The 57,083-nt window shown below is 72.8% G+C and carries 44 protein-coding genes and 1 pseudogene (1 of these 45 only partly in view); 24 read left to right on the forward strand and 21 right to left on the reverse strand.

Features of this window, described 5'->3' with window-relative positions; all coding sequences use genetic code 11:
- From ACT2CW_RS36010 to ACT2CW_RS36020, 3 genes and pseudogenes are all read left to right on the forward strand, one after another.
- Positions 1–949 carry the final stretch of a DEAD/DEAH box helicase gene (locus ACT2CW_RS36010; RefSeq protein ID WP_445519582.1) on the forward strand. Its footprint begins 2,024 nt before the window's first position, so 949 of the gene's 2,973 nt are visible here — the last part of the coding sequence; its start codon lies beyond the left edge, outside the window; it ends in the stop codon at positions 947–949.
- Positions 946–2,223, forward strand: a complete 1,278-nt coding sequence (locus tag ACT2CW_RS36015) for an SWIM zinc finger family protein (protein WP_445519583.1) — start codon at positions 946–948, stop codon at positions 2,221–2,223. Before ACT2CW_RS36010 ends, ACT2CW_RS36015 begins: the two co-directional genes overlap by 4 nt.
- Before the next feature lie 319 nt (positions 2,224–2,542).
- Positions 2,543–3,553 (forward strand): annotated as a pseudogene (locus ACT2CW_RS36020) (pectinesterase family protein); the annotation flags it as partial.
- A 130-nt stretch (positions 3,554–3,683) separates the two neighbouring features.
- Here ACT2CW_RS36020 and xylA read toward each other — a convergent pair.
- Entirely contained in the window at positions 3,684–4,856 is a 1,173-nt protein-coding gene (gene xylA / locus ACT2CW_RS36025; RefSeq protein ID WP_445519584.1) for a xylose isomerase, read from the reverse strand.
- Between the two features lie 118 nt (positions 4,857–4,974).
- Here xylA and xylB point away from each other — a divergent pair, with 118 nt between their 5' ends.
- Together xylB and ACT2CW_RS36035 are read left to right on the forward strand one after the other, a co-directional pair.
- On the forward strand, positions 4,975–6,432 hold the full coding sequence (gene xylB / locus ACT2CW_RS36030; RefSeq protein ID WP_445519585.1) for a xylulokinase: 1,458 nt from the start codon (positions 4,975–4,977) through the stop codon (positions 6,430–6,432).
- An 87-nt stretch (positions 6,433–6,519) separates the two neighbouring features.
- A complete protein-coding gene (locus ACT2CW_RS36035) occupies positions 6,520–7,818 on the forward strand; it encodes an ROK family protein (protein ID WP_164426755.1) in 1,299 nt (432 codons plus the stop codon).
- On the opposite strand, the gene ACT2CW_RS36040 is transcribed toward ACT2CW_RS36035, so the two are convergent.
- Positions 7,799–8,287, reverse strand: coding sequence for a GNAT family N-acetyltransferase (locus ACT2CW_RS36040; RefSeq protein ID WP_166483256.1), 489 nt, complete (start codon positions 8,285–8,287; stop codon positions 7,799–7,801). The genes ACT2CW_RS36035 and ACT2CW_RS36040 overlap by 20 nt on opposite strands.
- Before the next feature lie 462 nt (positions 8,288–8,749).
- Here ACT2CW_RS36040 and ACT2CW_RS36045 point away from each other — a divergent pair, with 462 nt between their 5' ends.
- Both ACT2CW_RS36045 and dxs read left to right on the forward strand, forming a co-directional pair.
- On the forward strand, positions 8,750–9,559 hold the full coding sequence (locus ACT2CW_RS36045; protein WP_233362220.1) for an inositol monophosphatase family protein: 810 nt from the start codon (positions 8,750–8,752) through the stop codon (positions 9,557–9,559).
- A 32-nt stretch (positions 9,560–9,591) separates the two neighbouring features.
- Entirely contained in the window at positions 9,592–11,541 is a 1,950-nt protein-coding gene (gene dxs / locus ACT2CW_RS36050; RefSeq protein WP_445519586.1) for a 1-deoxy-D-xylulose-5-phosphate synthase, read from the forward strand.
- 355 nt (positions 11,542–11,896) lie between these two features.
- On the opposite strand, the gene ACT2CW_RS36055 is transcribed toward dxs, so the two are convergent.
- Complete coding sequence (locus ACT2CW_RS36055) at positions 11,897–12,814, reverse strand: phosphatidylinositol-specific phospholipase C/glycerophosphodiester phosphodiesterase family protein (protein ID WP_164426748.1); 918 nt, start codon at positions 12,812–12,814, stop codon at positions 11,897–11,899.
- A 392-nt stretch (positions 12,815–13,206) separates the two neighbouring features.
- Between ACT2CW_RS36055 and ACT2CW_RS36060 the strand changes: the two genes are divergently transcribed.
- Positions 13,207–14,619: a family 2B encapsulin nanocompartment shell protein gene (locus ACT2CW_RS36060; protein WP_445519587.1), complete on the forward strand. Its 1,413-nt coding sequence runs from the start codon at positions 13,207–13,209 to the stop codon at positions 14,617–14,619.
- A gap of 91 nt (positions 14,620–14,710) precedes the next feature.
- The gene (locus ACT2CW_RS36065; protein WP_445519588.1) at positions 14,711–16,099 is read left to right on the forward strand and encodes a family 2B encapsulin nanocompartment shell protein; all 1,389 of its coding nucleotides are present in this window, start codon (positions 14,711–14,713) and stop codon (positions 16,097–16,099) included.
- 36 nt (positions 16,100–16,135) lie between these two features.
- Here ACT2CW_RS36065 and ACT2CW_RS36070 read toward each other — a convergent pair whose 3' ends face one another.
- The 5 genes from ACT2CW_RS36070 to ACT2CW_RS36090 all read right to left on the reverse strand — a co-directional run bounded on the left by ACT2CW_RS36070 (position 16,136) and on the right by ACT2CW_RS36090 (position 21,517).
- Positions 16,136–16,330, reverse strand: a complete 195-nt coding sequence (locus tag ACT2CW_RS36070) for a hypothetical protein (protein ID WP_020866016.1) — start codon at positions 16,328–16,330, stop codon at positions 16,136–16,138.
- A 164-nt stretch (positions 16,331–16,494) separates the two neighbouring features.
- Positions 16,495–18,033, reverse strand: coding sequence for a GMC family oxidoreductase (locus ACT2CW_RS36075; protein WP_445519589.1), 1,539 nt, complete (start codon positions 18,031–18,033; stop codon positions 16,495–16,497).
- Positions 18,034–18,165: 132 nt separating this feature from the next.
- Positions 18,166–19,317, reverse strand: a complete 1,152-nt coding sequence (locus tag ACT2CW_RS36080) for an acyl-CoA dehydrogenase family protein (RefSeq protein WP_445519590.1) — start codon at positions 19,315–19,317, stop codon at positions 18,166–18,168.
- Positions 19,314–20,519: an acyl-CoA dehydrogenase family protein gene (locus ACT2CW_RS36085; RefSeq protein WP_164426738.1), complete on the reverse strand. Its 1,206-nt coding sequence runs from the start codon at positions 20,517–20,519 to the stop codon at positions 19,314–19,316. The genes ACT2CW_RS36080 and ACT2CW_RS36085 overlap by 4 nt, the downstream gene beginning before the upstream one ends.
- Complete coding sequence (locus ACT2CW_RS36090; RefSeq protein ID WP_037957186.1) at positions 20,516–21,517, reverse strand: NADPH:quinone oxidoreductase family protein; 1,002 nt, start codon at positions 21,515–21,517, stop codon at positions 20,516–20,518. The genes ACT2CW_RS36085 and ACT2CW_RS36090 overlap by 4 nt, the downstream gene beginning before the upstream one ends.
- Before the next feature lie 247 nt (positions 21,518–21,764).
- Here ACT2CW_RS36090 and egtA point away from each other — a divergent pair, with 247 nt between their 5' ends.
- The 5 genes from egtA (at position 21,765) to ACT2CW_RS36115 (ending at position 27,549) form a co-directional block, all read left to right on the forward strand.
- Positions 21,765–23,021, forward strand: coding sequence for an ergothioneine biosynthesis glutamate--cysteine ligase EgtA (gene egtA / locus ACT2CW_RS36095; protein WP_445519591.1), 1,257 nt, complete (start codon positions 21,765–21,767; stop codon positions 23,019–23,021).
- Positions 23,018–24,346: an ergothioneine biosynthesis protein EgtB gene (egtB, locus tag ACT2CW_RS36100; RefSeq protein WP_445519592.1), complete on the forward strand. Its 1,329-nt coding sequence runs from the start codon at positions 23,018–23,020 to the stop codon at positions 24,344–24,346. The genes egtA and egtB overlap by 4 nt, the downstream gene beginning before the upstream one ends.
- Complete coding sequence (egtC, locus tag ACT2CW_RS36105) at positions 24,346–25,101, forward strand: ergothioneine biosynthesis protein EgtC (protein ID WP_182473514.1); 756 nt, start codon at positions 24,346–24,348, stop codon at positions 25,099–25,101. The genes egtB and egtC overlap by 1 nt, the downstream gene beginning before the upstream one ends.
- A complete protein-coding gene (gene egtD, locus ACT2CW_RS36110) occupies positions 25,098–26,063 on the forward strand; it encodes an L-histidine N(alpha)-methyltransferase (RefSeq protein WP_432047346.1) in 966 nt (321 codons plus the stop codon). The genes egtC and egtD overlap by 4 nt, the downstream gene beginning before the upstream one ends.
- Before the next feature lie 268 nt (positions 26,064–26,331).
- Entirely contained in the window at positions 26,332–27,549 is a 1,218-nt protein-coding gene (locus ACT2CW_RS36115) for a transglycosylase family protein (RefSeq protein ID WP_445519593.1), read from the forward strand.
- Here the strand turns inward: ACT2CW_RS36115 and ACT2CW_RS36120 are convergent.
- The 4 genes from ACT2CW_RS36120 to ACT2CW_RS36135 all read right to left on the reverse strand — a co-directional run bounded on the left by ACT2CW_RS36120 (position 27,539) and on the right by ACT2CW_RS36135 (position 32,374).
- A complete protein-coding gene (locus ACT2CW_RS36120) occupies positions 27,539–29,161 on the reverse strand; it encodes a phytoene desaturase family protein (RefSeq protein ID WP_445519594.1) in 1,623 nt (540 codons plus the stop codon). The two genes, ACT2CW_RS36115 and ACT2CW_RS36120, sit on opposite strands and share 11 nt — an antisense overlap.
- 171 nt (positions 29,162–29,332) lie before the next feature.
- Positions 29,333–30,511, reverse strand: a complete 1,179-nt coding sequence (locus ACT2CW_RS36125; RefSeq protein ID WP_445519595.1) for a serine hydrolase domain-containing protein — start codon at positions 30,509–30,511, stop codon at positions 29,333–29,335.
- A gap of 131 nt (positions 30,512–30,642) precedes the next feature.
- The gene (locus tag ACT2CW_RS36130; RefSeq protein ID WP_164426728.1) at positions 30,643–31,557 is read right to left on the reverse strand and encodes an SDR family oxidoreductase; all 915 of its coding nucleotides are present in this window, start codon (positions 31,555–31,557) and stop codon (positions 30,643–30,645) included.
- Position 31,558: 1 nt separating this feature from the next.
- Positions 31,559–32,374, reverse strand: coding sequence for an SDR family oxidoreductase (locus ACT2CW_RS36135; protein WP_445519596.1), 816 nt, complete (start codon positions 32,372–32,374; stop codon positions 31,559–31,561).
- Positions 32,375–32,453: 79 nt separating this feature from the next.
- Here ACT2CW_RS36135 and ACT2CW_RS36140 point away from each other — a divergent pair, with 79 nt between their 5' ends.
- From ACT2CW_RS36140 to ACT2CW_RS36165, 6 genes are all read left to right on the forward strand, one after another.
- Positions 32,454–33,209, forward strand: a complete 756-nt coding sequence (locus ACT2CW_RS36140) for an enoyl-CoA hydratase family protein (RefSeq protein WP_445519597.1) — start codon at positions 32,454–32,456, stop codon at positions 33,207–33,209.
- 21 nt (positions 33,210–33,230) lie between these two features.
- Entirely contained in the window at positions 33,231–34,079 is an 849-nt protein-coding gene (locus ACT2CW_RS36145) for a CoA transferase subunit A (protein ID WP_445519695.1), read from the forward strand.
- Positions 34,076–34,831: a CoA-transferase subunit beta gene (locus ACT2CW_RS36150; protein ID WP_432047341.1), complete on the forward strand. Its 756-nt coding sequence runs from the start codon at positions 34,076–34,078 to the stop codon at positions 34,829–34,831. Before ACT2CW_RS36145 ends, ACT2CW_RS36150 begins: the two co-directional genes overlap by 4 nt.
- On the forward strand, positions 34,831–35,889 hold the full coding sequence (locus tag ACT2CW_RS36155) for an NAD(P)H-dependent flavin oxidoreductase (RefSeq protein WP_445519598.1): 1,059 nt from the start codon (positions 34,831–34,833) through the stop codon (positions 35,887–35,889). The genes ACT2CW_RS36150 and ACT2CW_RS36155 overlap by 1 nt, the downstream gene beginning before the upstream one ends.
- A gap of 38 nt (positions 35,890–35,927) precedes the next feature.
- On the forward strand, positions 35,928–37,430 hold the full coding sequence (locus ACT2CW_RS36160) for a glutamate synthase subunit beta (protein WP_445519599.1): 1,503 nt from the start codon (positions 35,928–35,930) through the stop codon (positions 37,428–37,430).
- A 95-nt stretch (positions 37,431–37,525) separates the two neighbouring features.
- Positions 37,526–38,524 carry an MBL fold metallo-hydrolase gene (locus tag ACT2CW_RS36165; RefSeq protein WP_445519600.1) on the forward strand — a complete coding sequence of 333 codons (999 nt, stop codon included), beginning with the start codon at positions 37,526–37,528 and terminating at the stop codon, positions 38,522–38,524.
- Positions 38,525–38,532: 8 nt separating this feature from the next.
- On the opposite strand, the gene ACT2CW_RS36170 is transcribed toward ACT2CW_RS36165, so the two are convergent.
- Both ACT2CW_RS36170 and lpdA read right to left on the reverse strand, forming a co-directional pair.
- Positions 38,533–41,184 carry a SpoIIE family protein phosphatase gene (locus ACT2CW_RS36170; protein WP_445519696.1) on the reverse strand — a complete coding sequence of 884 codons (2,652 nt, stop codon included), beginning with the start codon at positions 41,182–41,184 and terminating at the stop codon, positions 38,533–38,535.
- 73 nt (positions 41,185–41,257) lie between these two features.
- Positions 41,258–42,658, reverse strand: coding sequence for a dihydrolipoyl dehydrogenase (gene lpdA, locus ACT2CW_RS36175; protein ID WP_445519601.1), 1,401 nt, complete (start codon positions 42,656–42,658; stop codon positions 41,258–41,260).
- A 30-nt stretch (positions 42,659–42,688) separates the two neighbouring features.
- Between lpdA and ACT2CW_RS36180 the strand changes: the two genes are divergently transcribed.
- On the forward strand, positions 42,689–43,078 hold the full coding sequence (locus tag ACT2CW_RS36180) for an RNA-binding S4 domain-containing protein (protein WP_414084530.1): 390 nt from the start codon (positions 42,689–42,691) through the stop codon (positions 43,076–43,078).
- 69 nt (positions 43,079–43,147) lie between these two features.
- Here ACT2CW_RS36180 and ACT2CW_RS36185 read toward each other — a convergent pair whose 3' ends face one another.
- The 3 genes from ACT2CW_RS36185 to ACT2CW_RS36195 form a co-directional block, all read right to left on the reverse strand.
- Positions 43,148–44,401 carry an NAD(P)/FAD-dependent oxidoreductase gene (locus ACT2CW_RS36185; protein ID WP_445519602.1) on the reverse strand — a complete coding sequence of 418 codons (1,254 nt, stop codon included), beginning with the start codon at positions 44,399–44,401 and terminating at the stop codon, positions 43,148–43,150.
- Positions 44,398–45,825 carry an NAD(P)/FAD-dependent oxidoreductase gene (locus ACT2CW_RS36190; RefSeq protein ID WP_445519603.1) on the reverse strand — a complete coding sequence of 476 codons (1,428 nt, stop codon included), beginning with the start codon at positions 45,823–45,825 and terminating at the stop codon, positions 44,398–44,400. Before ACT2CW_RS36190 ends, ACT2CW_RS36185 begins: the two co-directional genes overlap by 4 nt.
- A gap of 64 nt (positions 45,826–45,889) precedes the next feature.
- The gene (locus ACT2CW_RS36195; RefSeq protein ID WP_445519604.1) at positions 45,890–47,386 is read right to left on the reverse strand and encodes an FGGY family carbohydrate kinase; all 1,497 of its coding nucleotides are present in this window, start codon (positions 47,384–47,386) and stop codon (positions 45,890–45,892) included.
- Between the two features lie 206 nt (positions 47,387–47,592).
- Here ACT2CW_RS36195 and ACT2CW_RS36200 point away from each other — a divergent pair, with 206 nt between their 5' ends.
- Both ACT2CW_RS36200 and ACT2CW_RS36205 read left to right on the forward strand, forming a co-directional pair.
- Positions 47,593–48,600 carry a hypothetical protein gene (locus ACT2CW_RS36200; protein WP_445519605.1) on the forward strand — a complete coding sequence of 336 codons (1,008 nt, stop codon included), beginning with the start codon at positions 47,593–47,595 and terminating at the stop codon, positions 48,598–48,600.
- A 59-nt stretch (positions 48,601–48,659) separates the two neighbouring features.
- A complete protein-coding gene (locus ACT2CW_RS36205; RefSeq protein ID WP_164426701.1) occupies positions 48,660–50,180 on the forward strand; it encodes an amino acid permease in 1,521 nt (506 codons plus the stop codon).
- Positions 50,181–50,239: 59 nt separating this feature from the next.
- Here ACT2CW_RS36205 and ACT2CW_RS36210 read toward each other — a convergent pair whose 3' ends face one another.
- On the reverse strand, positions 50,240–51,493 hold the full coding sequence (locus ACT2CW_RS36210) for an FAD-dependent oxidoreductase (RefSeq protein WP_445519606.1): 1,254 nt from the start codon (positions 51,491–51,493) through the stop codon (positions 50,240–50,242).
- A gap of 182 nt (positions 51,494–51,675) precedes the next feature.
- On the opposite strand from ACT2CW_RS36210, the gene ACT2CW_RS36215 reads away from it, so the two are divergent.
- The gene (locus ACT2CW_RS36215; RefSeq protein WP_445519607.1) at positions 51,676–52,401 is read left to right on the forward strand and encodes a peptidoglycan-binding domain-containing protein; all 726 of its coding nucleotides are present in this window, start codon (positions 51,676–51,678) and stop codon (positions 52,399–52,401) included.
- 35 nt (positions 52,402–52,436) lie between these two features.
- On the opposite strand, the gene ACT2CW_RS36220 is transcribed toward ACT2CW_RS36215, so the two are convergent.
- The 3 genes from ACT2CW_RS36220 to ACT2CW_RS36230 all read right to left on the reverse strand — a co-directional run bounded on the left by ACT2CW_RS36220 (position 52,437) and on the right by ACT2CW_RS36230 (position 56,910).
- Positions 52,437–53,924 carry a CAP domain-containing protein gene (locus tag ACT2CW_RS36220; protein WP_445519608.1) on the reverse strand — a complete coding sequence of 496 codons (1,488 nt, stop codon included), beginning with the start codon at positions 53,922–53,924 and terminating at the stop codon, positions 52,437–52,439.
- 165 nt (positions 53,925–54,089) lie between these two features.
- Positions 54,090–55,562, reverse strand: coding sequence for an NAD-dependent succinate-semialdehyde dehydrogenase (locus ACT2CW_RS36225; protein ID WP_445519609.1), 1,473 nt, complete (start codon positions 55,560–55,562; stop codon positions 54,090–54,092).
- A gap of 88 nt (positions 55,563–55,650) precedes the next feature.
- Complete coding sequence (locus ACT2CW_RS36230) at positions 55,651–56,910, reverse strand: aspartate aminotransferase family protein (RefSeq protein WP_445519610.1); 1,260 nt, start codon at positions 56,908–56,910, stop codon at positions 55,651–55,653.
- Between the last annotated feature and the right edge of the window lie 173 nt (positions 56,911–57,083).

Below are 57,083 nucleotides of genomic sequence, written 5' to 3' on the forward strand. Positions count from 1 at the left end.
ACCCATCGAGAACAACCTCTCCGAGCTGTGGGCGATCCTCGACTGGACGACGCCGGGCGTGCTGGGCACCCATGGCGCGTTCCGCAGGCGCTACGCCCAGGCCGTGGAGAGCGGAAGCGACCCCGAGGCCGCCGCGCGGCTGGCGAAACTGGTCCGCCCCTTCCTGCTCAGGCGCCGCAAGTCCGACCCCGGTATCGCCCCCGAGCTGCCGCCCAAGACCGAGACGGACCGGGCCGTCGCGCTCACCAAGGAGCAGGCCGGGCTCTACGAGGCGGTGGTGCGCGAGATCCTCGCCGAGATCTCCGGCACCGGCGGCCTCGTCCGGCGCGGGCTCATCGTCAAGCTCCTCACCGGTCTGAAGCAGATCTGCAATCACCCCGCGCAGTATCTGAAGGAGGACCGGCCGGTGGTCCCCGGGCGCTCCGGCAAGCTGGAGCTGCTCGACGAGCTGCTGGACACCATCCTGGCCGAGGGCGCGAGCGTCCTGGTCTTCACCCAGTACGTCCAGATGGCGCGCATCCTCGAGGGCCACCTGGCCGCGCGCGGGGTGCCAACCCAGTTGCTGCACGGCGGTACGCCGGTGGCGCGGCGCGAGGAGATGGTGCGGCGCTTCCAGGACGGCGAGGTCCCGGTGTTCCTGCTGTCGCTGAAGGCGGCGGGCACGGGGCTCAACCTCACCCGGGCCGGGCATGTCGTGCACTACGACCGCTGGTGGAACCCGGCCGTCGAGGCGCAGGCCACCGACCGCGCGTACCGCATCGGCCAGACCCAGCCGGTGCAGGTCCACCGCATCATCGCGGAGGGGACCGTGGAGGACCGCATCGCCGCGATGCTGACGCGCAAGCGGGAGCTGGCGGACGCCGTGCTCGGCTCCGGCGAGGGCGCGCTGACCGAACTGACCGACTCCGAGCTGGCGGAGCTCGTGGAGCTGAGGGGGACCGAACGATGAGCGGTACCGAGTCCGAGCGCACCTTCGCCGCACTGCCGCCCGCCCGTGGCCGCGGCTTCGCCCGCACCTGGTGGGGGCAGGCGTGGCTGAAGGCCCTGGAGGACACGGCGCTGGACGGCGAGCAGCTGAAGCGCGGCCGGAAGCAGGCGCGCGAGGGAGCGGTCGGCGCGGTCTGCGTACGCCCCGGCCGGGTCACCGCCGTGGTGCGGGACCGCGACCGCACCCCTTACCGGTCCGATGTACTGCTGCGGGAGTTCACCGGCGCGGAGTGGGACCGGCTGCTGGAGGTGGTCGCGGACCGCTCCGGCCATATCGCCGCCCTGCTGGACCGCGACATGCCTCCGCAGCTGGCCGAGGACGCGGCGGCCGTGGGCGTCGAACTGCTGCCGGGGATAGGCGATCTGGAGCCGGAGTGCGGCTGCGAGGCGTGGGACCACTGCCCGCACACCGCGGCGCTGTGCTACCAGCTCGCCCGGCTGCTGGACGAGGATCCGTATGTGCTGCTCCTGATGCGCGGGCGCGGGGAGCGGGAGCTGCTGGACGAGCTCCAGGTGCGCAGCGCGGCGCGGGCCGCCCGGCACCTTCCACGGGCGGCGGAGGACGCCGCTCCGCCGGCTCCGGAGGGCGTACCGGCCCGGGAGGCGTTCGCCGCCCCCGGTCCGCCCCCGCTGCCCGCGCCCCCGCCCGCGGTCGCCGTGCCCGGCCGTCCTCCGGCGCTGGCGGGCGGCACGGACCCGGCCGAGGGGCTGGACGTGGCCGCGCTGGAGTTCCTGGCGGCGGACGCCGCCGTACGCGCCCAGCGGCTGCTGGCCGAGACGCTCGCACCCGGCCACGCCACCGCCCCGGTCCCGGCCGCGCTGACGGTGTGGGAGGACACGGTGCGGCTGACCGCCGCCGGTCCCCCGGCCCCGATCGCCGCCCGGCTCGCGGCGGGCTGCGGGCGCGACCGCGCCGATCTGGCGCGGGCCGTCCGCGCCTGGGAGCACGGCGGGGCCGCCGCGCTCACCGTGCTGGAGGAGGAGTGGACGCCGGACGCGGAGGCCCTCGCTCGGGCCCGCGCCCAGCTCGCGACCGCCTGGGAGGGGGACGAGCGGGCGCCCCGGCTGCGCGCCGTGGCGAACCGCTGGACGGTGGTGGGCGCCGAACTCCAGGTGCGCTACGGACACGACGGCCGCTGGTGGCCGTACCGCAAGGAGCGCGGCCGCTGGTGGCCCGCGGGCCCGGCCGGACACGACCCGGCGGCGGCGCTGGCCATGCCCGGCTCCGACGGCTGACGCGGCGGCGCACGGCCGGTGGCGGCGTCCCCTCCGCCATCGGCCTCGGGTCAGGGCCAGGAGGATCGCCCCATCCCGAGGGCGCGGCGGTGTCCGCGGACGAGACGACGGGAAGGTTCAGTCGGCCCGAAGAGACCCACGCGGGCCGAAGGACCGGCCAGGCCGACGGCGGCGGGGCGGCAACCTTTGGGTGGGCCGTGGAGACCGTAAGGCGTCAACCCCCTCGGCACGCCTCCACGGGACGGAGTCACCGACCATGACCCTCAGTCCACGGCGCCCCCGGCGGCGCCGCCCCGCTCCGCTCATCGGGTCCCTGGCCCTGGCCACCGGCGTCGGGCTCGCAGTCGCCCCGGCCCACGCCGGCACGCCCACGGCCGCGGCGGCCACCCTCGTGGTGGCCAAGGACGGCAGCGGCGCCTACACCACCGTTCAGGCGGCCGTCGACGCGGTGCCGGCGAACAACCCGTCCGCCGTCACCATCTCCGTCAAGCCCGGTACGTACCGCGAGACGGTGAAGGTGCCCGCCAACAAGCCGCATATCAGGCTGGTGGGGACCACGAGCAGCAAGAACGACGTGACGATCGTCTACAACAACGCCTCCGGCACCCCCAAGCCCGGCGGAGGCACCTACGGCACCAGCGGCAGCGCGACCGTGGCCGTCGAGGCCGACGACTTCCAGGCCCGCAACCTCCAGTTCGTCAACGACTTCAACGAGGGCAACACCAGCATCACCGACAAGCAGGCGGTCGCGCTGCGCACCGCCGGCGACCGGATCGTCCTGGACAACATCGGCGCGCTCGGGGACCAGGACACCCTGCTGCTGGACTCGGCGGGCAAGGACAAGGTCGGCCGGGTGTACGTCAACAACGCCTGGATCCAGGGGAATGTCGACTTCGTCTTCGGCCGGGCCTCCGCCGTGATCAACAAGTCGGCGATCCGGCTCGTCAAGCGCTACGACGGCAGCTCCGGCGGCTATGTCGCGGCGCCCTCGACGGCGGCCGGGAGGAAGGGCTTCCTGTTCGTCAACAGCAACATCACCGGGGATGTCAGCTCTCGGTCGTTCTATCTCGGCCGTCCCTGGCACGCGGGTGGCGACGCCAGCCTCGATCCGCAGGCGATCGTTCGCAATACGGATCTGTCAGCGGGGATCAAGACCACACCGTGGACGGACATGAGCGGCTTCTCCTGGAAGGACGACCGTTTCTCGGAGTACAAGAACACCGGCGCCGGTTCCGGTGCGGCGAGCACGGACCGTCCGCAGCTGACCGACGCCCAGGCCGCGGACTACGAGATCGCCGACTGGCTCGGCGGCTGGCAGCCGTCGTCCTGAGCCTGAGCGGTCGGCTGCCGGAGTCCTGAGCCGGTGAGAGCCCCGACCGCCGGTCCCGTCGGGGGGCGGGACCGGCGGCCGGACACGCCCGGCCGGACGCCGTCAGCCGGACGTGGTCAGCCGGGCCCGGTCAGCCGCGCGCCGCCAGCAGATGGTCCATGGCCAGCTGGTCGAGGCGCTCGAAGGCCATACCGCGCTCGGCGGCCGCCTCGACGTCGAAGTCCTCGAAGGCGGTGCGGTCCGCCAGCAGCGCCGCCGGGGTCTCGCCCTCGTCGAGGGTCGGCAGGCCCAGCTGGTCCAGGCGCGAGGCGCGCAGCGCCTCCTGGACCTCGGGGTCGGCGCGGAAGGCGGCCGCGCGCTCCTTGAGGATGAGGTAGTTGCGCATGCAGCCCGCCGCCGAGGCCCAGACGCCCGAGATGTCCTCGGTGCGCGGGGGCTTGAAGTCGAAGTGGCGCGGCCCCTCGTAGCCACCGGTCTCCAGCAGGTCCACGAGCCAGAAGGCGGCCCGCAGATCGCCCGCGCCGAACCGCAGATCCTGGTCGTACTTGATGCCGTTCTGGCCGTTGAGGTCGATGTGGAAGAGCTTGCCCGCCCACAGCGCCTGCGCGATGCCGTGCGGGAAGTTCAGCCCGGCCATCTGCTCGTGGCCGACCTCCGGGTTGACCCCGTACAGCTCGGGCCGCTCCAGCCGCTCGATGAAGGCCAGGGCGTGGCCGACGGTGGGCAGCAGGATGTCGCCGCGCGGCTCGTTGGGCTTGGGCTCGATGGCGAAGCGCAGATCGTAGCCCTGCTCGGTGACATACGCGCCGAGCAGGTCGAACGCCTCCTTCATCCGGTCGAGCGCGGCGCGCACGTCCTTGGCGCCGCCGGACTCGGCGCCCTCGCGGCCGCCCCAGGCCACATAGGTCTTCGCGCCCAGCTCGGCGGCGAGGTCGATGTTGCGCATGGTCTTGCGCAGCGCGTAGCGGCGCACATCGCGGTCGTTGGCGGTGAAGGCGCCGTCCTTGAAGACCGGATGGGTGAAGAGGTTGGTGGTCGCCATGGGCACCGTCATCCCGGTGGCGTCCAGGGCCTGCCGGAAGCGCTTGACATGCGATTCGCGCTCGGTCTCCGAGGCCCCGAAGGGGATGAGGTCGTCGTCGTGGAAGGTGACGCCGTACGCGCCGAGTTCGGCGAGCCGGGTCACGGACTCCACGGGGTCGAGCGCCGGGCGGGTGGCGTCCCCGAACGGGTCCCGGCCCTGCCAGCCGACCGTCCACAGTCCGAAGGTGAACCTGTCCTCGGGGGTGGGGTTGTAGCTCATCACGGCTCCCTCGCCTATTTCGTCATGGCGCTTTACAAATTAGTATGCGCGAGCATTCCGGGGAAGCCCCGTACAGTCCGCACACCGCACGACCCATGAACGCAAGGGAGAGCGCGAGATGGCAGCAGCAGCCGTGCCCGTGCCGCAAGGACCGCTCGTCGTCGGCGTGGACAGCTCCACGCAGTCGACCAAGGCGCTCGTCGTCGACTCCGCGACCGGTGCGGTCGTCGCCAGAGGGCAGGCCCCGCACACCGTCGGCGGCGGCAGCGACGGCACCGGTAAGGAGTCCGTCCCCGAGCAGTGGTGGGAGGCGCTCACCGAGGCGCTGCGCCAGTGCGGGACCCCGGCCCGGGAGGCGGCCGCGGTCTCCGTGGGCGGCCAGCAGCACGGCCTGGTCACGCTGGACGCCTCGGGCCGCTCGGTACGGCCCGCCCTGCTGTGGAACGATGTGCGCTCCGCGCCGCAGCGCGACCGGCTCATCGAGGAGCTGGGCGGCCCCAAGACCTGGGCGGAGCGGATCGGCAGCGTGCCCCCGACGTCGTTCACCGTCACCAAGTGGGCCTGGCTCATGGAGAACGAGCCGGAGGCGGCCCGCGCCACCGCCGCCGTCCGGCTCCCCCACGACTACCTCACCGAGCGGCTCACCGGCTACGGCACCACCGACCGGGGCGACGCCTCGGGCACCGGCTGGTGGGCCTCGGGCACCGATTCCTACGACGAGGAGATCCTGGACCTGGTCGGGCTCTCCCCCGAACTGCTGCCGCGCGTGCTGCGCCACGGCGAGGCCGCCGGGACCGTGCGGGAGCTGCCCGATCTCCCGCTGCCCACCGGCGCCCTGGTGGCCACCGGCACGGGCGACAACATGGCGGCCGCCCTGGGGCTCGGCCTGCGCCCGGGACAGCCGGTGCTGAGCCTGGGCACCTCCGGCACCGTCTACGCGGTCTCGGTGCACCGGCCCGCCGACCCCACCGGGGTGGTCGCCGGCTTCGCCGACACGCGTGACGCGTGGCTGCCGCTGGCGTGCACGCTCAACTGCACGCTCGCGGTCGACCGGATCGCGGCGCTGCTGGGCCGCGACCGGGAGGCGGTGGAGCCGGGCGGCTCGGCCGTGCTGCTGCCGTTCCTCGACGGTGAGCGCACCCCCAACCTGCCGCACGCCTCCGGGCTGCTGCACGGTCTGCACCACGACACCACACCGGGCCAGGTGCTCCAGGCCGCCTACGACGGCGCCGTCTTCGCCCTGCTCACCGCGCTGGACCAGGTGCTGGACGAGGACGCGTCGCCCGACGCCCCGCTGCTGCTCATCGGCGGCGGCGCCAAGGGCACGGCGTGGCGGGAGACGGTCCGGCGGCTGAGCGGACGCCCGGTCCAGGTGCCCCGGGCCGAGGAGCTGGTCGCCCTCGGGGCCGCCGCCCAGGCCGCGGGGTTGGTGCTGGGCGAGGACCCGGCGGCGGTGGCCCGGCGCTGGTCGACCGCCGAGGGGCCGTCCTACGATCCGGTGCCCCGCGACGAGGCGGCGCTGGAGCGGCTCTCCCGGGTGCTGGCGGACGCGGACGGGCTGCTGCGCCACGCGTGAGCGCCGCCCAACGCGTGAGCGCCGCCCCACGCGTGAACGCCGCACGGCGGCGGCCGGTCGGGCCCGGTGTCGTACCGGCCCGGCACAATGAGCGGATCGGCCGAGAGGAGACGGATTCAGGTGGCAGCGCCACTGCCCAACACCCAGCAGGCGATGCGCCGGCGCAATCTCTCCCTCGTGCTGCACGCCGTGGCCGCCCACGGCCCGCTGTCCCGTGCCGCGGTGGCGGCGCGGGTGGGGCTCACCCGGGCCGCCGTCTCCACGCTCGTCGACGAGCTGATCCGGGACGGGCTGCTGGTCGAGCTGGGCCCCTCCCGGCCCGGCACGGTCGGCCGCCCCGGCAGCGCCCTCCAGCTCAACGAGCGCGGTCCGGCCGGGCTGGGCGCGGAGATCGGGGTGGACCATCTCGCGGTGTGCGCGGTGGACCTCGCCGGGCGGATACGGGCCCGTACCGAGCTCGCGTCGGCGAACCGCGACCGCTCACCGGCCCCGGTGCTCACCCAGCTCGCCGGCCTGGTCCGGCAGGTCGCGGCGGAGGCGGAGCTGGGCGGGCTGCGGCCGGTGGGGCTCGCGGTGGCGGTGCCCGGCCTGGTGGCGCGGGACTCGTCGCTGGTCGTCCGCGCCCCCAACCTGGGCTGGGAGGGGGTGGACATCGGTCCCGAGCTGCGCGCGGCGCTGCCCGGTCTGCCGGTGACCGTGGACAACGAGGCGAATCTGGGCGCGCTCGCCGAGCTGTGGCGGGGCGGTCACGACCCGGCGCCCCGGGACTTCGTCCATGTCTCGGCCGAGATCGGCATCGGCGCCGCGGTCGTGCTCGACGGGCAGTTGCTGCGCGGCACCCACGGCTTCGCGGGCGAGCTGGGCCATGTGCCGGTGCGTCCCGAGGGGCCCGAGTGCGTCTGCGGCGGGCGCGGCTGTCTGGAGCAGTACGCGGGCGAGGAGGCGGTATTGCGGGCGAGCGGCCTGTCCCCGGAGGAGGCCGCGGCCCGGCATCCGGGCCCCGGTGGCCGTGTCGCCGTGCTGGCGGTGCGGGCGGCGAGCGGGGACCAGCGGGCGCGGCGGGCGCTGCGCGGCGCGGGCGCGGCGCTCGGAATCGCCCTCGCGGGCGCGGTGAACCTCTTGGACCCGGAGAAGGTGGTGCTCGGCGGCGCGCTGACGCCGCTGGCGCCCTGGCTGCTGCCCGCCCTGGAGCGGGAGTTGGGCCGACGGCTCACCGACCCGGCCCGTCCGGGCAGCGGGGCGGTGACCGTCTCCCGGCTCGGCCCGGACGGTCCGTTGCTGGGCGCGGCCAGCTCGGTGGTGCAGGCGGTCCTCGACGATCCGGCGGGGTTCCGGGACCCCGCCGGGGCCGATGAGCCGGCCGGGATCAGAGGAAGCGATGCATGATGTGCAGCCCCACATAGCCGTTCGTGGGGTGGGCGAACGCCTTGGGCACGGTGCCGATGACCTCGAAGCCGAGTGAGCGCCACAGCGCCACCGCCCGGGTGTTGCTCTCCACCACGGCGTTGAACTGCATCGCCTTGTAGCCCTCGGCGCGCGCCCAGTCCAGGACATGCTCGCCCAGGGCGCGACCCACACCGCGTCCGCCGTGCTCGGGGGACACCATGAAACTGGCCCCCGCGATATGCGCGCCGGGCCCCATGTGGTTGGGGTTCATCTTGGCCGAACCGAGGACCGTGCCGTCGGGGTCGGTGGCGACGACGGTACGGCTCGGGGGCTCCAGCATCCAGATCTCGCGGGCCCGGTCCTCGTCCAGGTCACGAGGGTAGGTGTAGGTCTCCCCCGCGGCGACGATGCGGCGCAGGAAGGCCCAGATGGCGGGCCAGTCCTCGGCGGTGGCGGTCCTGATGAGCATGCGGCCCATGATGGCGGCGGGCCCGGCGGACCCGCGAACGGTTTTTCACGGCCGCGCCTGCTCCGGGCGCGGCTGCCGCCTCGACCCGCGCGGAGCCCCCGGCCGGGCGACAGCACCGCCTGCCATGGCGAGAAGCAAAAGGCGTGCAACCCCATCGGCATCCGGACGTGAAATCACCGCAGTGACGCCAGAAAACTCGATGGCCGATCGGCACCAGAACATATGAGGCAAAATTCCATGCATCGGGCGTGAACCCGTCGGCGCGCGACCCGAGGCAACGTCCACCATCCCCTGGCAAGCTCAATCGTCACGCCGGGAGTGCTCGCGAGCCGGGAAAACAGATCGAGACAATCACGGCAGTTTACAGTGACGTAACCCGGAGTAGCCGTGCGCGATCATTCCGCGAGCAAGGATGACCGCTGAAAGGAATCATTCGGTCACACGCCGATTCCGGGGGTATTGATGCGAGAAAACAAAACTCTGGTCACTTCTGCGCGGGGGAGCGTGGACTTACCGTATGCGGCCCTGGCACTGGAGGCGGCCGAGGAAGGCGCCAAGGCCATTGATGAGCACGCGGCGGAATTCCTCCAGTCGGTTACCAGCAAGGGAGCCCGCTACGACCTCGTGACACGCGCCGACAAGGAAGCGGAGCGCGCGATCATCAGCCACCTCTCGAACCGAAGCCCGAGCGACGGAATCCTCGCCGAGGAGACCGGATCGCGGGAGGGGACCTCTGGGTTGCGGTGGGTGATCGACCCGATCGACGGGACCACGAACTTCGTGCACGGGCGACGCGACTTCGCCGTCTCGGTCGGGCTCGAGTCACGCGACGGGATCTTCGCGGGTGCCGTGGTCCGGCCTGCTCACGGCGACTGGGCCGCGGCGGAAGGAGACCGGGTCTTCTCCAGCGCCGGACACCAGATGTCGGTCTCCTCGGTCGGGGTAAACGAGGCCCTGGTCGCGGTCGGCCTCTGCCACGACGCCACCGCACGGGCGTTCACCCTGCGGCAGATCGTGCCGGCCCTGGTCGCCCAGGTCCAGGACTGGCGCTGGGTGGGGTCCGCCGCCTGCGACCTCTTCTCGGTGGCCGACGGCTCGCTCGACGGCTACGTCGGCATCAATCTCAGTATCTGGGATATCGCAGCCGGTATCGCTCTGGTGAAGGCCGCCGGGGGCCAGTGCGAAACCGTTCGGGCCGGGCAGATCGACGCCTTCCTCGCGGGATCTCCCGAAGTCGTCACGGGGCTGAAGCACGCCCTTATCAACCTGTGAACTCCCGGGAAACGGTGCAGAAAGGGAATCCCATGGTGCAACTGCTCAACGAGATCAGCTCCCCGGAAGACCTGCACAACCTGTCCGAAGGGGAGTTGGAACGCCTTGCCTCGGAAATACGCACCTTTCTCATCGAGCAGGTCTCACAGACCGGTGGTCACCTGGGCCCCAATCTCGGCGTAGTAGAACTGACACTGGCACTGCACCGGGTCTTCGATTCTCCCAAGGATTCCATCGTCTGGGACACCGGGCACCAGTCCTATGTCCACAAGATCGTCACGGGGCGCCGGGACATGTTCGCCACGCTCCGCACGAAGGGCGGCCTCTCGGGCTATCCGTCACGAGCGGAGTCCGCACACGACCTGGTCGAGAACTCTCATGCCTCCACGGCGCTCGCCTACGCCGACGGGTTGTCCAAGGCGTACGCGCTGCGCGGCGAGGTCGATCGGTGCACGGCGGCAGTCATCGGTGACGGTGCCCTGACAGGCGGCATGGCGTGGGAGGCTCTGAACAACATCGCGTCGGCGGGCAACTCCAGGCCCCTGGTGATCGTCGTCAACGACAACGGCCGTTCCTACTCGCCCACGGTCGGAGGGCTTGCGCGGCACCTCTCGGCGCTGCGGACCCTGCCGGCGTACGAGAGGTTCCTGGCAGCCGGCAAGGAGATCCTCGACCGCACGCCCATCGTCGGCAATCCGGTCTACGGGACCCTGCACGGCGTCAAGCAGGGGCTCAAGGACATCGTGACACCGCAGGCGCTCTTCGAAGACCTGGGTATCAAGTACGTCGGGCCGGTGGACGGACACGACGTCACCGAGTTGGAGAACTCCCTGCGCCTCGCCAAAGGGTTCGGAAGTCCTGTCATCGTGCACTGCATCACGGAGAAGGGACGCGGATACAGCCCCGCCGAGCGGGACGAAGCCGAACGGTTCCACGCCGTGGGGAAGATCGACTCCCGCACCGGCGAAGCGTCGTCGGACGGTTCCCAGAGCTGGACGTCCGTCTTCTCCGCGGAAATCGCCGAGATCGGTGCGGAGAACCCGAGCGTCACCGCCATCACGGCGGCCATGCAAGGACCGGTCGGACTGGGTGAGTTCGGCAAACGCCACCCGGACCGGTTCTTCGACGTCGGCATCGCGGAACAGCACGCGGTCACCTCGGCGGCCGGCATGGCGATGGCCGGTCTGCATCCCGTCGTCGCCGTGTACTCCACCTTTCTGAACCGGGCCTTCGACCAGCTCCTCATGGACGTCGCCCTGCACCGGTGCGGCGTGACGTTCGTACTGGACCGCGCCGGCATCACGGGCAGTGATGGTGCCAGCCACAACGGCATGTGGGACCTGTCCCTCCTCAACATGGTTCCCCACCTGCGCGTGGCCGTCCCCCGGGACGCCGACACCCTTCGTGAGGAACTCCGCGAGGCCGTCGACGTCACGGACGCGCCGACCGCCCTGCGCTTCCCCAAAGGCGCGGTCGAGCCCGCCGTGCCCGCCCTCGAACGCAGGTACGGCGTCGACGTGCTGTACGAATCCGAGCAGCGCGCCGTACTGATCGTCGGTGTGGGCGCCATGGCAGGCCCGTGCGTACGCGTAGCGCACCGGCTCGCCGACGACGGTGTCGGCGCCACGGTCATCGACCCGCGGTGGGTCAAGCCGGTTCCCGAGGGACTCATCCGGCTGGCCCGTGGATATCGTCATGTCGTCACCGTGGAGGACAGTGGACGCATGGGGGGTGTGGGGACAGCCGTGACGCAGGCACTGCGCGATGCCCGCGTCTCCGTTCCGGTCGACGTCATCGGGATTCCCCAGCGGTTCCTCGACCACGGGTCGCGCGGTGAACTCCTCGCGGAGCTGGGACTCGCCGAGGATGCCCTGCACAAGGCCGTCTACGGCGCGGTGGACCTCGGCCCGGGCAAGAACGGGGGCTTTCGCCGGGGTGGGAGGACCCCGAGCAACCTCGTGCCGATCGCCGACAACGCCTGAGGATGCGGCCACCGGGCCTCGTACGCCACCGCGGCGGAGCGGAGTCCTCGTCCCGGACCACGTCAGATGCGACACCCGCGCGTTCCCACGTCGGGTCGGTCGCGACCTGGGCCACGCGCGCCGTTCAACGAGGTGACACAGCCTGCTCACGATGAGACAGGTTTTCCTGCGGAAGGGGTGCTCCTCGATCAGGGGCACCCCTTTTCACCAGCCAGGTTGGTGACATGCGCGGAAGTCGGGAGCTGAACGTGCGGTGACATCGCCGCCACGGCATCTTCCGCGGATCCGCCGGTCCGCCCGGGAACCCGTCGCGACCGCGTGTTCCGCCGGTGGCCGCCGGGAGCCGTATGGCGCGTCAGTGGGCGCCGCGCAGGAACGCCTCCAGGCCCGCCAGGTCATCGGTGTTGAGGTAGTCCACGTCGGCGGCCAGGAGCTCACGCCACAGGGCGTCGCGCTCCGGTCCCGCGACGTCCGGGGTGGCCCAGAAGCGCACGGTCTGCCGGGCGTCGTGCGCGGAGGCGACGAGACGGCGCAGCGTCTCGCGCTCCGCCGCCGGTATCGGACCGGCTCCCGTCCAGGTGAAGGTCTTGGTCCAGTCGGCGCTGATCAGCGGGATGAAGGAGGCGGGCACGCCCGAGCCGAGGTCCTCCAGCCGTCCGTCGTAGAACGCGTGGCGCACCTTCTCGGCCTCCATGGGGGCGCGTGCGCCGCGGTCGCCGGAGATGACGGCGGTCACCGCGCCGCGGCGCACCCGGCCGCCGACCCCGCCGTAGGCGGCGCTGAACAGGTGGCCGTAGCGGCGCAGCCGCTTGGCCAGCTCCAGGTAGGTCGGCTCCCCGGCGGTCTTGAGGTCGATCAGCAGCTGGAGCGACAGGTCGTAACCGCCGTAGACCCGGCCGCCGTTGGCCTTCACCCGCCGGGCCAGCGGGTCGAGGTAGAGCGACTCCAGGGTGCGGGTGGGGTCGAGGTCCGTGGCGTCGTGCGCGACCAGCAATTGGCCGTCGACCAGCCAGATGTCGGCCTCCACGCTGCCGAAGCCGTGGGAGAGCGCGTCGAGGAGCGGACGCGGATGCTCGTAGTCGTTGTGGGCGTGGGCTCTGGCCAGCGGCCGCTCGCCCTTGGCGCGGTCTCCCGAGCCCTCCTTCGAGTTGTCCGTCGCGACGGCGGTGCCGCCGGACGAGGTGGACGTGCCCGCGAACGCGGGCGCGGCCGCGCCGCCCGCCAGAGCGGCTCCGAGGGTGACGACAAAGGCACGGCGTGTACGGCGGTCCATGGGGCCTCCCGGCTCTCGTCCCGGCGGGGTGCCGGATACGCAGGATCGACGCCAGTGAGTATCGGGCGGCCGTATGGCCAAAGGGCAGTACTGAGCGAAGAGTTCCACGGGTGGTCTCCGGCCATTTCCTCGCCGTTCCCGAGGTGCCGGGGCGGTTGCGGCGGTGCCCGTGGGGGGCGCGGGGCGGATGCGCGCGCGGTGTGAACGGGCGGGGGCGCGGGGGCGCGGCCCACGACGCGTTCGGAATGTTTACCCGTCGGCGACGGCCACCATAACCCTCACCCGGGCACTCTTTTGAGTGAATGCAAAAGCCCAAAGTCCGCTGATAACTTGGCAGTTGCTCGAGCGGAATTTTTCTTCAAGGTCCGTACAGGGATGGGTGAGCATTCACGATGACGACGTCCGTTGAACCGGGTTCCGGTACCGACATTTCGCAGCCACAGTTGAGCCTCGGCACGGCGGCCGCGCGGAATCTGGCGACGACGACCAAATCCGTTCCGCAAATGCAGGGGCTCACCTCGCGGTGGCTGCTGCGCATGCTGCCGTGGGTGCAGGTTCCGGGTGGTTCCTACCGGGTGAACCGCCGGGCGTCCCATACGCTCGGCGACGGCCGGGTGGAGTTCACCACCACCGGATCACAGGTGCGGGTCATCCCGGTCGAGCTGCGCGAGCTGCCGCTGCTGCGCCGGTTCGAGGACACCGCGGTGCTCGAGGCCCTGGCGGACCGCTTCGCCCAGCGGGAGTTCGCGCCCGGCGATGTGCTGGTGGAGGCCGGGCGCCCGGCCGATGAGCTCCTCCTCATCGCCCACGGCAAGGTCGACAAATTGACCGAGGGCGCGTTCGACGAGCCCTCGGTGATCGGCTCGGCCGCCGGTGGCGACCACATCGGGGAGCCTGAGCTGACCGCCGCAGAGGCGGGCACCTGGGGCATCACCGTGAAGGCCGTGACGTCCTGCACGGTGCTGGCCCTGCCCCGGCAGGAGTTCGAGGAGCAGCTGGACCGCTCACCGGAGCTGCGCGCGCATGTGGAGGCGGTGCGCTCGGCGCCGGAGACCGAGCGGAACGAGCACGGGGAGGCGGCCATCGCGCTGGCCTCGGGACACTCGGGCGAGCCGGTCCTGCCGGGCACCTTCGCGGAGTACGAGCTGACGCCCCGGGAGTACGAGCTGAGCGTGGCCCAGACCGTGCTGCGCGTCCACACCCGCGTCGCCGACCTCTACAACGAACCCATGAACCAGGTCGAGCAGCAGCTCCGCCTCACCATCGAGGCCCTGCGCGAACGCCAGGAGCACGAGCTCATCAACAACCCCGAGATTGGCCTGCTGCACAACGCCGACCTCTCCCAGCGCATCCACACCCGCAGCGGACCGCCCACCCCCGACGACCTCGACGCGCTGCTGGCCACGGTCTGGAAGGACCCGGGGCTGATCCTGGCGCATCCGCGCGCCATCGCGGCGATCGGCCGGCAGTTCAACAGCCGTGGCATCTCCCCGCAGCCCACGGAGGTGAACGGGCACGCGCTGCCCGCCTGGCGAGGGGTGCCGATCCTGCCGTGCAACAAGATTCCGGTCTCCGGGAGCGGGGTGAGCTCGATTCTCGTTCTGCGCACCGGGGAGGAGAACCAGGGGGTCATCGGACTGCACCGCACCGGAATTCCCGACGAATACCAGCCGAGCCTCTCGGTGCGCTTCATGGGAATCAGCGAGCAGGCCATCATCTCGTATCTCGTCAGCGCCTACTATTCCGCGGCCGTGCTCGTCCCGGACGCGCTCGGAATTCTGGAGAACGTGGAAGTCGGGCTCTGAATCCGCCCGGCGGACTCTGATGTCCACCCGACCGGGCCTGTGGCCTTCGCATACCTTCCCGAAGATCTACCGAAATGGGTGATGAGCACTTATGACCACCTCCGTGGAGTCCGGTGAGCAGCCGCTGAGTCTGGGCACGGCCGCCGCACGGAATCTGGCGACCACCACCAAGTCCGTTCCGCAGATGCAGGCCATCTCCTCCCGGTGGCTGCTGCGCGTCCTCCCCTGGGTCCAGGTGTCGGCCGGTACGTACCGGGTGAACCGCCGGCTGACCTACACGGTCGGGGACGGGCGGGTGGAGTTCATCACCACCGGATCACAGGTGCGGGTCATCCCGCCGGAGTTGGGCGAGCTGCCGACGCTGCGCGGCTTCGGGGTCACCTCCGTGCTGGAGTCGCTTGCCGACGGCTGTGTCCAGCGCGAGTACGCGCCGGGGGATGTGCTGGTGGAGGCGGGCCGCCCGGCCGACCAGGTGTTCCTGATCGCCCATGGCAAGGTCCGTCAGATCGCCCCCGGCGCGTATGACGAGGGCAGCACGCTGGCGGTGCTGGCCGACGGGGAGTACTTCGGCGACGCGGTCCTGACCGGTCCGGAGCGCACCTGGGAGTTCACCGCCCGGGCCATCACCCGGACCACGGTGCTCACCCTCCCCCGCCGTGTGGTCCAGGAGGCCGCCGACCGCTCCGCGGCGCTGCGCGACCACCTCCAGGGGCTCGCCGAACGGACCGCGCCCGCTCAGAACCGGCGCGGTGAGGCCGATATCGCCATCGCGTCCGGCCACTCGGGCGAGCCGACGCTGCCGGGCACGTTCGTGGACTACGAACTGGAGCCTCGGGAGTACGAGCTGAGCGTGGCCCAGACCGTGCTGCGCGTCCACACCCGCGTCGCCGATCTCTACAACGAACCCATGAACCAGGTCGAGCAGCAGCTCCGCCTCACCATCGAGGCCCTGCGCGAACGCCAGGAGCACGAGCTGGTCAACAACCGGGAGTTCGGTCTGCTGCACAACGCCGACCTGTCCCAGCGCATTCACACCCGCAGCGGTCCGCCCACCCCCGACGACCTCGACGAGCTGCTGGCCCGGCGCCGCAAGACCCAGTATCTGCTGGCGCATCCGCGCACCATCGCCGCCTTCGGGCGGGAGTGCAGCAGCCGTGGTCTGTATCCACAGGGCGTCGAGGTGGCCGGGATCGCGGTGCGGGCGTGGCGCGGGGTTCCGCTGCTGCCCTGCAACAAGATCCCGATCAGCGAGTCCGGCACCAGCTCGATCCTGGCGATGCGCACCGGGGAGGAGAGCCAGGGGGTCATCGGTCTGCATCAGACCGGTATCCCGGACGAGTACGAGCCCAGTCTGAACGTCCGGTTCATGGGCATCAGCGAGCAGGCCGTGACGTCCTATCTGGTCTCCGCCTACTACTCGGCGGCGATTCTGGTGCCCGATGCCGTCGGTGTGCTGGAGGACGTCGAGATCGGCCGCTGAGCCCGGCCGTCGGAGACCGGTCGCCGCGGGCGTGGATCAGGGACGGACGCTGCTGACTACGTCCGCGGTGGCCGCCAGCCCCTCGGAGATGGTGGGCGCCACACTGCTGCTCGCCAGGTAGAAGCCGAGCGTCACACAGACCAGCGCATGCGAGATGCGCAGTCCGCCGCTGCGGAGAAACACCACTGTGAGGATCAGAAGCAGCAGGACCACGGAGATGGAAATGGCCATGGGGAGCCTCCTCGGCCACTACGGAGCATCGGAATCCGGCCGTCAGTGTGGCCCAGAATCGCCCTTGGACCGCCGTCACCTGGTGCTCCATACGGGTGCCGATCTGCTGTTCTGTTACCTCCAGACGATTGCCGCCGCGCGGTGAGCGGGCGCGGCAAGCCCCATCAGGCGTCGGCGCGGATCAGTTCGGCGGCCATCTCGCCGATCATGACGCAGGCGGCGTTGGTGTTGGCCGAGACGATCGACGGCATGATCGATCCATCGGCGACCCGCAGCCCGTCGACGCCGCGGACGCGCAGCCGGGGGTCCACCACCGATTGCTCGTCCCCGCCCATCCGGCAGGTGCCGACGTGGTGGAAGTAGGTGCCGGTGTTCTCGCGGACGAAGTCGGCCAGGCCATCCCGGTCGGTCACCCCGGGGCCGGGCAGCAGTTCGCGCGGCTGCCATGCCTCGAACGCGTCGGTGGCCGCCAGCGACCGGGCCAGTTCGACCCCCTGGACCAGCGTGGCGAGGTCCCTTCCGTCGCCGAGATAGCCGGGGTCGATCAGCGGCCGGTCCTCGGGGTCCGCGCCGGAGAGCCGGACCGTGCCCCGGCTGTGGGGCTGCATCGCGGCGACGGTCAGGGTGAAGCTGTTCGGCGGGAACGGCAGCAGCCTGGGGTGGAACGGGATGTGAAAGAGGAACACCTCGAGGTCGGGGCGGGGCACCCCGGGGGCGGTCCGGGTGAACAGGGCCGCCTCGGCGGTGGTCAGCGGGGGCGGCGGCAGCGGGGTGCCCGCCTCATGGACCAGCCCGACCAGGGGGTGGTCCTGGAGATTGGCCCCCACCTCGGGGGCGTCGACCAGCACCGGGACGCCCACCTCGCGCAGATGACCGGCCGGGCCGATTCCGGAGAGCATCAGCAGCTTGGGCGAGTCCACCGAGCCCGCGCACAAGATGACCTCACGCGCCGCGCGCACCCGCCGTGCCACACCGCCGGAGCCCGCATGACCGCCGGAGCCCGCGTATTCGACGCCGACACAGCGGGTGCCCTCGAAGAGCAGCCGCCGTGCGTGGGCCTCGGTGCGCACGGTGAGGTTGGGGCGGTCCATCGCCGGATCGAGATAGGCGACCGCCGTGCTCTGGCGGCGCCCCTCGTGGATGGTCCACTCATGGCGTCCGGCGCCGTCGCTCTCCGCGCCGTTGAAGTCGTCGTTGTAGGCGTAGCCGAGTTCCTTGGCGGCGTCGAGGAAGGCGGTGCTCAGCGGGTTGGGCGTCACGGCCCGGCTGAGCCGCAGCGGACCGCCGGTGCCGCGGAAGCGCGGATCGCGGCCCTCGGCGTGCTCCAGGGCGCGGAAGGTCTCCAGCACCGAGGCGGCGTCCCAGCCGGCGCAGCCGTCGGCGGCCCAGGCGTCGAAGGTGCCGAGGTGGCCCCGGACGTAGGTCATCACATTGATGCTGCTGGAGCCGCCGAGCACCTTGCCGCGCACGGCGGCCTGCGGATGCCCGGCCAGCCCCGGCTGCGGGACGGTGGTGTAGCCCCAGTCGTGCTCACCCCCGATGAGGCTGAACCACGCGGTGGGGTCGTGGATCTGCGCGGCCGCGTCGTCCTTCCCGGCCTCCAGCAGCAGCACCCGTACGTCCGGGGCTTCGGTCAGCCGGGCCGCCACCACGGCGCCCGCCGAGCCCGCCCCCACCACGATGTAGTCGAAGTCGCTCACCATGTGCCCCCGTTCCGGACCCACCCGACGTGCCGCACAGCTGTTCGGCACTCTAGTGGCGTGATCGCGGAGCGGGGGCGGGTTCGCCGGATCCGGCGGGTCGGCCGGTGGGTTGGCCGATGGGTCACCGGCCGGTCAGCCGGTGGGGGCCGGCAGATCCACCAGCCCGGCAAGCGCCTGCCGGTGGCGGCCGGGGGTGCCCAGCGCGATCTGGTCGCTCTTGGCCCGCTTGAGATACAGATGCGCCGGGTGCTCCCAGGTCATGCCGATGCCGCCGTGCAGCTGGACGCACTCCTCGGCCGCGTGCACCGCCACCTCGGCGCAGTGCGCCTGGGCCACGGCCACCGCGACCGCCGCGTCCGGGCTGTCCGTGGCCAGCGCGTCGGCGGCGTACCGGGCGGTGGCGCGCGCCGAGACCAGCTCCAGCCACAGCGCGGCCATGCGGTGCTTGAGCGCCTGGAACGAGCCGATGGGGCGCCCGAACTGATGGCGCTCCTTGGTGTGGCGGACGGTCTCGGTCAGACACCATTCGGCCACGCCCAGCTGCTCGGAGGCGAGCAGCCCGGCCCCGGTCAGCAGCGCCCGCCCGATGGCCCCCTCGGCCCGGCCGGGCCCGGCCAGCCGGCGGGCCGGGGCGCCGGTGAGGGTCACCGCGGCGAGCGGGCGGGTGAGGTCGAGCGAGGTGAGGGGTTCGACGGTGACGCTGGTCTCGGCGGTCTCCACGGCGTAAAGACCATAGCCGTCCGCGCCGGTGGCGGGGACGAGCAGCAGATCGGCGCCCGCCGCGCCCGCGACACCGGAGACCTGGCCGCTGAGCGTGGAGTCGCCATCGGCCCGTACGGTCGCGGCGGGCGCGCCGGACCCGCCGCCGGGCACCACTGCCACGGTGGACAGCGGCACCGCGAGGGCGCCGACCGTACGGCCCTCGGCGACCGCGCCGAGCAGCCGGGCCACGGCCTCCTGGTCGGTGTCGCAGCCGAGCAGGGCGGCGGCGGCGAGGACGGCGCTGGTGAGGTACGGCACGGGGGCGACGGCGCGGCCGAGCTCCTCCATCACCACCGCCGCCTCCCGCGCGGTGGCGCCCTGGCCTCCGAGCTTGTCCGGCACCAGCAGCCCCGCGGTGCCCATCTCGGCGCCCAGCGCGCGCCACAGCGCCACGTCGTACGCCCGGCCGCTCTCGGCCTCGGAGATCACCGCGGCGGGCGGGCAGCGGTCGGTGAGCAGCGACCGTACGGCCGCGCGCAGATCGTCCTCCGCCTCGGAGTAGAGCAGGTCGGCGGTGCTCATCGGGGCAGGTCCTTCCACGGGACGTCCTTGTCGGTCCGCGGCTCGGGCGGCAGGCCCAGGACGCGTTCGGCGATGATGTTGAGCAGCACCTCCGAGGTGCCGCCCTCGATGGAGTTGCCCTTGGCGCGCAGATAGCGGTAGCCGGCCTCGCGGCCGGTGAAGTCCACCAGTTCGGGGCGGCGCAGCGTCCAGTCGTCGTAGAGCAGCCCCTCCTCCCCCAGCAGCTCGACCTCCAGCGCGCTGATCCGCTGGTTGAGGCGGGCGAAGGCGAGTTTCATGGCCGAGCCCTCGGGGCCGGGCTGGCCGACCGCGAGCTGCTGGCGCAGCCGCTCGCCCGCGAGCCGGGCCGCCTCGGACTCCACCCACAGCCGCAACAGCCGCTGGTGGAGGTCGTGGGTGCGCAGTTCGGGCCGCTCGCGCCAGGTGTCGGCGACGAGGCCGATCATGCCGCCCTCGCGGGGGACGCGGCCGCCGCCGATGGCGACCCGCTCGTTCATCAGGGTGGTCTGGGCGACCCGCCAGCCCTCGCCGATCTCGCCGAGCCGCCGGCTGTCGGGGATGCGCACACCGGTGAGGAAGACCTCGTTGAACTCCGCCTCGCCGGTGATCTGGCGCAGTGGCCGGACCTCGACCCCGGGGTCGGTCATATCGCAGATGAAGTAGCTGATGCCGCGGTGTTTGGGCTGGTCGGGGTCGGTGCGGGCGATGAGGATGGCCCAGCGGGCGAGATGGGCGCTGGAGGTCCAGACCTTCTGTCCGTCGACCACCCAGTCGTCGCCGTCGCGCACCGCCCGGGTGGCGAGTGCAGCGAGGTCGGATCCGGCGCCGGGCTCGCTGAACAGCTGGCACCACACCTCCTCGCCGGTCCACAGCGGGCGCAGCAGCCGCTCCCGCTGCTCGTCGGTGCCGAAGCCGAGAATGGTGGGGGCGGCCATGCCGAGGCCGATACCGATGCGGCGGGGGTCGTTGTCGGGCGCCCCCGCGGCCGCCAGCTCGGCGTCGACGACGGCCTGGAGGGAGCGCGGTGCGTCCAGGCCGCCGAGTCCGGCCGGGTAGTGCACCCAGGCGAGCCCGGCGTCGAAGCGGGCGCGCAGGAAGTCCAGGCGGTCGGTGGTGGCGGGCGGATGGGCGGCCAGGAGTTCGCGGACGCGGCGGCGCAGCTCGTCGGCGTCCACGGCGGGGCGGTGCCGGGTGGTGCTCATCGGTCCCCTCCGGCCTGCCCGGGGACGACGACCACACGGCCGGTGGTGACTCCGTCGGCGACGCGCTGGACGGCGTCGGCCGCGCCCTTGAGCGGTACGCGCTCGCTGACCAGCGGTTTGACGGTGCCCTGTGCGGCGAGCTTGGTCAGCTCCTCGTGGCAGGCGCGGATCGCGGCCGGGTCGTGGGTGTTGTACAGGCCCCAGTGGAGGCCGAGGATGGCGTAGTTCTTGACCAGGGCGTGGTTGAGGGCGGCCTGGGGGACGACGCCGCTGGCGAAGCCGACGACCACGATGCGGCCCTCGAAGGCGACGCATTTGACGGACTTGACGAAGGCGTCGCCGCCGACCGGGTCGTAGACGACGTCCGCGCCGCGTCCGCCGGTGGCCTCCTTGACGGCCGCCACGATGTCGTCGGCGCGCCGGTCGAGGACGAGGTCGCAGCCGAGTTCGCGGGCGACCCGGGCCTTGTCCTCGCCGCCGACGACGCCGATCACGGTGGCCCCGGCCGCCTTGCCGAGCTGGACGGCGGCGCTGCCGACCCCGCCGGCGGCGGCGTGCACCAGGAGCGTCTCGCCGGACTGGATGCGGGCCCTGCGGTGCAGGCCGAACCAGCCGGTCTGGTAGCCGATGTGCAGCGCCGCGGCCTCGGCGTCGTCCAGGGCGTCGGGCGCGGGCAGCGCGGCCGCCGCCGCCACGGGCACCAGCTCGGCGAAGCCGCCCGCGGGGAGCGTGGGCGTGGCCAGGACGCGGGAGCCGACCACGCCCTCGGCGCCCTCGCCGACGGCGACGACCTCGCCGCACACCTCGACGCCGGGGGTGAACGGCAGGGGCGGCCGCACCTGGTACTGGCCGCGGCACAGCAGGGCGTCGGGGAAGTTGACGTTGACGGCCCGGACCCGCAGCAGCAGCTGTCCCGGTCCCGCCTGGGGGTCCGGCACCTCGTCGAGGCGCATGACCTCACCGGGCTCGCCATTGTCGTGCACTCGCCATGCCTGCATCCGGTGGCCTCCACAAACGGATCGTCGGAACGCGGTACCGCGCCGGGTCGAACATACTAACCAGTCGGTACGAGGAGCGGAACCGCCACCACCGTCAGCCATCCTGACCTGCCCACCCGGCGGTGGATGAACTCTTGTGCAACTCTGGAGGCACCCTTGAGCCCGGCGCGTCGGCAGTTAAGAGTGGACGGCGACATATCGGTTCGTTTCCCAGCGAGCCGATGCCGGAACGGGACGGGAGAAGACTGTGCCCGACGACAAGGCGATCAGCGAGACCGAGATGGAGGCCAGGCTGCACGGCATCTGTTTCAAGACCGGGCCGCCGCGCCGCATCGGAGTCGAACTCGAATGGCTCCTGTACGACCCGCACGACCCCGCACGACCCGTCGAGGCGGCCCGGCTCGAAGCCGCGGTCACCGCCCTGCGCGGACTGCCACTGCGGTCCGCCATCACCTTCGAACCCGGCGGTCAGGTGGAGCTCAGCTCCCTCCCGGCCGACTCCCTCACCGCGTGTGTGGAGTCCGCGGCCGCCGATCTGGTTCTTGTACGTTCCGTACTCACCGGCCTGGGCCTCGGGCTCGCCGGCCACGGACATGACCCCTGGCGCCCACCGAGACGCTTCCTGACCACGCCCCGGTACGAGTGCATGGAGACCTACTTCGACCGCCGGGGTCCGGCCGGGCGCTCCATGATGTGCAACACCGCCTCCGTGCAGGTCTGTGTGGACGCCGGGCACGAGGAGCCCGGACCGCTCGGCATGGCACGGCGCTGGCGGCTCGCCCATCTGCTGGGCGCGGTGCTCACCGCCGCGTTCGCCAACTCACCCCTGCGCCAGGGCCGCCCCACGGGCTACCGCTCCACCCGGCAGGCGCTGTGGACGGCGATGGAGCCCGGACGCACCCACGCCCCGGCCGACGGCCGCGATCCCCGCACGGCCTGGGCCCACTACGTGCTGGACGCGCCCGTGATGGCCATCCGGGACGAGAAGGCGCCCTGGACGGTGCCGTCCGGGGTGACCTTCCGCGAGTGGGCCCGCACGGCGCTGCCCCGGCCACCCACCCACGACGACCTCGACTTCCACATCTCCACGCTCTTTCCCCCCGTCCGCCCGCGCGGCCATCTGGAACTGCGCATGATCGACGCGCAGAGCGGTGAGGACGGATGGATCGTCCCCCTCGCCGTCACGGTCGCGCTCTTCGACGATCCCGAGGCTGCTGAAACGGTTTACCGGGTGGTGAAGCCGCTCGCCGAGACGGCCGGCGCCCGCCCCGCACCGGGCAATCCGCTGTGGCGCGCCGCGGCCCGCCACGGTCTGGCCGACCCCGAGCTGCGCGCCGCCGCCGCCAGCTGCTTCACCACGGCGCTGGACGCGCTGCCGCGTATCGGCGCCTCCCCCGCCATCACCGCCGCCGTCGCCGGCTTCACCGACCGCTATGTGCTCCGCGGCCGATGTCCCGCCGACGATCTGCTCGCTCCCCTCACCGGTAAGGAGGGACGGTCATGACCGCCCCCGGCTCCGATCCCACCATCGATCCCGAGGCGCTGCGCCGGCGCGCCGAGAAGGCGCTGCGCACCGCGCGCGACCGCACCCACACCCTCACCACCTGCGTGGACGAGCCCGACCTCACCGCCCAGCACTCCCCTTTGATGTCCCCGCTGGTGTGGGATCTGGCGCATATCGGCAACCAGGAGGAGCAGTGGCTGCTGCGCGCGGTCGGCGGACGTGACGCGCTGCGCCCCGAGATCGACTCGATATACGACGCCTTCGAGCACCCGCGCGCCGAGCGGCCCACCCTGCCGCTGCTGGCGCCCGCCGAGGCCCGCGGCTATGTGCACGAGGTGCGCGGCCGGGTGCTGGACATCCTGGAGCGGATCGAGCTGCGCGGCGCCCCGCTGGTGGACGCGGGCTTCGCCTTCGGCATGATCGCGCAGCATGAACAGCAGCACGACGAGACGATGCTCATCACCCACCAGCTGCGCCGCGGACCCGCCGCGCTCACCGCCCCGCCACCGCCCGACGCGGACGGAGGCGCGGCGCTGCCGGCGGAAGTGCTGGTCCCGGGCGGCCCGTTCACCATGGGCACCTCGGCCGAGCCCTGGGCCCTGGACAACGAGCGGCCCGCGCACCACCGGCTGGTCCCGGCCTTCCACATCGACACCACTCCGGTGACCAACGGCGCGTACGAGCGGTTCATCGCGGACGGCGGCTACACCGAGCGACGCTGGTGGACGGCCGACGGCTGGGCGTACATCCAGGAGCACGGCCTCGCCGCCCCGCTGTTCTGGCGGCGCGAGGGCGGGCAGTGGCTGCGCCGGCGGTTCGGGGTGACCGAGCCGGTGCCGCCGGAGGAGCCGGTGGTGCATGTGAGCTGGTACGAGGCGGACGCCTACGCCCGCTGGGCGGGGCGGCGGCTGCCGACCGAGGAGGAGTGGGAGAAGGCCGCCCGACACGACCCGGAGAGCGGCCGGTCCCGGCGCTACCCGTGGGGCGACGAGGACCCCACGCCCGACCACGCCAACCTGGGCCAGCGCCATCTGCGGCCCGCGGCGGCCGGAAGCTATCCGCGGGGCGCCTCCCCGCTGGGGGTGCGGCAGCTGATCGGCGATGTGTGGGAGTGGACCTCGAGCGACTTCCTGCCCTACCCGGGGTTCCGCGCCTTCCCCTACCGCGAGTACTCGGAGGTGTTCTTCGGCCCGGCGCACAAGGTGCTGCGCGGCGGCTCCTTCGCGGTGGACGAGGTGGCCTGCCGGGGCACGTTCCGCAACTGGGACCTGCCGGTCCGCCGCCAGATCTTCTCCGGCTTCCGCACCGCGCGGGACGCGTCCTGATGTGCCGCCACCTGGCCTACCTGGGGCCGCGGACCTCCATCGGCGAGGTGGTCGTGGCGCCCGCTAACAGCCTGTTCCGGCAGTCGTGGGCGCCGCGGCGGCAGGCGCACGGCACGGTCAACGCCGACGGGTTCGGCGTCGGCTGGTACGCGTCGGACGACCCGGTGCCCGCGCGCTACCGCCGCGCCGGGCCCATCTGGGGCGATCTGTCGTTCGCCGACCTGGCCCGCGTGGTGCGCACGGGGGCGCTGATGGCCGCCGTAAGGGATGCCACCGAGGCGAGCGCGGACGGCGAGGCGGGCGCCTCGCCGTTCGCCTCCGGGACCTGGCTGTTCAGCCACAACGGGGCGATCCGCGACTGGCCGCACGCGGTCGCGGACCTCGCCGCCGCGCTGCCACCGGCGGATCTGCTCGGCCTGGAGGCGCGCTGCGACTCGGCGTTCGTCTGGGCGCTGGTGCTGCACCGGCTGCGGCTGGGCCACGCGCCGCCGGAGGCGCTGGCCGAGACCGTCGAGCAGTTCGCCGCCGCCTCCCCCGGCTCACGGCTCAACCTGCTGCTCCTGGACGGCGCGACCATCGCCGCCACCGCCTGGGGCGACACCCTGTGGTACCTGGCCGATCCGGACCGGGGCGTGGTGGTGGCCTCCGAGCCGTACGACCAGGACCCCGGCTGGACCGAGGTCCCCGACCGCACCCTGCTCACCGCCACCCGCACCGATGTAACGCTCACCGCACTCAAGGAGGCTTCCCGTTGAGCCCCTTCACCGTCACCCGCACCCTGCCCGCCGATGCCACCGCGGCCGCGCTGCGCGCCGATGTGGCCGACGGGCTGACCAGCACCCCCAAACAGCTTCCGCCCAAGTGGTTCTACGACGCCCGGGGAAGCGCGCTCTTCGAAGAGATCACGCGGCTGCCCGAGTACTACCCGACCCGCGCCGAGCGGGAGATCCTCGTCGCCCGTGCGGCGGAGATCGCCGACGCCACCGGGGCCCGCACCCTCATCGAACTGGGCTCCGGCTCCTCCGAGAAGACCCACCACCTGATCCGGGCGCTGCCGGATCTGCGCGTCTACGTCCCCGTCGACGTGAGCGAGAGCGCGCTGGAACTGGCCGGGGAGGCCCTGCTGGCCGAGCATCCACGGCTGATGGTGCACGCGCTGGTGGCCGACTTCATGAACGGGCTCGCGCTGCCCGACGACACCCCGGGGCCGAGGCTGCTGGCCTTCCTCGGGGGCACCATCGGCAATCTGCTGCCGGCCGAGCGCGCCGCCTTCTTCGCCTCGGTGAGCGAGCTGCTCGCGCCCGGCGACGCGCTGCTGCTCGGCACCGACCTGGTCAAGGACGAGGCCACGCTCGTCTCCGCCTACGACGACGTCCAGGGGGTCACCGCGGCGTTCAACAAGAACGTGCTGACGGTGCTCGACCGCGAGCTGGGCGCCGACTTCGACCCCTCCGACTTCGACCACGTGGCGGTGTGGGACGCCGAGGAGGAGTGGATCGAGATGCGGCTGAGGGCCCGTAAGGAGCTCACCGCGAAGATTCCCGCCATGGATCTCGCGGTGCACTTCGCGGCCGGGGAGGAGGTCCGCACCGAGGTGTCCGCCAAGTTCCGGGAGGAGAAGGTGCGGGACGAACTGGCCGCCGCGGGGATGGAGTCGCGGCGCTGGTGGACCGACGCGGAGGGCCGCTTCGCGGTGTCGCTCGCCGTGCGCCGGTAACTCCTCGCCGGATCGCGGCGGACCGCCGCCCGGGACCGTTGGTCGCGGGCGGCGGCTCGCTTTGCGGGAGCGAAGGAGCGACGCGGTTCGACGTCCGGGCCGCGAGGCGCGGGTGTGATGCACATCACATCAGCGGAAGAGGGTCGCAGCACAGCGCGCTGTGGCCCTCTTTCCAGGTGAACTCCCTCTTGTTGTGCCCAAATCGGGCCCCTTATCTTTGGCCCGCCCGGCAGCTCGCCGCACCCGGCAGCACGAGAAGGAGCCGTCCATGCCCTTACGGGGACGCCACCGCCGCTACAAGCCCAACCGCATCTCCCGTGCCTCGCTGAGCGTCACGGCGGGCGGCGCCGGAATCGCCCTTCCACTCGTCGGCGCCGCGGGCGCGTCCGCGGCCTCCGGCGAAACCTGGGACAAGGTGGCCCAGTGCGAGTCCACCGACAACTGGGCCATCAACACCGGCAACGGCTTCTACGGCGGGTTGCAGTTCACGCAGAGCACATGGGAGGCGTACGGCGGCACGGCGTACGCGGCACGGGCCGATCTGGCCACCAAGGACCAGCAGATCGCGATCGCGGAGAAGGTGCTCGACGGCCAGGGCCCCGGCGCATGGCCGGTCTGTTCGGGCAAGGCCGGTCTGACGCGGGGCGACGCGGCGCCGCAGAGCGCCGAGAAGGTCGTCAGGACGGCCGCCGCCCCGGTCAAGCAGACCCATGAGAAGGCCCAGCAGGCGGTGGCGAGCAAGCCCACGCCCACCAGCCTCCCGGGGGGCGCCGCCACGAAGTCCGGCCGCTATGTGGTCGTCAGCGGCGACTCCCTGTCCCGTATCGCCGACACCCACGATGTCAACGGCGGCTGGGAGGCGCTCTACAAGACCAACCGCGAGACGATCGGCGGCGACCCCGATCTGATCTACCCCGGTCAGAAGCTCTCCCTCAAGGGCGGTAAGGCCACCGCCAAGCCCAAGGCGGAACCCGAGCCCCACCACAAGGCCGAGGCGAAGCCCAAGCCGAAGCCCGCGCCGCACCCCAAGGCCGAGAAGCACACCAGCCGGGAGCGGGCCACCAAGCCCGTCGTCTCCTCGGGCTTCACCGCCCCCGTCAGCGGGGTCAGTCCGAGCACCGCCTACCGGGCGGCCGGCTCGAGCTGGTCGAGCGGCTATCACACGGGGGTGGACTTCCCCGTGGGCATCGGCACCTCCGTGAAGGCCGTGGGACCGGGCCATGTGGTCTCGGCGGGCTGGGGCGGCGCGTACGGCTATCAGGTGGTCATCCGGCATCCGGACGGCAAGTACAGCCAGTACGGCCATCTCTCGCAGCTGTCGGTGCGGGCCGGGCAGAGCGTCAACGGCGGCCAGCAGATCGGCCGTTCCGGCTCGACGGGCAATGCCACCGGACCGCATCTCCACTTCGAGATCCGCACCGGCCCCGGCTATGGCTCGGACATCAATCCGCTGGCCTATCTGCGGTCACACGGCGTCAGCCTCTGACCCTTCTCCCCGGTGAGAGCCGGGTCAGCCGGGCGAATCGCGGCCCTCTGGTGAGCGTGGTGGCGACCATGTGTCCGGAGACGCCGCCCAGCCCGGCCCCCGGGTGAGTGGACGCGCCGATGTGCCAGAGCCCGTCAATATCGGTCGCGTGCCGTCCGGAGGCGGGCAGGGGGCGCCAGACAAAGCTCTGGTCCAGTTCGAGGGAACCGCCGTACGGGTCGCCATCAACCGCGTTGGGGTTCCGGCGGGCGAGATCCGGGGGCGCGATGACGTCGACGGCGAGCACCTTGCCGGGCAGATCGGGTGCGTGCCGGGCGATCCGGTTCAGCACCCGGTCGGCGTAGCCCCGGGCCAGCTCCGGGGTCCAGCCCTGAGCGGTGTCCAGTTCACCGGCCGCGTCGCCGCGCGGGGTGGACGGCACCTCCTGCAACTGGAGCCACAGCGCGGCGGCCCCGGGCGGCACCCGGCCGGGGTCCAGGACGTACTGCTGCCCGACGACCACCGTGGGCCGCCGGGGCAGCAGACCCGCCTCGGCCTCGGCGCAGGCGATACCGGTGCTGCCCGAACCGTCGGTCAGGTGCACCAGCGGGATCGTGTTCAGCCGGGCGTCGCGCCAGCCGGGCGGCTCGGACAGCGCCACATGGATCTGCATCGCGGCGCGGCCGTAGCGGAATCGCCGCGCCTCGGCGCGCAGTTCGGGGCGCACCGAGCCCTCCGGCAGGAGGGTGTCGTACAGCGCGGTGGGGGTCACCGAGGCGAGGACCGCGCGGCGGGCACGGAAGACCCGGCCGCCCGCCGCCACTCCCATGGCGCGGCCCCGCTCGACGAGGACGCGGTCGACCCGGGTGCCGGTCTCCAGCCGTACGCCCGTCGTCGTCAGCAGCGACCGGAAGGCGTCGAGGAACCGGCCCGCGCCCCCGGCCACCACGGGCACACCGGCGCCGTGCAGGGTGGCGGCGAGCAGCGTCACCAGGAAGCCGCCCGACGCGTGGTCCGGCGACAGCCCCGCGTGCAGCAGCCACGGGGCGAACAGGTGGTCCACCTCGTCCCCGCGGAACTCCGCGCGCAGGTAGCCACGTCCGCTGGTGGCCACCGAGCGCACCCATCGCTCCACCCCCTGCCGCCCGCCGCCGCGCAGCAGGGCGACCGCGTGGCGGAGGACGGCCGGTGACCGGAGCTCGCCGCCCATCAGGCCGCCGATCGCCTCCATATCGGCGCCCAGCCGGCCGAGCGCGGCCAGATACGCGGCCCGGTCCGCCTCGTGCGCGAAACCCTCGGCGGTGCGCTCCGGATCGCGGTGCGCGAGGGTGACCCTGCCGTCGTCGGCCACGCTGGCGATGACCCACTCATCGGTGTTGCGGTACTCCAGCCCATGCCGCCGCAGGGGCTCCCCCAGACGCGCGTACGCCGGTCCGGAGACGAACAGCGGATGCCAGGAGGAGTAGGTGTCGTGGAGGTAGCCCGGCAGGGTGCGCTCCTCGGTGGCGATGAACCCGCCGATGTCCGGTTCGCGCTCCACCAGGATGACGGACCATCCGGCCAGGGCCAGCTCCGCGGCGGCGACCAGGCCGTTGACACCGGACCCGACGACTACGGCGTCTGCCTCGGCCATCCGGTGTTCCTCCTGCCATCGCGCGATGCGGTGCTTTTGTTCGTTTTCCGCATGCTACGCGAAGAGCGCGGAGAAGATGCTGAATGGTGGGTTATCGTCCGTACGGCGGGGGCGCGGCAGCCCCAGCGCGGCCTCGACCGCCACCGGCCCGCCCCTTCCCTCAACTGGGGCTCAGTCGCACAGGACCGCCGTCTGTGCCTTCAGCAGCCCCTTGCTCCGCGGCACGGGCGCCTCGCCCTTGAGCTCCGCGGCGAGGTCGTAGACGGTGGCGGCCAGGACCAGTTGGCGCCGGCCATCGGCGGTGGTGACGGAGACGCTGGTGTAGCCGGGGCCCGCGCCGTCGGTCTCCCAGGCGGTGAGCGGGTCGGCCTTCTTCCCCTCGCCGGGGGCGCACGGCACCTCCATGCGCTGCACCCCGAGTCCGTACGCGGGCGCGTCGGGGAACTCCACCGGGGTCTTGAGCTCGCGCTGCTGGTCGGGACGGAGCAGCTTGCCCCCGAAGAGGGCGCGCTCGAACCGGGCCAGATCGTCCACGGTCGAGATCATGGCTCCGGCGGTCCAGTCGTAGGAGGGGCTGAACCGCGTCATATCGCGGCCCTCGAGGTCGTAGCCGTGCAGATGGGAGCCGTGCACCTCGGGGTCGGTCACCGGGAAGGAGGTGTGCTTCAGCCCCAGCGGGGCGAGGATCCTGCGGTCGATCTCGGCGGGCGCGGAGCGGTGGGTCACCGCCTCGATCACCAGCCCGGCGAGCAGATAGTTGGTGTTGGAGTACGACCAGCCCTTCCCCGGCGCGAACTCCGGCTTGTGCGCGACCGAGCGGGAAATCACCTCGCGCGGGGTGATGACGTGGTCCCGGTCGCCGTCCTCCAGATAGGGCGCGAAGAACGAGGCCTCGGTGGTGGGGTCGTAGATCCCCGAGGTGTGGTTGAGCAGCTGACGGATGGTGATGGCCTTACCGTCGTTGCCGTTCCCCTGGACGACACCGGGCAGCCACTTCTCCACGCTGTCGTCGAGTGAGAGCCGTCCCTCGCCCTCCAGTTGCAGCAGGACCGTGGAGACGAACGCCTTGGTGTTGCTGGCGATCCTGAACCGCTGCTCAGGGCGGGCCTTCTCGCCGGTGGCCTTGTCCGCGACCCCGGCCGCCGTCCGCCACTCGTCGTCGCCGCGCCGTGCGTAGGCCACCGCGCCCGGGAATCCGTCCTTCACCGTCTGGCCGATGGCCTCCTCGAAACCGGACGGCGCCGACGGCCCGGCCGACTCCCCCTGGGCCGTGGCGATGGTGACGGTCGCCGTCACCGCCAGCGCGCCGATCCCCGCCCACAGCGCCACGCCCCTTGCCCGAACTCCCACGAACCCGCTCCTTGCCTCGTTCCCTGTGCCGTTCGCGGATCATCGTGCCGTCGCGGCGCACCGGGCTCCCATCCCGCTGCCGCCCGTCCCGCCCGGGGGTTTTCCCCACCCCATAGGGGCCGCACGGCCCGTCAGGGTGCCCCGTACACCGGGCCCGGCGGTTCGGCCCCGGCGAGGAGTTTCCGCGCGGCCTCGCCCGCTTCCGCCGGTGTCCAGCGGGCGCCCTTGTCGGCGGTGGGGCCCGGCCGCCAGCCCTCCATGACGGTGATCCGCCCGGCCTCGGCCTCGAAGACCCGGCCCGTGACCCCGGCGCAGGCGGCTGAGCCGAGCCAGACGACGAGCGGTGAGACATTCGCGGGGGCCATCGCGTCGAAGGCGGCGGGGTCTTCCGGCGCGGCCATGTCACCGGCGAACGTGGTCTCCGTCATCCGGGTGCGGGCCGCCGGGGCGATGGCGTTGACCTGGACGCCGTAGCGGCCGAGTTCGGCGGCGGCCACCGAGGTCAGGCCGAGGATCCCGGCCTTGGCCGCGGAGTAGTTGCCCTGTCCGACGCTGCCCAGCAGCCCGGCCCCGGAGCTGGTGTTGACCACCCGGGCCACCGGGGTGCGGCCCGCCTTGGCCTCGGCGCGCCAGTGGGCGGCGGCGTGCCGCAGCGGCAGGAAGTGGCCCTTGAGATGGACGCGGATCACCGCGTCCCACTCGTCCTCGCCGAGGTTGACGAGCATGCGGTCGCGCAGGAATCCGGCGTTGTTGACGAGGGTGTCGAGCCGGCCGTAGGTGTCGAGGGCGGCGGCCACGAGGGAGGCGGCGCCGTCGGTGGTGGCGATGTCGCCGCCATGCGCCACCGCCTCCCCGCCCGCGGCCCGGATCTCCTCGACGACCCGCTGGGCCGGGTCCGCCGACGCCCCGGCGCCGTCCGGGGCCACGCCGAGGTCGTTGACGACGACCTTCGCGCCCTCGGCGGCGAAGGCGAGCGCGTGCGCCCGCCCGAGGCCGCGGCCCGCTCCGGTGACGACGGTGACGCGCCCGTCGCACAGTCCGCTCATCTCAGTCCTCCTGTGGTTCTGCCCGGCCGGTGCCGGGGGCCGGCTGGTTGACGTTGGCGGCATCGAGGAACGCGGGGCGCTCCCCGCCCCCGTGGATGGCGATGCTGGCGCCGCTGATGTACCCGGCCAGCCCGGAGGCGAGGAACACACAGGCGTCTCCGGCCTCGACGGGCTCGGCCATCCGCCCGAGCGGCACGGTCCGGCCGACGGCGGCGATGCCCTCCTCGTCCCCGTAGTGCAGATGCGACAGTTCGGTGCGGACCATGCCGAGCACGAGCGTGTTGACCCGGACCGCGGGGGCCCACTCCACGGCCAGGGTGCGGGCCAGGTTCTCCAGCCCCGCCTTGGCGGCTCCATAGGGTCCGGTGCCGGGGGACGGTCGGGTGCCGCTGACGCTGCCGATCATCACGATCGAGCCGCCGCCCTCCTGTTGGCGCATCAGCTCGTAGGCGCTCAGCGAGACGGTCATGGGAGCGATCAGATTGAGTTCGACGACGCGGGCCGCGCGCCGCTGCCCGGCCTCGGCGATCAGCCCGTAGGGGCTTCCCCCGGCGTTGTTGACCAGCAGGTCGAGCCGCCCGTGGGAGCGGCGCAACCGGGCGAAGAACGCGGTGACCGCGTCCACGTCCCGGATGTCGAGCGATTCGAAGCGCGCCGTGCGCCCGTCCACCTCGATGGGTTCGTCGGGCGCGCGGCGCGCACAGATCACCACCTCGGCCCCGGCGGTGAGCAGGGCCCGGGTGATCCCCGCTCCGACGCCGCGCGTGCCGCCGGTGACCACGGCGACGCGCCCGGCGAGATCGATGGTGACGGCCACAAGACACCTCCCGCTGCGCGATGAGCGCTGCTACCTTCTCACCTAACAAATGTTTGGTGGAAAGGTAGCGGATCTGCTCATGGGTGTCTCCACCTCCGCCCCCGCGGCCGGTGTCCGACTGGTCACCATGGACTTCCCACCCGTCAACGCCCTGCCCGTGCGGGGCTGGTACGAGCTGGCCGACGCGCTGCGCACCGCGGGCGCCGACCCGTCGGTGCGCTGTGTGGTGCTGGCCGCCGAGGGCCGGGGCTTCAACGCGGGCGTGGACATCAAGGAGATCCAGGCGGCCCAGGGCCATTCGGCGCTCATCGGCGCCAACCACGGATGTGCCGAGGCGTTCGCCGCCGTCTACGACTGCCCGGTCCCGGTCGTCGCCGCCGTCCACGGCTTCTGCCTGGGCGGTGGCATCGGTCTGGTCGGGAACGCCGACGCGATCGTGGCCGGCGAGGACGCCACGTTCGGCCTGCCCGAGCTGGACCGCGGCGCACTGGGCGCGGCCACCCATCTGGCGCGGCTGGTCCCGCCGCATCTGATGCGCGCGCTGTACTACACCGCGCGCACCGCGACCGCCGAGGAGCTGCACCGCCATGGCTCGGTGTGGCGGGTCGTGCCGCGCGCCGGGCTGCGGGCGGCGGCGCTGGAGCTGGCCGGTGAGATCGCCGCCAAGGACGGTGCGCTGCTGCGGCTGGCCAAGGCGGCCATCAACGGCATCGATCCGGTCGATGTGCGCCGGAGCTACCGCTTCGAGCAGGGCTTCACCTTCGAGGCCAATCTGGCGGGCCTGTCCGACGGGCACCGCGACGCGTTCGTCACCAGGAGCACCGGGAAGGGGTGAGCGGCGTTGGCCGACAAGACGATGACGGCCGAGGAGGCCGTCGGCCGGATCCGCAGCGGTATGACGGTCGGCATCGGCGGCTGGGGGTCGCGGCGCAAGCCCATGGCGCTGGTCCGTGCCCTGCTGCGGTCGGAGGTCGGCGATCTGACCGTGGTCTCCTTCGGCGGCCCCGACGTCGGACTGCTGACCGCCGCCGGGAAGGTCCGCAAGCTGGTGACGGCGTTCGCGACACTCGACTCGATCCCCCTGGAGCCGCACTTCCGGGCGGCGCGCGAGCGGGGGGACATCGAACTGACCGAGCTGGACGAGTCGATGATGATGTGGGGGCTGACCGCCGCCGTGCACCGGCTGCCGTTCCTGCCCGTCCGCGCGGGCCTCGGCTCGGACGTGATGACGGTCAACCCCGCGCTGCGGACGGTGACATCGCCGTACGAGGACGGTGAGGAGCTGGTGGCGGTGCCCGCGCTGCGGCTGGACGTGGCGCTGGTGCACCTCAACCGGGCGGACGCGCAGGGCAATGGGCAGTACCTCGGGCCCGATCCGTACTTCGACGACCTGTTCTGCGAGGCGGCCGCCGAGGCGTATCTCTGCTGTGAACGCGTCGTCGCCACCGCCGAGTTCGCGGACGCAGGTGGCCCGCAGACGCTGCTGGTCAAGCGGCATGCGGTGACCGGTGTGATCGAGACCCCGGGCGGCGCGCACTTCACCTCCTGCGTCCCCGACTACGGACGGGACGAGGCGTTCCAGAGCGCGTACGCCAAGGCCGCCGCCGACCCGGAGGCGTGGCGGGAGTTCACAAGGCGGTTTCTGTCCGGGGACGAGCAGCGGTACCGGGCCGCGGTGGCGGCGTTCGGGAGGGAGGGCGCATGACCGGAGGGGTGACCCGGGCCGAGTACTGCGTGGTGGCCTGTGCCGAGGCATGGCGGGGCGACGGGGAGATCCTGGCCGCCCCGATGGGCGCGGTGCCCAGGATCGGCGCCCGGCTGGCCAGGCGAACCTTCGCGCCCGAGCTGATGCTGACGGACGGCGAGGCGATGATCGTGGGCGGCGGTCCGGAGGAGGGCGATCCGGAGGTGGTGGAGGGGTGGCTGCCGTACCGGGCGCATCTGGCGCTGGTCACCGGCGGCCGGCGGCATGTGATGATGGGCGCGAGCCAGCTCGACCGCCACGGCAACCAGAACATCAGCTGCGTCGGCGACTGGAAGCGGCCCAAACGGCAGCTGCTGGGGGTGCGGGGAGCACCGGTCAACACCCTGAACAACCCCACGAGTTACTGGGTCCCCCGGCACTCGCGGCGGGTCTTCGTCGAACGCGTCGACATGGTGTGCGGGGTGGGTCACGACCGGGCGGCGGCCGCGGGACCGGCCGCCACGCGCTTCCATGACCTCCGGTGTGTGGTGACCGATCTGGCGGTCCTCGACTTCGCCACGCCCGACCGCACCCTGCGGGTGCGCTCCCTGCATCCGGGGGTGACCGCCGAGGCGGTGCGGGAGGCCACCGGCTTCCCCCTCGACATCGCCGACGACGTCCCGTCCACCCGGGAGCCGACCCCCGCCGAGCTGCGGCTGATCCGGGAGGTCATCGACCCGGAAGGCGCCCGCGAGCGGGAGGTGCCGTCCTGATGGACACCCCGCTGACCCGGCTCGTCGGGGTGCGCCATCCGCTCGTCCAGACCGGCATGGGGTGGGTGGCCGGGCCCCGGCTGGTGTCCGCCGTGGCGAACGCCGGGGCGCTGGGCATCCTGGCCTCCGCGACCATGTCGCCCGAGCGGCTGCGCTCGGCCGTGCGCGAGGTCGCCGCCCGCACCGACGCCCCCTTCGGGGTCAATCTGCGCGCCGACGCCGGGGACGCCGGGGAGCGGGTGCGGATCATCGTCGAGGAGGGGGTACGGGTCGCCTCGTTCGCGCTGGCCCCCAGGCGTGAGCTGATCGGCCGGCTGAAGGACGCGGGCGTGGTGGTCATCCCGTCCGTGGGCGCCCGGCGCCACGCGGAGAAGGTGGCGGGCTGGGGCGCGGACGCGGTGGTGGTGCAGGGCGCCGAGGGCGGTGGTCACACCGGGCAGGTGGCCACCACCGTGCTGCTCCCCCAGGTCGTGGACGCGGTGGACATCCCGGTCGTGGCCGCGGGCGGCTTCCACGACGGACGGGGGCTGGCGGCCGCGCTCGCCTACGGGGCGGCGGGGATCGCCATGGGCACCCGCTTCCTGCTCACCTCCGACAGCACGGTCCCGGACGCGGTGAAGGCGCGCTATCTGGCGGCGGCGGTCACCGATGTCACCGTCACCACGGCGGTGGACGGACTCCCCCACCGGATGCTCCGCAGCGAGCTGGTCGACTCCCTCGAGCGCTCCGGCCGCGCCGCCGCGCTCCTGCGCGCCGCCCGCCACGCGGCCGCGTTCCGGCGGCTGGCCGGGCTGAGCTGGCCGCGGATGGTGCGCGACGGGCTGGCCATGCGGCACGGCAAGGACCTCACCTGGAGCCAGGTGCTGCTGGCCGCCACCACCCCGATGCTGCTGAAGGCGTCGATGGTGGACGGCCGCACCGACACGGGGGTGATGGCCTCCGGTCAGGTGGCCGGGGTGATCGAGGATCTGCCGTCCTGCGCGGAGCTGGTGGACCGGATCATGGCCGAGGCCGCGACGACCCTGGACCGGCTGACCGGCGGTCGTACAGTGGGGTGAAAGCGGCCAGACCATGACACGGGTAATGGGAGGTCGTCATGGCCGACCCCAAGGGTTTCCTCACCACACCCCGTCGTCTTCCGCCCCGGCGTCCGGTGGACGAGCGGGTGCAGGACTGGGACGAGGTGCCCGCACCCGGCGGACTGCTGCCGATCATCAACGCCCAGGCGGACCGCTGCATGGACTGCGGCATCCCGTTCTGCCATGAGGGCTGCCCGCTGGGGAACCTCATCCCGGAGTGGAACGACCTGGTCTCCCGTGACGACTGGCTGCGCGCGAGCGAGCGGCTGCACGCCACCAACAACTTTCCCGAGTTCACCGGCCGGCTCTGCCCGGCCCCCTGCGAGAGCGCCTGTGTGCTGGCCATCAACCAGCCGGCGGTCACCATCAAGAACGTCGAGGTGGCCATCGCCGACCGGGCCTGGGAGAGAGGCCATGTGGCCCCCAGGCCACCGGAGCGGCTGAGCGGCCGCACGGTCGCCGTCATCGGCTCGGGCCCCGCGGGCCTGGCCGCGGCCCAGCAGCTCACCCGCGCGGGGCACACCGTGGCGGTGTACGAGCGCGACGACCGGGTGGGCGGCCTGCTCCGCTACGGCATCCCCGAGTTCAAGATGGAGAAGCGCCATCTGGACCGGCGGCTGGAGCAGATGCGCGCGGAGGGCACCAAGTTCCGTACCGGCGTGGACGTCGGCACCGATATGGACGCCGCCGAGCTCCGGGCGCGCTACGACGCGGTCGTGATAGCCGTGGGCGCCCGCGCCTGGCGCGAACTCCCGGTTCCGGGAAGGGAGTTGGCCGGGATCCATCAGGCGATGGAGTATCTGCCGATGGCCAACCGGGTGCTGGCGGGCGACTACGCCCGGCCGCCGATCACCGCCGAGGGCAAGCATGTGGTCATCGTCGGCGGCGGGGACACCGGCGCGGACTGTCTGGGCACGGTGCTGCGGCAGGGCGCCGCCTCCGTGACCCAGCTGGACATCCACCCCCGGCCGGGCGACGAGCGGACCGAGGGCGAGCCCTGGCCCACCTACCCCAAGATCTACCGGATGTCCGCCGCCCATGAGGAGGCGCGGGAGCTGGCTGCCTCCCCGGAGGCGGACGTGGACGCGCGGATCTTCTCCGCGACCACCGTCCGCTTCGAGGGGACCGCGCCGGACGCGGAGCGGCCGCACGGCGGCGTCCGGGCGCTGCGTCTGATCGGGGCCCGTGCGGATGGAGAGCACGGGCCGGGCACGGAGCGGGTGCTGCGGGCGGATCTGGTGCTGCTGGCCCTCGGCTTCCGCGGCCCGGAGCGGGGTGGCGGGCTGCTGGACCAGCTCGGTCTCGAGCTCGACGAGCGCGGCACGGTCGCCCGCGACGCGTCCTTCGCCACCGGCGCGGACGGGGTGTTCGTGGCGGGTGACGCGGGCCGTGGCCAGTCGCTGATCGTCTGGGCGATCGCCGAGGGCCGCTCGGCCGCGGCCGCCGTGGACCGCTATCTCGCTGGCTCCACGACGCTCCCGGCGCCGGTCGGGCCGACCGATCTGCCGATGACGGCGTGACGCGGCGGGGTCCGGTGGCCGATACGGCTTCGGACAGCTGTCCCGGAGGGCGGGCTGTCTGCCGCGGACGTCCGGCGCGGGCATAGTGTGCGTCCATGATCTCGCAAACCCCCCTCCTCACCGTGGCCGACGGTGTGCACATCTGGTCCCCGACCCCGAGCGCCGGCTGGGGTCTGGCCAACTGCGGTCTGATCGTCTCGCCCGACGGCCACGCCGCCTGGATCGACAGCCCCTACGACCGCCGGATGGCCGGTGAGTTCCTGGACCACAGCCGTGCCCTGCTGCCCGGCGGGGGCCGGATCGAGCGGGTGATCGTCACCCATGCCAACGGCGACCATCTGTGGGGCGCGGAGGTCGTACCGGACGCGGAGATCGTCGCCACCCGCGAGGCGCTCGGCCACATCGAGTACGAGCCCTCGCCGCAGCAGCTGCACGGCCTGGTGCACGGCAGCGATCCGGCCACTCCGCTCGGCTGGTACCTCAAGCGGCACTTCGGGCGGTTCGACTGGTCCACCACCGAGGTGGTCGAGCCGACGCTCACCTTCGTGGGCGAACTCGACCTGCGCGTGGGCCAGGTGCCGGTGGAGCTGTTCAGCCTGGAGTCCGCGCACACCGCGGGCGATCTGGTGGCGTATCTGCCGCGGCAGAAGGTGGCGTTCACCGGCGATGTCATCTTCGCCTCCGGTCCGCGGGACCCCGGGGACCACGCGGTGCACTGGGCGGGCCCGCTGGACAATGTGATCTCCGCGTGCGAGCGGGTGCTCGGGACCGGGGCCGAGGTGATCGTCCCCGGCCATGGCCCGGTCCTGGACCGGGAGGGGGTGCGCGGCCACATCGGCTATCTGGAGCATCTGCGGGACCGCACCCGGGAGCTGCACACGGCCGGGGTGCCGGCCCTGGAGGCCGCGCGCACCCTGATCGCCGAGAACGCCTATCCGTCGCTGGGCCTGCCCGAGCGCCTGGTGATCACGGTGGGCTCGGAGTACCGGCATCTGAACGGCACGGAGGAGGCGGCGGACCTCGTGGCCACCATGGCCGATCTGGCCCAGGTGGCATGGGAGCGGCGCGAGGGCGCGCCGGCGGCCTCAACCTGACCACCTGGTCACCGCGGGGCGCGCGCCGCGGCCGGGAGGTCCTGCTCGGTCCAGATGATCTTGCCCTGGCTGGTGTAGCGGGTGCCCCAGCGCTGGACCATCTGGGCGACGAGGAACAGCCCGCGTCCCCCCTCGTCGGTGGTGGCCGCCCGGCGCAGATGGGGCGCGGTGGTGCTGCCGTCGGCGACCTCGCAGATCAGCGCCCGGTTGCGCAGCAGCCGCAGCCGTACGGGGCCCACCGCGTGCCGGATGGCGTTGCCGAGCAGCTCGCTGACCACCAGCTCGGTGGTGAAGGCGGCCTCCTCCAGGTTCCACTCGGCCAGGGTGCGGGCGACGGCCGCCCGCATCCGGGCCACCACCTCGGGGTCCGCCGGGAGGTCCCACGAGGCCACCCGGCTCGGGTCCAGCGCGGTGGTACGGGCGATGAGCAGGCACACGTCATCGGTGCGGCGCGGCGAGAGCAGGGCGGCCATCACGGTGTCGCAGGCCCGCTCCGGGTCGGGGTCGGCATCGGTGAGGGCGTCCCGCAGCCGGTCGAGCCCGATCTCGATGTCGCGCTCGCGGTCCTGGACCAGGCCGTCGGTGTAGAGGACGAGGCGGCTGCCCTCTGGCAGCTCCGTCTCGGCCGCCTCGTAGAGCCGGCCGGCGAGCCCCAGTGGCGGGCCCGCGGGCAGGTCGAGGAAGGTCGCCGAGCCGTCGGGATGGACCAGGGCCGGGGGCGGATGGCCGGCCCGCGCCAGGGTGCAGTGCCGGGAGACCGGGTCGTAGACCGCGTACAGACAGGTGGCCCCGGCGGCCCCGGAGCTGCCGCCCGTGTCGGTCTCCTCCCGGTCGAGCTGGTCGACCACGTCGTCGAGCCGGGCGAGCAGCTCATCGGGGGGAAGGTCCACGACGGAGAAGTTGCGCACGGCGGTGCGCAGCCGGCCCATGGTCGCGGCGGCGTGCAGCCCGTGGCCGACGACATCGCCGACGACGAGGGCGACCCGGGCCCCGGACAGCGGGATGACGTCGAACCAGTCGCCCCGCACCCCGCCGGGGGCGGGCAGATAGCGCTGGGCGGCGACGACGGCCTGCTGCTCGGGGCGGCCGCGCGGCAGCAGGCTCTCCTGGAGGGCCAGGGTGGTGGCGTGCTCGCGCGCGTAGCGGCGGGCGTTGTCGATGGCGACGGCCGCCTGACCGGCCAGCTCCTCGGCGAAGGTGCGGTCCTCCTCGTCGAACGGCGGGGTGTCGCCCGAGCGCCAGAACGCCGCCTGGCCCAGCCGGACGCCGCGCCCGCTGAGCGGCACGGTCAGCAGCGAGTGGATGCCGTACTCCCTCACCCAGCCCAGCCGCTCCGGGTCCTGGGGCGTCCAGTCGGGGTGGGCCGGCAGATCGCCGACGGCGAACACCCGCGCCTGCCCGGTGCCCCCGGCCCGCTGGGTGACGGGGAAGGCCGAGACCCGCTCGCCGACCCGGCGCAGCGGAGGGTCCTGCCGGACGCCGCTGAAGGCGGCCCGGCGCAGCGGTGAGTCCCGGTCGCCCGGCTCCTCGCCGCCCAGCACGGCCTCGTGCAGATCGACGGTGGCGTAGTCGGCGAAGCGCGGCACGGCGACCCGGGTCAGTTCCTGGGCGGTGCCTTCCATGTCGAGGCTGCTGCCCACGCGGACACCGGCCTCGTACAGCAGCTGGAGACGTGCGTAGGCCCGGTCGGCCTTGTCCGTCAGGGCGCGCAGCTCGGTGGTGTCCCGCAGGGTGGCGACGCTCCCCCAAGGCTGTCCGCCGCGCAACGCCGGGCGCTGGTTGACCGCCAGCAGCCGGTTGCCGACCTCGTACACCTCGTCGGTGGCCTCGCGGCCGGAGGCGAGCAGCCCGGCGATCTCCGGGGGCAGGCCGACGTCGGTGATCCGCCGTCCGCGCGCGTCGGGTGCGAGGCCCAGCAGGAGCAGCGCCTCGTCGTTGGCGAGCAGCAGCCGTACCTCGTCGTCGAGGATCAGCACCCCCTCCCGGACCGAGCGCAGCACGGCGTCGTGGTGTTCGTACATCCTGGTGATCTCGGCGGGGCCGAGCCGGTGGGTCTGCCGCCGCAGCCGCCGGGCCACGAGCGCCGCGCCGCCCCCGCCCAGGAGGAGGGCGAAGGCCGTGGAGCCGTAGATCATCGGCAGTTGACGGCCGACCGACCGGGCCACGGAGGGGATGGAGACCCCGGCGTTGACGATGCCGATCACCCGGCCCCGGGCGTCGGTGACCGGCACGGCGGCACGGATCGAGGGGGCCGAGTGGGTGATGCCCGGGAGCCTGTCGGTGAAGGGCCGTCCCGCCGTGGCCGGATAGAGGCTGCGGCCGATGTGCTTGCCGAGCAGTTTCGGATCGGGATGGGCCCAGCGGATGCCATCGGGGGAAGTCACCACGATGTAGTCGACACCGGTCCGCCGCCGGATCTTCTCGGCGTAGGGCTGGAGGGTCCTGGCGGGGTCGCGGGACTCCAGCGCCCGCTGGACGCCGGGGGCGAGGGCGACGGTCCGTGCGACGGTCAGCGCACGGCCCCGGGCCTGGCTGTCCCGGCTGCCGCGCGCCTGGAGGGACAGCGTGGCCCCCGCGGCGAGCACCAGGAGCGTCACGATGATCAGCATCAGGGCGAACACCTGCCCGCCGACACTGCGCGAGCCCAGCGCCGAGCGCACTTTCACATGCTCTGTCTAACGCACATCCGCGGGTCGCACACCTGGTGGCGGCCGCGGTGGGAGCCGTCCGCGGTCAGAAATTGATCATGTGTCCGGCGAGCCCGTGGACGGCCTCCTTCACCGCCTCGCTGAGGGTCGGATGGGCGTGGACATTGCGGGCCACCTCGTGCACGGTGAGGTCCCACTGCTGGGCGAGGGTGAGCTCGGGCAGCAGCTCGGTGACCTCGGGGCCGATGAGATGGCCGCCCAGCAGCTCGCCGTGGCGGCCGTCGCCGATGAGCTTCACGAAGCCGACGGGGTCGCCGAGCCCCTGGGCTTTCCCGTTGGCGGTGAACGGGAACTTCGCCACCCGGACGTCGAAGCCGCGCTCGCGCGCCTGGGCCTCGGTCCAGCCGAAGCTGGCGATCTGCGGCTGGCAGAAGGTGGCGCGCGGGATCATCACATAGTCCAGCTCCATGGACTCCGCCCCGGCAATGGTCTCCGCCGCGACGATGCCCATGGCCTCGGCGGCGTGCGCCAGCATCAGCTTGGCGGTGACGTCGCCGATGGCGAAGATGTGCGGCACATTGGTGCGGCACCGGCCGTCGATGTCGATGGCGCCCCGCTCGGTCAGCCGGACGCCGGTGTGCTCCAGCCCGTAGCCGTCCACCCGCGGCCGGAACCCGATGGCCTGGAGCACCCGGGCGGCCTGGAGAGTCTGCCGCTGGCCGCCCGTGGTGACCATGACCTTGACCGCGGGGCCCGCGTCGTTGATCGCCTCCACCCGGGTGGAGGTCAGGATGTTCATGCCGAGCCTGCGGAAGCGCCGGGTGAGCTCGGCGGAGACCTCCTCGTCCTCCAGGGGCACGATCCGGTCCATGAACTCCACCAGCGTCACCTGCACCCCGTAGCTGTGCATGATGTACGCGAACTCCACGCCGATGGCTCCCGCGCCCGCGATCAGGACGCTGCCGGGCAGGGTGGGCGAGAGGATCTGCTCCTCGTAGGTCACCACCCGCTCGCTGAGGGAGGTGCCGGGCAGCAGATTGGTGATCGAGCCCGCGGCGATGACGCAGTGGTCGAAGGTGAGCGTCTCCGTGCCGCCGCCGGAGCGGGTGACCAGCAGTTCGTGCGGTCCGGTGAAGCTGCCCCGCCCCTCGAACTGGGTGATCTTGTTCTTCTTCATCAGATAGTGGACGCCCTTGACCCGTCCGTCGGCCACCTTGCGGCTGCGCTCGAACGCGTCGCGGTAGTCCACGGTGACATCGCCGTTCACCCGGATGCCGAAGTCCTTGGCCTCGTGGATGAACAGATGGGCCAGCTCGGCGTTGCGCAGCAGGGCCTTGGACGGGATGCAGCCCACATTCAGGCAGACACCGCCCCAGTAGCGTTCCTCGACCACGGCCGTGGTCAGGCCCAGCTGGGCGGCGCGGATCGCGGCGACATAGCCGCCAGGACCGGCTCCCAGGACCACCACGTCGAAATGTGCGCTCATGCGTCGCACCTTAGACATTAGAGTCGGGGTATGGCTTCAGACGAGGGGTCCGTACGGGTGGACAGCTGGATCTGGTCCGTGCGGCTGACGAAGACGCGCTCCATGGCGTCCTCGGCCTGCCGCGCGGGGCACGTCCGGGTCAACGGCGAGCGCGTCAAGCCCGCGCACACGGTGCGGACCGGGGACGAGGTGCGGCTGCGCCATGCGGGGCGCGACCGGGTCGTGGTCGTCTCGCGCATCGTGCGCAAGCGGGTCGGGGCGCCGGTGGCGGTGGAGTGCTACATCGACAACAGCCCGCCTCCGCCCCCGCGCGAGCACACCGTGCCGATCGGGCTGCGCGACCGCGGGACGGGCCGCCCCACCAAGCGCGACCGGCGCGATATGGAGCGGCTGCGCGGTATGCCCGGGGGCCTCGGCTAGGGGTGTCCGGCGCATCTTTCCAGCCCGGCGCAGGCGTACGCGTACCGCCGGACACCTCGTAAGGCCCGGTCAGTCCGCGGTGATACGCACGGGGCCGCCGTGTGCGTCGGCCCCGGCGATCCAGTCGGCGGGTAGGTGGAACGGCCGGTTGGGCGCCGCCGTAGAGGCAAGGCGCCCGCGGTGCAGCGTCCGGCCGTCCTGGCTGACGGTGAGCACCGGCCGGGTCAGGAACCGCGTGGTGCGCAGGGTGAACCGGCCGCGCGGCGGACGGGGCCCGTCCGGGGTGAGCCGGTTGGGTGAGATCCACAGCAGCGGCGCCTCGACCCGCACCGGCAGCGGTCCCGGGGTCCATGGCACACCCGCGAGATGGCGCAGTACGGGCGCGGCGGCGAACCGGCCGTCGAGGGCGGCGATATCGGCGGTCTCGACCGGGTGCAGCAGATTGCCCACGGCGAAGACCCCGGGTTCCCCGGTGCGGAACTCGGCGTCGGTGGCCGGGCCCCGGGTGCCGGGGTCGAGGGCGATCCCGGCGCTTCTGGCCAGTTCGTGGTCGGGGATCCAGTCGCCGGTGAACACCACGGTGTCGCAGCCGATGGCCGCGGTCCTGCCGTCCCGGTGCCGCAGCCGTACGCTCTCCAGCCGCTCCCGGCCGGTCAGTTCGGCCACGGTGGCGTCGGTGATCAGGACCACGCCGTGGCGCAGCCGGGTGCCGAGGTGGCGCGCCGGGTGGGTCTGATGGCGGGGCTGGTCGGTGACCATGGCGGCGACCTCGGCCCCAGCCCCGCGCAGAGTGGCCACCGCGGAGTAGCTGACCCGTTCCGCGCCGACGATGACGGCGCGGTGGCCGACGCTCTGGTGGTGCACATGGACGGCCTGCTGCAACTGCCCGGTGGTGAGGACACCCGCCGGCCGGGTGCCGGGCACCAGCCGGGCGCTGCGCGGGCGTTCCCGGGCGCCGGTGGCCAGGACGACGGCCGTGGCGGTGATCCGCTCCAGACCGGTCGGTCCGGTGATGTCCACGGTCCGCGGTGCCGCCCAGCCGGTGGCCGTGACACCCGTGCGCAGCACGGCTCCGGCGCGGATGGCGGCAGCGATGTGGTGGCGGGCGTAGTCCGGTCCGGTCATCACCCGGCGCAGATCGCGCAGTCCGAATCCGGTGTGGTCGCAGTGGCGTGGGATGCCGCCCGCGCGCTGTTCGCGGTCGAGGACCTCGACCCGGTCCACCCCGGCGGCGGCCAGCCGCGCGGCCACCGCGAGTCCGGCCGGTCCGGCCCCGATGACCAGGACGTCGACGGTGCGGTGGGTACGGTCGGTGGGGGTCATCGCCTGGCCTCCGTCCGGTCCTGGGCCGCGGTGGCCGCCTCGAACTGGGCGCGCACCGCGGCGCCGCAGAAGAATCCCTGGCAGCGCCCGGCCAGGGCCCGGGTGCGGCGCCGGATCCCGTCCAGCGAGCCCGGTGGCACGGTGGCGGTCAGCGCGTCGCGGATCTCGCCCCGGGTGACGCGTTCGCAGTGGCAGACCACGGTGCCGTACGCGGGGTCGGCGGCGATGAGGTCGGCGCGCTGGTAGGGGCGCGGGAACGCCTCGCCGATGGTGGGCATCCGAACGGGCTCGATCTCCCGCTCGGGCCCGGGGTCCAGACCGCAGTCGACGAGGAGTTCCGCCACATGGGCGGCGATCGCCATGGAGGCGGTGAGCCCGGTGGAGCGGATGCCGCCCACGGCGACATACCGCCGCCCGGGGTCGGTGTGGATCTGGTAGTCGCCGTGCTCGGTGGCGGCGCGCAGTCCGGCGTAGACGGCGGTGACCTCTTCCTCCAGCAGCTCCGGCAGGATCCGCGCGCCCTTCTCGCGGAGCACGGCCAGTCCGTCGGCCGACGATCCGGTGGCCGTCTTGTCGTCGAGGTCCTCGGCGGTGGGGCCGAGCATCACATTGCCGTACACGGTCGGCGACACCAGCACCCCCTTGCCGAGCGCCGTGGGCACCGGCAGCAGGATGTGGTCGACCAGGCCGCGGGCGAACTTGTCGAAGACGATGAGCTGGCCACGGCGCGGGGTCACGGTGAACTCCTCGTGGCCGAGCCGCCGGTTGATCTCGTCCGAGTACAGCCCCGCGGCGTTGACCAGCTGACGGGTGCGCAGCACCCCGCGCGGGGTGGCGATCCCGTGGTGGTCGGCGCCGGTGGTGATGGCCCCCGCCGGGCAGTTCAGATGCAGGTCGACGCCCGCGCGGACCGCCTGGGTGGCGTAGGCGAGGGTCGTCGTCCAGGGGCAGATGATGCTCTCGCCGGGGACCTCGAGCGCGCCGAGGGCGCCCGGTCCGAGGTGAGGTTCGCGGGCGTGGACGGCGTCCGCGTCGAGGATGACCGTCTCGTCGTAGCCGTTGCGGGCGGCCTTCTCGGCGAGTGACGGCAGCGCGGCGAGCTGCTCCGCGTCCCAGGCGACGAGGAGCGCGCCGAGCGGTTCGAGCGGGATGCCGGTCTCGGCGGCGTAGGCGGTCAGCCGGTGGTAGCCCTCGCGCACCAGGCGGGCCTCCAGGGTGCCCGGGGTGGCGTCGAAGCCGGTGTGCAGGATCGCGGTGTTGGCCTTCGACGTGCCGTTGCCGACGTCGTTCGACGCCTCGACGAGGGCGATCCGCAAGCGGTACCGGGCCAGTTCGCGGGCGATGGCGGCGCCGACCACCCCGGCGCCGATGATGGCCACGTCGTAGACCTCGTCGGGGAGGTCACCCGTGGTCGTAACGGTCATGCTGGTCCCTCGCTCGGTGGTGGACACGGCTGCTGGGTGGTGGACACGGCTCCTGGTGCCCGGGTCAGTCGTGGGCGGCGGCCGTCGGCGCCTGGTCCAGCAGCGCGGCCACGGCCGAGCGGAAGGCGGCCAGCCGCTCGGCGGCCCGCTCCGCGGTGATCCGCGGTTCGTAGACGGCGGCGGGCTCCCAGGCGGGGACCGCCTCCTCCACCGTCAGGCCCGGGTCGAGCCCCATCCGCGCGGCGGCGCCCACGCCCAGCGCCGTGGCGTCCGGCAGCGCCGACACCTCCACCGGCCGCTGGAGCAGATCGGCCTGGGTCTGCATCAGCAGCGCGGAGCGGGTCAGTCCCCCGTCGACGCGCAGGACGGTCAGCGGCGCGCCCAGGTCGGAGGCGGCCGCGTCGGCGATCTCCACGACCTGCGCGGCGATGCCCTCGCACAGGGCACGCACCAGATGTCCGGCGGTGGTGTCGAGACCGAGCCCGGTCAGCGAGCCCTTGAGGTCGCCGCGCCACCACGGCGCGGCGAGTCCGGCGAGCGCCGGTACGAAGGTGACGCCCCCGGTGTCGGGCACGGTCCCCCCGACCGGGTCGAGGTCCTGGGGCCCTTGGATCACCCCCAGGTCGCCGAGCCAGCGCACCGCGGAGGCGGCGGTGTACACCTGCCCGTCCAGGCAGTAGCTGGTGCGCCCGGCGAACCGCCAGGCCACACAGGAGACCAGGCCATGGGGGCCGCGCCGGGGCTGGTCGCCGGTCTGGGCGAGGAGGAAGGCACCGGTGCCGTAGGTGCACTTGGCGGTGCCCAACTCGGTCACCCGCTGCGCCAGCAGGGCGGCCTGCTGGTCGACGAGGAGTCCGGTGAGCGGGACCTCGCCGCCGAAGGCCGTGGTGGTGCCGACCGGCCCGGCGGCGTCGACGACGCGCGGCAGCCGTTCGGCGGTCAGCCCGTAGAGCTCCAGGGCCTTCGGGGACCAGGCGACGCGGTCGAGGTCGAGCAGTCCGGTGCGCCCGGCGGTGGCGGCGTCGGTGACGAACGCGCCGGTGAGCCGGTGAACCAGCCAGACGTCGCTGGTGGTGACCACGCCCTCGCCGGTGAGATGACGCCGGATCCACGCCATCTTGGGCGCCGCGAAGTAGGGATCGAGGGGCAGCCCGGTGAGTTCGCGCAGCGTCTCGGCGTGCGGCGCGAGCCGCTCGCACACCGTGTGGGCCCGTCGGTCCTGCCAGACCAGCGCGTCCGTCAGCGGCTCTCCCGTGACGGGGTCCCAGGCCAGCACGGTCTCGCCCTGGTTGGCCAGACCCACCGCCACGACCGGCTCCCCCGCGGCCGCGAGAGCCTGGCGCCCTGCCTCGATGACCGAGGTGAGCAGCGCGGCCGGCTCGACCTCGACCAGTCCGCCGGGCAGATAGCGGGGCCGTACGGGCACCTCTGCGGAGCCGATCACCCCGCGCTCGGGGCAGAGCACCAGCGCCTTGGTGCCCGAAGTGCCTTGGTCGATGGCGAGGACCGGGCCGGTCGCGGGGTCGGCCGGGGGGCGGTGGCGACGCTCTGGAGGCAGCATGTCCGGTTCTTCGCTCGGGACGGGCGCGGATCTTGCCGGAAAGCCTGGTGCAGGCGCGGGGCGGGCGTCAAGACGGCCCGTTCGGGCACTGGCCGGAGTCCCCCGTTCCCGAATCGTTGCACCGGGACTATAAGATCCCTGAAACCATCCCCCAGGCCCCTCGTTTCCCCGCGTCCGGTACGTCAGCTCCGTACGAAAGTCATCCGATGCCCGAGGAAGAGTTCCGCCCCGTGTACCACCCTGCGGGCTATGACGACGGGCTGCGCATCGCGTTGCAGGATCTGCGCACCGGACGCTGGATATCGATGCGCAATCTGCTCGCGGAGACCCCCACCTGGTCGCTGTGGACCCAGCGCACCCAGGTGCTGGCCACGGCCGCCGCCGGATCCAATGTGGTGGACGCGTGGCGGACCGAGGAGCCGCGGAGCGTGGCGGCGCTGGTGATGCACACCCGGGTCGGGGTGGAGCGCGCGGTGCGCGCACACCGCGAGGGGCATCCCCGCACCCGGGAGCTGTGGCGGGAGGCATGGCAGGCCTGCCAGCTGGCCGCGCATCACTCCCCGGCGGATCCGGTGCCCTGGGTGTGTCTGCTGGCCCTGGCCCAGCTGGACAGGGAGCAGCGGCAGGAGGAACACCGGGTGGCCCCGCCGGGTCCGCTGCTGTTCCCCGGGCCCTGGGGACTGCTGGCGGAGGCCGACCGGCGCGATCCGTACAACCGCGAGGCGTACCACCGGATGCTCCAGTTCGTGTACGCCCGGCGGGCCGGGGGTTCGCTGGCCGAGGCGGTCAACTTCGTGCAGTGGGTGGTCTCGGGCGCACCCGAGGGCTCCGCGCTCCAGGTGCTGCCGCTGTACGTGCATGTCGAGCGGTACCGCGAGGAACGGGGCTACGAGAAGGCCCTCGACCTCCACTGGGCCACCGAGGACGCCACCCGGGACGCGAAGAACGCGCTGAACGGCTGGTTCGACCACGCCGATGTCACCACGAGTTCCCTGCTCGATCTCAACCATCTGGCACACGCCCTGTGGGGCGCGCTGCTGTTCCCCGACGCGGCCCGCGTCTTCGAGACGCTGGGGCCGTACTTCACCCCGCTCCCCTGGGCCTACCGCACCCGCGACGCCGCCGACCGCGCCCTGGCTGAAGAAATGTTTCTTCGCGCCCGGGTCCGCTCGCTGGCCGGCGCCCGCGGGCCAAGACCCGGGGCCGGCGGCTGAGCCGACTTCCCCCCACCTGTACCACCCCTCGCCCGCCCCAGCATTCCGGAGGTACATTCATGTCCACCGCATGGTCGAGTTCGAGTCCCGCCCCCCACCGGGACGATGAACAGCGGCTGCGTGAGCTCGGCTATCAACCCGTCCTGGCCCGCCGCATGGGCGGCTTCGGCAATTTCGCCATCAGTTTCTCGGTCATCTCCATTCTCTCCGGATGCATGACGCTCTACGGCTTCGGGCTGGACACCGGCGGCCCCGCGGTGATGATGTGGGGCTGGGCCGGAGTGGGGCTCTTCGTCCTGTGCGTCGGGCTCGCCCTGGCCGAGGTGACCAGCGCGTACCCCACCTCGGGAGCGCTGTACTACATGGCCGACCGACTGGGCGGACGGACCTGGGGCTGGTACACCGGCTGGCTCAATCTGCTGGGGCTGCTCGGGGCCATCGCCGGAATCGACTACGGCGCCGCCCTGTTCACCGGCGCGCTCTTCAACCTCCAGTGGGGATTCGATCCCACACCGGAATCGACCATGCTCATCTTCGTCTGCATTCTGCTGCTGCACGCGGCGCTGAATCTGTTCGGGGTGCACCTGGTCAGCGTGCTCAACTCGGTCAGTGTGTGGTGGCATCTGGCGGGCGTCGCCATCATCGTCGGCGCGCTGGCGATCGTGCCCTCCCACCACCAGTCGCCCGAATTCGTCTTCACCGAATTCGTGAACAACACCGGCTGGTCGAATCCGCTGTATGTGACCGCGATCGGACTGCTGCTCGCCCAGTACACCTTCTCCGGCTACGACGCCTCCGCGCATCTGTCCGAGGAGACCTCCAACGCCTCCGTCTACGCCGCCCGGGGGATCGTCCGCGCCATCTGGGTGTCCTGGGTGGCCGGGTTCGTGCTGCTGGCCGGGCTCACCTTCGCCATCCAGGACTACGCCGGTACGCAGGGAAGCGCCACCGGGGTGCCGCCGGCGCAGATCCTGCTCGACGCCCTGGGCACGGGCGGTGCCACCGCGATGCTGCTCATCGTCATCGTGGCGCAGCTGTTCTGCGGGAACGCCGAGGTGGCGGCGGCCAGCCGGATGGTGTTCGCGTTCAGCCGGGACGGCGCGCTGCCGGGCTCACGGCTGTGGCAGCGGGTCAGCTCCCGTACCCAGACCCCGGTGCTCGCGGTCTGGCTGTCGGTGACGGTGGCGTGTGTGCTGGCCCTGCCGTCCCTGTACTCCGAAACCGCCTACGGCGCGGTGACCGCCATCAACGTCATCGGGATCACCCCCGCCTACGCCATCCCGATCTTCCTGCGGCTGCGCGCCGGGGACCGGTTCCAGCCGGGCCCGTGGAGCCTGGGCCGCTGGAGCAAGCCGGTGGGCTGGATCGCGGTGGTGTGGGTGGCGGTGGTGACGGTGCTGTTCTGTCTGCCGCAGTCCAGTCCGGTGACGGCGGACTCGATGAACTACGCCTCGATCGCGCTGGCCGTGGTGCTACTGCTGGCCACGATCTGGTGGTTCGTGGCCCGTCGCTCGTACAACACGCCGTCCGCGTACGGCACGGCGCGTGAGCAGGCGGAGATCGCCGAAGGCATCGTCTGAAGGCACTCCGGATGAGTGAAGCCGGGTGCGGAGGGCTTACCGCACCCGGCTTCGGCGGTTCATCCGGAACGGCGCAGCGACTCGGCCGGGGGCCGCTCGCGGCCCGCGCCGTAGGCGAGGAAGTACGCGGGGGCCCGCTTCAGCCAGGGCGCCTTGGTGAGCACCTCGGCCAGCCGCAGCGGCTCCCCTCCGGCGGCCGGTGAACGCCCTTGCAGCAGCGGCCCGATCACCCGGGCGTGGGCGATCCGCTGCAACCCCTGCGTCGCCACGGTGGTCGGCCACCGGCGGCGCTGGACGGCGCGCACGTCGGCGAGGCCCACGGTGCCCTCGCGCAGCGGTCCGGCCAGATGGCGGGCGGCGGCGACCGCGTCCTCGACGGCGAGGTTGATGCCGATCCCGAACACGGGTGACATCGCGTGGGCCGCGTCCCCGACGCACAGCAGTCCGGGGCGGTGCCAGCGGCGGAGCCGGTCCATCCGTACGTCCAGCAGCTTCACCTCGTCCCAGGACCGCGGGCCCGGGCCACGGTCGGCCGGCCCCCGCCGCATCCACGGGGTGGCCTCGGTGAACGCGGCGAGGAACCGGTCGAGACCTTCGGCGCGGCACTTGGCGTCGGCACCCTTGGGGATCAGGACCGCGCACTGCCAGTAGTCACCACGGTCGATCATCGCGCTGAGGAAGCGCTCGCCGACATTGGCCACCAGACCCTGGGGGTCGCTCTCCTCGCGCGGCAGCCGGAACCACCAGACGTCCATCGGGCAGGCGAACTCCCGGAGTCCGAGCTCCGGCAGGTTACGGGCGAGCGATCCCCGGCCGTCACAGGCCACGGTGAGGGTGGCGCGCAGCTCGCCGGTGGAACCGCTCGTACGGTCGCGGTAGCGCACTCCGGTGACCCGGCCGCGCTCCATGAGGAAGGAGGTCACCTCGGTGTTCGTCCGCAGCTGGAAGGTGGGTTCCCGGTTGGCCTCGTCCGCCAGCAGATCGAGCAGGTCCCACTGCGGCACCATCGCCACGTAGTTGTACTTCCCCGGCAGTGCGCCGATCTCGCCGACCGTGAACAGTTCGCCGCCCCGCCCTATGGGCAGCTGGATGGAGTGCACATGCCGCTGCGGCAGGGCCGCGAACCGGTCGGCGAGGCCCAGGTCGTCCAGGAGCCGCAGCGTACTGGGGTGCACCGTGTCGCCGCGGAAGTCGCGCAGGAAGTCCCCGTGTTTCTCCAGGACGGTGACCTCCACCCCGGCCCGGGCAAGCAGCAGGCCGAGGACCATCCCGGCCGGCCCGCCGCCCACCACACAGCATGTGGTCCGCTCCATCTCCTGGCTCCCTTCGACGTCCCCGAGGCCATGGGCACCCTCTCAGGACGGGTTACCCCGCGGCGCCGCGCCACACCGGCGCCGCGGGGGCTCCGGGGCCTCCGGTTCACGATCGGCTTGAATCTTCCCGCGCCCGCGTCCGTATCCCCGCGTGATGGTGTGGGGCGTATAAGGAGGTCTGTATGGCAGCCGAACCCGATCCGGACCGACCAGCCGGGCGTCAGGTGATCGAGCCGACCGCCATCTTCCCCGCGACGCCGGAGCACGACGATGCCTCGGAGGGGCCGGTCGAGGGGTGGATGGAGGAGCTCGACCTCTTCCGGCCGCCGGGCACCGAACTCCCGCCCGAGGCGCCGCCCATGGCGGATGACGACACCCAGGAGATGACGGGCGGCCCGTCCGCCGCCGACGCCTGGACCCCGCAGGAGGCACCACCCGCGCCTGAGCAACCGGCCGCACCGGCCGGGCGGCGCCGTCCCAGCGCCGCACTGCTGGTGCTGGCCGGGCTCGGTGCGGGGGTCGCCCTCTCGCTGGTGGTGATGGTGGACCGGGACTCGGCGTCCGGCGCGGCCGGGGGCGGCGCATCGGCCACGCCGACCGCGCCCGCGACCTCCGGCGCGCCGCAGACGCCGGGCGCCCCCGCGTCGCAGGCCCCCGACGACCAGCTGCCGCCGCCGGGCGACCCGGGCGATGTGCTGACCCTCGGAAGCACCGGCCCGGAGGTCACCGAGCTCCAGAAGCGGCTGCTGCGGATCCCGAACGTGTATCAGGACGGGCAGGTCAACGGGCAGTACGACCAGACGCTGGCGGAGGCCGTCTCCCGGTTCCAGGTGTGGTACGGGATCCGGGGCGACGCGAACGGGGTGTACGGGACCGCCACCCGGCGCGGTCTGGAGTCGCGCACCTGACGCCACGACCGGAGGCGGACGGAGGCGGGGTGCCCTCAGACGGCGCCGAAGACCTGGGTCCAGTACGTGCCCGCGCGGCTGCCGGTGGCATGGCCGACGCCTATGTGGGTGAAGTCGGGCTTCAGGATGTTGGCGCGGTGGCCCGGGCTGTTCATCCAGCCGCGCACCACCTCCTCCGGGGAGCGCTGGCCGCATGCGATGTTCTCGCCGATGCCGCGGTGGGCGGCCCCGGCGGCCCGGGCCCGGTCCCAGGGCTGATGCCCTTCGGGGTCGGTGTGGGAGTAGAAGTCGCGGGCCACCATGTCGTCGCTGTGCGCCTGCGCGGCCGCCGTCAGCCGCGGGTCCGGGGCGAGGGGCGCGAGCCGGGCGGCGGCGCGCTCCGCGTTGGTGAGGGCGATGACCTCGGAGGCCAGCCGCAGCAGCCCGTCCGGGGTGAACGGCTGGGCCCATACCGCCGTCCAGTAGACGTCTCCGGTGGTGGGGCCGTCGGCGCGGCCGATCCCGAGGTGGACGACGGCCGGGTCGTGGAACGGGCCCCTGCGCTCGGCGCCTTCGAGGCAGTAGTCCACGAACTCGCGTGGGGTGCGCGGCCCGGAGACGATGTGCTCGGCGATGGTCAGCGGACGGTATCCGTGCGCGGCGATCCGGTGGAAGAGCGAGGTCCCGTCCGGGCTCTCCAGCGCCAGCGCGCCGTGGGCGGCCATGGCCCGGGCGTGCGCCTCGGCGGCCGCGGTCAGCCGTCCGTCGAGGGCCACGGCCGCGGCCCCGGCCCGGGCCCGCGCCGCGTTCACCACGTCGAGGGCCTGCCACGAGGCCCCGCCGGCGGGCGGCGAGGTCCCACCGGCGGGCGCGGGGGCGGCGGACGCCGAGGCGGGAGCAACGAGCGTTGGGGGCACGCGAGGCATGGGAGGCACGGGTGTGGGGGGCGCGGGCACAGGAGGCACGGACGCGGGACGCGCAGACGCGGGCGGCACGGGCGCGCCGGACGCGGGACGCGCAGACGCGGGGGACGCGGGCGCGGGGGACGCGGGTGCGGCGGCTCCGTCGTCGGCTACGTCGACCCCGAAGTCCCGGGCCACACCGGCCAGTCCGTCGGCGTACCCCTGGCCGAGCGCCCGCACCTTCCAGCCGCCGCCGCGGCGGTAGATCTCGGCGAGCAGCAGCACCGTCTCCTGCGAGGGGCGCGGCGGGGTGAACCGGGCCAGCGGCGATCCGCGCTCGTCCAGGACGCTCAGCACGGGCGCCGGGAGCCGCCCGAGCGGGGTGCCCGGGTCGGCCGGGCTGATGACGAGGGTGACCCGGGCGGCGCCGGGCCGCAGCGCCCGCGGCCGCAGGGTGACGGTGTCGCCGTCCAGCCGGGCGCCGGGCGCGGTGGGCTGGTTGAAGAAGACGAAGTCGCCGTCGCCCGCGACCTTTCCGTCCTCGCCGGTGATCAGCGCGGACAGGTCGAACGGACCCGGCACCCGGATGGTCAGCGCGCCGTCGGGCAGCGCCTGGTTCCCGCCGGGCACCAACTCGCCCATGTCCGCTCCTCATCGCCGCGTATCCGGAGGCAACGCGTCAATGAGGGCAACGCCCGGGCGCCCCCGGCGGTTCCGGCGGGCGCCCCGGGCCCTGTCCGGCGGCCCCGGGCCCTGTCCGGCGAATCCTCGCGGGACAGGGCCCAGCGGTGTGACAGCCGTCAGCCGTCAGACCGGCACCGCGACGTACTTGTACTCCAGGAACTCGTCGATGCCGACGCGGCCGCCCTCGCGTCCGAGCCCGGACTGTTTGACGCCGCCGAAGGGGGCCGCGGGGTTGGAGACCAGTCCGGTGTTGAGGCCGACCATGCCGACCTCGAGCCGCTCGCTCACCCGCAGCGAGCGGCCCAGGTCCTGGGTGAACACATAGCCCACCAGGCCCCATTCGGTGTCGTTGGCGATGGCGAGGGCCTCGTCCTCGTCGTCGAAGGTGAGCACGGCCGCGACCGGTCCGAAGATCTCGGTCTCCATCAGCCGGCTGGCCGGGGAGACGCCGGTGAGCACGGTGGGCGGGTAGAAACAGCCGGGGCCCTCGGGGGTGCTGCCGCCGACCAGGACCTCGGCGCCGCGTGCCACGGCGTCCGCGACCAGTTCCTCGACCTTGGTACGGCCCGCCCGGTCGATGAGCGGCCCGACCTGGACCCCGGGGCGGCTGCCGGGGCCGACCTCCAGCGCGCCCATGCGGCGGGCCAGCCGGTCGGCGAACTCGGCCGCCACGGAGGAGTGGACGAAGAACCGGTTGGCCGCCGTGCACGCCTCGCCCATGTTGCGCATCTTGGCCGTCATGGCGCCTTCGACCGCGACGTCGAGGTCCGCGTCCTCGAAGACGATGAAGGGGGCGTTGCCGCCGAGTTCCATGGAGGTGCGGACCACCGCGGGCGCGCTCTGGGCGAGCAGGGTGCGGCCGACCTGGGTGGAGCCGGTGAAGGAGAGCTTGCGGATGTGTCCGCCGGTCAGCAGCGGCTCCACGACCTCTCCGGCGCGGGAGGTGGTGACCACGTTGAGCACCCCGGCCGGAAGCCCCGCCTCCGCCAGGATCCCGGCGAGCGCCAGGCTGGACAGCGGGGTCTGCGGGGCGGGCTTGAGCACCATGGTGCAGCCCGCGGCGATCGCCGGGCCGATCTTGCGGGTGCCCATGGCCAGCGGGAAGTTCCACGGCGTGATGAGCAGACACGGGCCGACCGGGCGGCGCATCAGCAGCATCCGGTTCTTGCCGTCCGGCAGGGTGGAGAACCCGCCCTCGATGCGCACGGCCTCCTCGGAGAACCAGCGGAAGAACTCCGCGGCGTAGGCCGCCTCTCCGCGCGCCTCGGCCAGCGGCTTGCCCATCTCGGCCGTCATCAGCGCGGCGAGCGCGTCGGCCCGCTCCATGATCAGCTCATAGGCGCGGCGCAGGATCTCGCTGCGCGCGCGGGGCGCGGTGGCCGCCCACTTCTCCTGGGCCTCCGCGGCCGCGGCCAGGGCGCGCTGCCCGTCGGCGGGGGAGGCGTCGGCGACGTCGCACAGCACCTCACCGGTGGCCGGGTCGTCGACCGGCATGGTCTGACCGCCCGCCGCGTCGGACCACGACCCGGCGATGTAGAGCTGCTTGGGCACCGCGGCGAGGACCTCGGCGGCCGAGGGGTACGAGGGGGTGGACATAGGGGCAATCTCCTATCGGACCGCCGCCGGTCCGAGGGGTTCGGACCGGCGGTCGGATCGGGCTCCCGTGGGTGATGTGCGGTGCGCGTCAGGAGTCCGCTGTTCCGGCGCTGACCGCGGCGGACCAGGCGCGCAGACCCTCGTCGATCGCCGCTTCGTCGACGACGAGGGCGGGGATCATCCGGACCACATGGTTCCAGGCGCCGCACAGGAGCAGCAACAGCCCTTCGTCCACGGCGGCGCGCTGCACCCGGGCCGCGGTCGCCGGGTCCGGCTCGCCGTCGGCGGTGACGAACTCGCTGGCCAGCATGAGGCCGAGGCCGCGCACATCGCCGATGGCGGAGGTCTTGGCGGCCACGTCCTCCAGACCGCTGCGCAGCCGTGCCCCCATGGCCTCGGCGTTGGCCACGAGGTTCTCCTCGCGGACCACGTCGAGGGTGGCGGCGGCCGCGGCGCAGGCCACGGCGTTGGCGCCGTAGGTGCCGCCCTGCGAGCCGGGCCATGCCTTGCTCATCAGCTCCTCGGAGGCGGCGATGCCGGACAGCGGGAAGCCGCTGGCCAGCCCCTTGGCGGTGACCAGGATGTCGGGGCGGATGCCGAAGTGGTCATGGCCCCAGAACCGTCCGGTGCGGCCCACCCCGGTCTGCACCTCGTCCAGGATCAGCAGGAAGCCATGGCGGTCGGCCCGCTCCCGCAGGCCCTGGAGGAAGCCCTCGGTGGCGGGCACATAGCCGCCCTCGCCGAGCACCGGTTCGACGATGATCGCGGCGGTGTCGTCGGGCGGGGAGATGGTCTGGAGGACGTAGTCCAGCTCCCGCAGGGCGAACCGGGTCGCGGTCTCCTCGTCCCAGCCGTACCGGTAGGCCGTGGGGAACGGGGTCACCACGACACCGCTCATCAGGGGCGAGAAGCCGGACCGGAAGCGGGTGCCGGAGGTGGTCATGGAGGCGGCGGCCACGGTACGGCCGTGGAATCCGCCGTGGCAGACCAGGACGTTGGGCCGGCCGGTGGCCTGGCGGGCCAGGCGCAGGGCCGACTCCACGGCCTCGCTGCCGGAGTTGCTGAAGAACAGACTGTCGAGGCCGGTGGGGAGCACCTCGCCCAGCTTCTCGACCAGCCGCCGCAGCGGCGGGTGCATCACGGTCGTGTACTGGCCGTGGATGAGGGTGCCCACCTGCTCCTGGGCGGCCGCGACGACCCGCGGATGGCAGTGCCCGGTGCTGGTGACGCCGATGCCCGCGGTGAAGTCGAGGTATCGCCGCCCGTCCTCGCCGTCGATGTAGGCGCCCTCTCCGCGGACGGCGACCACCGGAGTGGCTTGGCGGAGCTGCGGCGACAGATTGGTCATGTTCTCTCCCACACCCACGGGTCGGCGATGCGCTCGGACACTTCGAGGGTGAGGGGGCGGACCCGGTCAGGACAATGATCACTGTGTCGCGGGGTGGTGATCCCTATGGACGATCTGTCAACGACCTCGAGGACGGGTCCTGTCAAGAGACCGACCGGGATCGTGGTTGCGCC

Source organism: Streptomyces sp. NEAU-174, assembly GCF_052665095.1.

Bases quoted from the DNA above. Each gene is read 5' to 3' on its own strand.
- ACT2CW_RS36070 (WP_020866016.1), bottom strand. From the start codon at position 16,330: ATGGCCATTTCCATCTCCGTGGTCCTGCTGCTTCTGATCCTCACAGTG.
- ACT2CW_RS36055 (WP_164426748.1), bottom strand. From the start codon at position 12,814: ATGGACCGCCGTACACGCCGTGCCTTTGTCGTCACCCTCGGAGCCGCT.
- ACT2CW_RS36015 (WP_445519583.1), top strand. From the start codon at position 946: ATGAGCGGTACCGAGTCCGAGCGCACCTTCGCCGCACTGCCGCCCGCC.
- ACT2CW_RS36225 (WP_445519609.1), bottom strand. From the start codon at position 55,562: ATGTCCACCCCCTCGTACCCCTCGGCCGCCGAGGTCCTCGCCGCGGTG.
- ACT2CW_RS36190 (WP_445519603.1), bottom strand. From the start codon at position 45,825: ATGACCGTTACGACCACGGGTGACCTCCCCGACGAGGTCTACGACGTG.
- dxs (WP_445519586.1), top strand. From the start codon at position 9,592: ATGGTGCAACTGCTCAACGAGATCAGCTCCCCGGAAGACCTGCACAAC.
- ACT2CW_RS36215 (WP_445519607.1), top strand. From the start codon at position 51,676: ATGGCAGCCGAACCCGATCCGGACCGACCAGCCGGGCGTCAGGTGATC.
- egtC (WP_182473514.1), top strand. From the start codon at position 24,346: ATGTGCCGCCACCTGGCCTACCTGGGGCCGCGGACCTCCATCGGCGAG.
- ACT2CW_RS36220 (WP_445519608.1), bottom strand. From the start codon at position 53,924: ATGGGCGAGTTGGTGCCCGGCGGGAACCAGGCGCTGCCCGACGGCGCG.
- ACT2CW_RS36045 (WP_233362220.1), top strand. From the start codon at position 8,750: ATGCGAGAAAACAAAACTCTGGTCACTTCTGCGCGGGGGAGCGTGGAC.
- ACT2CW_RS36185 (WP_445519602.1), bottom strand. From the start codon at position 44,401: ATGACCCCCACCGACCGTACCCACCGCACCGTCGACGTCCTGGTCATC.
- ACT2CW_RS36150 (WP_432047341.1), top strand. From the start codon at position 34,076: ATGACCGGAGGGGTGACCCGGGCCGAGTACTGCGTGGTGGCCTGTGCC.
- egtB (WP_445519592.1), top strand. From the start codon at position 23,018: ATGACCGCCCCCGGCTCCGATCCCACCATCGATCCCGAGGCGCTGCGC.
- lpdA (WP_445519601.1), bottom strand. From the start codon at position 42,658: ATGAGCGCACATTTCGACGTGGTGGTCCTGGGAGCCGGTCCTGGCGGC.
- ACT2CW_RS36075 (WP_445519589.1), bottom strand. From the start codon at position 18,033: ATGGTGAGCGACTTCGACTACATCGTGGTGGGGGCGGGCTCGGCGGGC.
- ACT2CW_RS36090 (WP_037957186.1), bottom strand. From the start codon at position 21,517: ATGCAGGCATGGCGAGTGCACGACAATGGCGAGCCCGGTGAGGTCATG.
- ACT2CW_RS36165 (WP_445519600.1), top strand. From the start codon at position 37,526: ATGATCTCGCAAACCCCCCTCCTCACCGTGGCCGACGGTGTGCACATC.
- ACT2CW_RS36180 (WP_414084530.1), top strand. From the start codon at position 42,689: ATGGCTTCAGACGAGGGGTCCGTACGGGTGGACAGCTGGATCTGGTCC.
- ACT2CW_RS36065 (WP_445519588.1), top strand. From the start codon at position 14,711: ATGACCACCTCCGTGGAGTCCGGTGAGCAGCCGCTGAGTCTGGGCACG.
- xylA (WP_445519584.1), bottom strand. From the start codon at position 4,856: ATGAGCTACAACCCCACCCCCGAGGACAGGTTCACCTTCGGACTGTGG.
- ACT2CW_RS36200 (WP_445519605.1), top strand. From the start codon at position 47,593: ATGCCCGAGGAAGAGTTCCGCCCCGTGTACCACCCTGCGGGCTATGAC.
- ACT2CW_RS36160 (WP_445519599.1), top strand. From the start codon at position 35,928: ATGGCCGACCCCAAGGGTTTCCTCACCACACCCCGTCGTCTTCCGCCC.
- ACT2CW_RS36155 (WP_445519598.1), top strand. From the start codon at position 34,831: ATGGACACCCCGCTGACCCGGCTCGTCGGGGTGCGCCATCCGCTCGTC.
- ACT2CW_RS36120 (WP_445519594.1), bottom strand. From the start codon at position 29,161: ATGGCCGAGGCAGACGCCGTAGTCGTCGGGTCCGGTGTCAACGGCCTG.
- ACT2CW_RS36205 (WP_164426701.1), top strand. From the start codon at position 48,660: ATGTCCACCGCATGGTCGAGTTCGAGTCCCGCCCCCCACCGGGACGAT.
- ACT2CW_RS36060 (WP_445519587.1), top strand. From the start codon at position 13,207: ATGACGACGTCCGTTGAACCGGGTTCCGGTACCGACATTTCGCAGCCA.
- ACT2CW_RS36145 (WP_445519695.1), top strand. From the start codon at position 33,231: ATGACGGCCGAGGAGGCCGTCGGCCGGATCCGCAGCGGTATGACGGTC.
- ACT2CW_RS36040 (WP_166483256.1), bottom strand. From the start codon at position 8,287: ATGCTCATCAGGACCGCCACCGCCGAGGACTGGCCCGCCATCTGGGCC.
- ACT2CW_RS36130 (WP_164426728.1), bottom strand. From the start codon at position 31,557: ATGAGCGGACTGTGCGACGGGCGCGTCACCGTCGTCACCGGAGCGGGC.
- xylB (WP_445519585.1), top strand. From the start codon at position 4,975: ATGGCAGCAGCAGCCGTGCCCGTGCCGCAAGGACCGCTCGTCGTCGGC.
- ACT2CW_RS36085 (WP_164426738.1), bottom strand. From the start codon at position 20,519: ATGAGCACCACCCGGCACCGCCCCGCCGTGGACGCCGACGAGCTGCGC.
- ACT2CW_RS36230 (WP_445519610.1), bottom strand. From the start codon at position 56,910: ATGACCAATCTGTCGCCGCAGCTCCGCCAAGCCACTCCGGTGGTCGCC.
- ACT2CW_RS36035 (WP_164426755.1), top strand. From the start codon at position 6,520: ATGAGCGGATCGGCCGAGAGGAGACGGATTCAGGTGGCAGCGCCACTG.
- ACT2CW_RS36115 (WP_445519593.1), top strand. From the start codon at position 26,332: ATGCCCTTACGGGGACGCCACCGCCGCTACAAGCCCAACCGCATCTCC.
- ACT2CW_RS36210 (WP_445519606.1), bottom strand. From the start codon at position 51,493: ATGGAGCGGACCACATGCTGTGTGGTGGGCGGCGGGCCGGCCGGGATG.
- ACT2CW_RS36080 (WP_445519590.1), bottom strand. From the start codon at position 19,317: ATGAGCACCGCCGACCTGCTCTACTCCGAGGCGGAGGACGATCTGCGC.
- ACT2CW_RS36195 (WP_445519604.1), bottom strand. From the start codon at position 47,386: ATGCTGCCTCCAGAGCGTCGCCACCGCCCCCCGGCCGACCCCGCGACC.
- ACT2CW_RS36140 (WP_445519597.1), top strand. From the start codon at position 32,454: ATGGGTGTCTCCACCTCCGCCCCCGCGGCCGGTGTCCGACTGGTCACC.